Origin of the sequence: Sulfurovum sp. (genome assembly GCF_036568385.1) — a bacterium.
Classification (GTDB): Bacteria; Campylobacterota; Campylobacteria; order Campylobacterales; family Sulfurovaceae; genus Sulfurovum.
On record NZ_DATCSP010000015.1, the window covers coordinates 57,672 to 115,342 of the forward strand.

The window sequence follows — 57,671 nt, forward strand, 5'->3', positions numbered from 1 at the left end:
GCTCCAGTTGATTGACCACTCTGTAACTTTCATCCGCATGTTTTTTATACGCTCTCCTCTCTTTAGGATTCACACATATGGTCACCACACGCTCATTGAACATCATGGCATCGGGCATGGCATTGTATGCGCTGTAGAGGTTTTGATCAAATCCGGAGCTGTCCCGGTCCCCCACCTGGAAGTAGCTTCTGTCTATGACGATATCACCCGTGATCTGCCTGATGCCTTTTGCACGGATATCGTTGACTATCGTTTCAAGGTCCTTGGCATTTAAGGTCGGATCGCCAAATCCTTTGATGACCAGATCGCCATGAAGCACCCCGTTCGTCAAGTTTCCTGCTTTGTAGAACTGTGTAGGCCAACGGTAGTCAAACCCCAGTTTCAAAGCAGCCGCATAAGTGGTGAACACCTTGATCACGGATGCCGGGGTCCGCGTCTTGTCTGCGTTCAGCGAAGCGATCACTTTTCCCTTTTTGCCGGCTTCCTTGATATAGATACTGATCTGATTCTTCGAGATACCTGATTTGCGTATCTCTTCATTGATAGCGTGCGGAAGTGCATGGAGCCAGACCGACAGGAGTAAAACAACGACCAGACTTCTCAACGGAGCTCCTTATAGGCATTCAGCACTCTCTGCATCGCCTCTTCCAGTACTGCCTGGGAGGTCCCTATGTTCAGCCGCATAAATCCTTCTCCCGCTGCTCCGAAACTTTTGCCGTCATTGAGCCCGAGTTTTGCCCGGTGCACAAAGAAGTCGACCAGTTCGTCATGCGGGAGTCCCATCTTGCTGCAATCCAGCCAAAGCAGAAAAGTAGCTTCTGCCGGCACGACCTTGATAGGCAGCTGATGCGCCTGTACAAAGGTTTCCACATAGGTGATATTGGCGTGCAAATGTGCCTTCAACGCCTCTAGCCATGCTGCACCCTCCCGGTAGGCACTGATCAATGCCTCTATGCCAAAAGGGTTCCCGTTGGTGATACCTGACCTCTCCTGCTCGAGCTGATAGAGGTGGCGCAGTCCTGTATCCGGGATGATGGCATAAGAGGTGTTCAGTCCGGCAATGTTGAACGTTTTGGAAGGGGCGTTCAGCACGATGCAGTGGTGCAGGGCCTTTTCAAAACTGCCCAGCATGTAGTGGGTCTTCTGATACACGATATCCGCATGGATCTCATCTGAGATGATCAGCACATCATGCTCTATACAGATATCGATGATCTTCCCCAGCTCTTCTTCGTTCCAGACACGGCCGGTAGGGTTATGCGGCGAACAGAGTAAAAAGAGCTTTGCCTCTTTGGCCTTTTGCTCAAGATCTTCAAAGTCTATATGGTAGCGGCCATTTTGATACACCAGCGTATTGTCCAGTACCTTTCTCTTTTTGTGTTTGACCGAACTCACAAAAGGCGGGTAGATAGGGCTTTGCACGATGATACCCTCTCCCTCCTCGCTGAAAGCGGAAATGATAAAGTTCAATGAGGGCACGACCCCGTAACAGGGTACGATCCACTCTTTTTCTATCTTCCAGGAAAAACGCTTCAGCATCCAGTCTTGGATCGCCTGATAGTAACCTTCCGGATAGATCGTATACCCGTACACAGGGTGCAGCGCCCTTTTTTGGATCGCTTCCTGCACACAGTCCGGGGCAGCCAGGTCCATATCCGCAACCCATAAAGGAAGCAGGTCCTCTGTACCGAATTTCTTCTTCGCCTCATCCCACTTGGTCGTATGTGTCCCCCGGCGGTCTACTGCTTCAAACCTCTTCATTGCTTCTCCCAGATCGTCATTTGGGCGATAGTATACTGGTGCTTTCTGGCCGTTTCCTGTATCACGAACGGGACATCCCGGGTATCGATAAGCTCAAAGTCGCTGCCGAGTATCTCTTTCAGTCCATCCAGTGTCGTCACGTTTTCTCCGTCCCTTCTGTACCCGCCTATCCACTTCTCTTTAGGAGTGGACTCTTCCTGCCATGTGTACGGAGAGGTCAAGATAAGCATGCCTCCCTCATTTAACCGTGAAGCCAGTGATACCAAGAACTTTTTCGGGTCATAGAGTCTGTCTATCAGATTGCCGCCGAAAATAAGGTCAAACCCTTGATAAATAGGTTTCAGGTTACAGGCATCTGCCTGCCAGAACGACACTTTTTGACGTTCCGCTTCCAGGTCCAGGTCTGCAAGATGCACTTCATAAAAATTTTTCAGTTCACCCTCGGTCACCATGCTGTAGCGTAATAGTCCGGTCTCCTTAAGGGCCTGTGCCTCCTGTATGAAGCGTGCAGAAAAATCCACACCGATCACTTCATCAAAACCGCGTGCCAGTTCAAAGGTACTGCGCCCGATCGCACACCCTATATCCAAGGCTTTTCTTTTAGGTTTCTCTTTCATCGCTTCCAATGCGATGCTCGCACAGCGTGCCGGATAATTTTCTATCCCCAGAGCATTTTCACCCCAGCCAAAATGGCAATACTGGGAAATGATCGTATCGGTATTGTACATATTGCTCGTCACCTTTTCTTCATACTCGCTTTGGATATATCGAAACCCTGCATGCTGGTAAAAATGTCTTCTGAAACCGTAGCGGCTCTTTTGTGTGGCCAGGTTCCCGCAACTGATCCAGGATCCGCCATTGATGAGATCATGTTTCCCGTCAAAGGTAGGTACGGTGAAATCATCATAGACAGGGTGTACCTTAAAGCCTTCAAAAGGGTACATCGGTGTACGCGACCACTGCCAGACATTGCCTATCACGTCATAGAAAGCGCCGTGCCGATAGGTGTCAACAGGTACAGAGGAGGCGAACCCACCAAGATCGATGTTTGCGACCGCTTCCCCTTTTTTGGTCCACTCCAGATAGGAAGGGACCCCGCTTTCGTCACGCAACCGTACGTATTCATCCTCGGTAGGCAGCGTAATGCGCACGCCTTCTTTTTGGCTTTTCCATTGGCAAAATGCCGAGGCTTCCAGATGGTTCACTTCTACCGGCCAGTTCAATGGCAGATCGATCTCCCTGCTTAGGGTGCGAAGCTCGTACCCATTCTCTTTCTCTCTCCAGAACATAGGGTGTTTTGCACCGGTATAGCTTTTCCATGCCTTTCCCTCTTCGCACCAGAAGGCATCGTTGCTGTAGCCTCCCTCCTGCACGAATTCCAGGAACTCTGCGTTGGAGGTCAGGTATTTCGCTGCCTTGAATGCGGGTATGTGTGCCTGATGTGTTCCGTATTCATTGTCCCATCCAAAGAGCTGTGCCTCTTTGTTTTTGCCCAGGCTCACGCTTCCCGCACTGACCTCAAGAAGTGCATTTTTGGGTGCCGGCCCAACCCTTTCGCACGCTTTCCATGCTCTGTTTTCCTGTACGGAGGCAAGAGGAAGCTGGCGTATCAGTACGGAGGAGGTTTCAAGATGAATATTTTCATGTTCGATACCCATCAAAATGACCCACCAGTCTGAATCTTCCGTAAGCGGGAGTGCCATGGGAAGCGTGTCTATCAGATGATCGACGAGACGATAGACCTCATCGCGATAGGCCTGGACCCTTTCCAGACCCGGCCATTCGTAATGCGCTTCGTTCAGATCATCCCAGCTCATCTCATCCACCCCGACCGCAAAAAGCGATTCCAGTTCAGGGTCTATACGCTGATCGATGATCTTGGCGAGCTTGAGTTTGTTGATAAAAAATACCGCAGTATGTCCATAGTAAAAGATAATAGGATGGCGGAGAGGGTCTGCCTTGCGAAAATACGCCGTGGTATCGGCTACGATCGTAAAGAGCGATTCATAGCGTTTATAGCAGTGTTGAAAATAGGCTTTGATCTCTGCTCTTTTGAGACCGGTATCGGTCCCATGGAGCGTAGGCATACTTAGCACGCGTTATTCCTTGAAATAGTATACATGTAAGATACCTCGAAAGACTTAAAAGTCTGCTTTTTCCTTTGCACTCTCTATCATGGAAATAAAGATGGTATAAAGGTTTGCGATCACGGCACCGATCACCAATCCTGTCGCTAAAGCTTCATTGCCATAGAACTGTAAAGCAAAAAAAGCAGGCAGAAGGTGCAGGTCTGCGACCAGAGACCCTGCCAGGAGTTCAGCAGAAAGTAAATTTCTCACTCCTATCTTTAACAGTGTAGAGATCACATTCACGGATCCTGCTATAAACAATGCGACTACAGAGTGATCATACAGGAATGCCGCCGATGTCGTCAGTGACATCAAGGCAAAAAATATATAAAAAACTTTTCCCCAATTCATTTATCTTCCTTTTCAATCTATCTCGCCCCAGCTTCAGATGAAGCCATTGCGTTATTATAACCTAATTACAGGCTTCCATTTTCGTACATGGCACGCATTTTCTCTTTCTCTTTTTCCCTTTTGAGCTTCAGTGCTTCTTTTTCTCTAAAGGCGCTGACAGAGAAGCCAAGCCACATCAAAATAGGCGAAGCCACAAAAATAGAAGAGTACGTACCGACGATAATCCCTACAAGGAGTGTGAAACTGAACCCGTTGATGATCTCCCCTCCGAACAGATAGAGGGTAAGCACCACGAAGAAAGTGGTCAGTGATGTCAGTGTCGTACGTGAAAGCGTACGTGTCACGGACTCATCGATGATGGTCCCGAGATCGGGATCTTTGATCGTTCTGATCCCTTCACGGATACGGTCAAAGACGATGATCGTATCGTTCAGTGAATATCCCAATATGGTCAAGAGTGCTGCCAGAATATCCAGGTTGACCTCGACCGAGAAGAGGACGATCATCCCCATGGCGATCGTCACATCGTGCATCAGCGCCATCACCGAAGCCACGGCAAAACGCCACTCGAATCTGAATGAAACATAAATAAGGATGCCTATGATGGCCAGTACCATGGCCATCAGCCCCTTTTCACGCAGTTCGGATCCCACTTTGGCACCCACCATGTCCACACGTCTCACTTCAAAGTCACCGGTGTCCTTGAGCAGGGCTCTCATTTTATCCCCGACATCTTCGCCCAGCGCCTTTGAACTGGTTTTGGTACGGATGACCACTTCATCCTCACCGCCAAAAAAGGTCACGGTCGCACCTTCATAGGACCCATCAGACTCTACCGCTTCCCTCACCTTGTCTATAGGGGCTTTACCCTCATACTGTACCTGTATCAGCGTACCTCCGGCAAAGTCTATACCGTAGTTGAACCCTTTGCCGATGATCAAGCCCAAAGAGATGATCAGCAGTGTGATAGAGAGGAGCCCGAAACGTTTGCTCTTTCCCATCAACGAAAGAGGTTTTTTATATTTGAACACTTCCATTATTTCGTCCCCTCTTTCCTGATACCGAACCAGATGCCCAGTCTGTTTTTGTCTATCTTCGGCAGCAGCCATTGATAGATACCGTGTGTCCCTACGATCGCTGTCAGCATCGATGCCATGATACCGATGCTCATCGTCAGCGCAAAACCTTTGATCGGCCCTGTGCCGTACGCATAAAGTACGGTTGCAGCGATCAATGTGGTGATGTTCGCATCCCAAATGGCAGTAAAGGCATTACTGTACCCGTTCTCTATCGATTTGACCACCGATTTACCTTCATGCAGCAGCTCCCTGATACGTTCACTGATGATGACGTTCGCATCCACCGCCATACCTACGGTCAAGACGATACCTGCCATTCCGGGCAGGGTGAGCGTTGCGCCAAAGAGCGACATGATCGCAAGGATCAAAAAGAGGTTTCCTATCAATGCCACATTGGCGATAACGCCTGCCATACCGTAATAGAAGACCATGAAGAATACCACCAGAATAAACCCTAAAACCAATGCGATGGAGCTGGCCTTGATGCTGTCCGCACCCAGACTCGGGCCGACAGAACGTTTTTCCATCACATAGACAGGTGCAAGCAGTGCGCCTGAACGCAGTGCGATCGCAAGGTCATGGGCTTCCGAGAGTTCGAATCTTCCGGAGATCTGTACCCGTCCCCCGCCGATACGCTCGTTGATGACCGGTGCAGAGTAGACCTTGTCATCCAGCACCACCGCCATACGCTTCCCGACGCTGATCCCTGTGAAGTCACCGAATATTTTGGCACCCTGCCCGTTGAGGGTAAAGTTGATCACAGGCTGATTACCCTCATCAAAACCGACCTTTGCATCGGTGAGCATGGAACCGTCCAGTACCGGGATCGCACGGAGCAGATACTTCTCATCGGTATTGACATCCGGGAGTATCACATCACCGTAACTTTTTGCTTCGGCCACACTCATGGTGTTCACCCTGATATTTCTGTCTTCATCCACCGCCATCAGCTGCAAATGGGCCGCACGTGCGATAAGCTCGCGGATACGCTGCTCGTCTTCCTGTGTCTTGATACCCGGCACCTCTACAAGGATCTTATCTTCACCCTGCTTCGCGACGGTCGGCTCTGCGAGCCCGAACTCGTTCAGCCTGCTTCTGATGGTATCCACGGCCTGCTGGATCGCATTCTGTTTCGTACGCGCTACTTCGGCTTCGGTCATCGCCAATGAAAACTTCATTCCATCGTTAATAAGCGTGATACCCTCCAGCTCTTTTTCCAACAGTGCTTTGGCCTTGTTGATATCGTCCTGATCGAGCACTTCAAAGGTGATCTTTTCGCTGTCCACCATACGCAGCGCATCAAAGATGATCTCCTCATCGTCAAAAATGTACTTGACAGAGGCGGCCATAGATTTGATGCGCGACTCTATGGCGATCTCGCTCTTCACTCCGAGAAGCATGTGCAGACCGCCCTGAAGATCAAGGCCCAGAGTGATCTTCTTTCCTGCTTCACTTTGCGTCAAAGAAGGAATGGAGAACACCACGCCGAAGATCAGTGCAAAAGCGAAAAGGATGACCCTGAAATTAAGCGTTTTCACCCGAATCAACCTTTTTAGCTACAAATGCTCTATCCAACTTGACCACCGTATCCTCATTTAATTTGATTTTGATAAAATCTTCTTCAGTTTTAACGATATCAGCAATAAGACCACCGGTTGTGATGATCTTGTCACCCTTGGTCAAGCCTTCAAGCATCGCTTTGTGTGCTTTCTGGTGTTTTTGCTGCGGTCTGATAATCAAAAAATAAAAAATCGCAAATAAAATGATGAGGGGTAAAAATGAACCGATCATACTGCCTTGTTCTGCTCCCATAGGAATCCTTTTGAATAAAATTAGCCAATATTCTAGCACCTTTGAACTAACAAGAGGCTTTGTCATAGCACTTTTGAGTTCAGCCTTTATCTACCTCAGCTACTGGGGTTTCAACCATCCTCTGGCCCATACGATCTTGGCGATCTCCGCACTCTACTTGCTGCTGAAAGAAGAGAAAAAGGTCTGGCTCTTTTCAGGCGCTTTCACAGGACTTTTCTGGTTCTGGTGGATCACTCTGAGCTTCAAACACTACGGGATGCTCTGGGCTATTCCCATTGGCGTGTTCATCATCATGGCAACGTACGGGGTCCTCTTTTGGCTGCTCGCATGGATCAGCGAAAAGACCACGCTCTTTGCTGCTCCCTCCTCGACCCTGCTTCCCCTGCTGCTCAAGGCTTTGGGACTGCTGACCCTGAGCTATATCCATCCCTTCTCTTTTGACTGGCTCAAACCCGAGCTGATGTTCGTAGAGAGTTATCTGGGCATAGAGAAATGGCAGTTCGGGTTGGTACTCGCGGCTGTCGTTCTGAGTATCTGGAAGGGGCAGTTTTTCTATCTTTTGCTGATCCTCTTTGCCTATCAGCCTCCGCTTTCAACCCCTGTCAATGTGGACAATGGCATTGCATTGGTCACCACACATACCTCTGTGCAGGACAAGTGGAACGAGAAACTGCAGCCCGAGCAGTTTGAAACGCTTTTTGACGCTATAGACCGTGCGATAGACAACAACAAAAAGCTGATCATACTGCCTGAGTCGGTCTTTCCCGTCTTTCTCAACCGCTCTCCAAAACTGATCGAAAGACTGCAGGAAAAGGCCAAACAGATCTCCATCGTCACAGGGGGGCTTTACTGGGATGGCAAAACGCCCCGGAACACAACCTATATTTTTACTGCTAACAAAATTACAGTGGCCAATAAAGTCCTGCTGGTCCCCTTCGGAGAAAGCAACCCACTGCCGGACTTCCTGAGCGACTGGGTCAATGAGGTTTTTTATGACGGTGCAGTGGACTACGTGGCAAGCGACCATGTCATCGACTATAAAATAAATGGTGAAACCTACAGAAATGCGATCTGTTTTGAAGCCACCAGCGAAAAGCTCTATGAGGGCAATCCGAAAAACATGATCGTACTGAGCAACAACGGCTGGTTCACCCCCTCCATAGAGCCGACACTGCAAAAGCTCCTGCTCCAGTACTACAGCAAGAAGTACGGAACGACCATCTATCACGCTGTCAATATGTCGGAATCCTATGTGGTGAGAAACGGAAAAGTCGATCAATAAAAAACCTTAACGGTTTCGTGAAAATAAATTTTTGATATACTTGAAGGCTCGAAGCATCAAGTCATTTACTTAAAAAACAGGATACAACATGAATTACCTACATCACTATAAGATCAGAAAAAACATCATGGGGCTCTTGCTCCTGATCGTCATGCTCTTTGGAACATATGCCGCATTTGCTGATACGCTAAAAAGCGAACTGGGCCCGGAATCAACTAGTTTATGGATCGAGATAGCGCCTTACTCAGGATATATAGCATTAGGAGCCATCCTCCTCTATATACCCCTAAACTTATTAGATAAGAGACTTTACGAAAAGGCGCTGAAAGAGCATCAAAACAAAAGTGGCAACTAAAGTTCTCGCCTGCGAAAAGTTTTGTATTTTGGTTATAAACTCACATTTAGCTAGTATAAAAAATTGAAGTATGGGTTACCACGTGCAACGTGGGAACCAGTAAATAATCTCAATAGACAGCTTTTTTCAATGGTTGATTGCAAACTATTGAAAATTAGTTACTTTGTGATGTTGAATTTGCAAGTGGCTCTATTTTATAAGGTTTTGAGAATAAGACACTTTTGATATACTCTAATTAGCAAAAAAGAATGGATTTATGTTGATGATAATTAAAAAAGTAGTTTTATCTATTGTTGTAACAACATTGATTTATTCTATAGTTGTGTTTATTATTAGCCCTTTTTTGATAGCTTTTGGAGAAAGAACATTTTTAAATATTATTATAGATTTTCTTTTTTCATTTCCTGTAAATTGGCATGATTTAATAGTTAATAAATCACTATTATTTGTTGTATTAAATGGGTTATTCTGGAGTATATTAGGACATATAATATTCTATAGTACTGTCATATCTTTTGGAAAAAATGATGAAAAATAGATTTAAAATAAAGCTATTGCTTCTATTTATTTTTATAGTTATTTGTTTTGGATTGAGTATTTTTTTCATCCAGATGTATCCTTTTGCTGAAGGAGTGGCTAAAGATGCCAGAGAAAAGACATATGAACATAAAACAATTGATGAAAAGTCCTTCACGGTAGAAGATATAGAAATATTTTATGATACACCAGTATGGGAACTCATGAAAGTAATAAAGAGTAACAATATTAATAAAATCAAAAGCCTATTGGATGAAAACTGCTCATTGGTAAATGTAAGTAATCCCACATTTGATACGACACCAATATTTTGGTCAATACGTGCAGAGAGATATGAAGCTACAAAGTTACTTTTAGAGTATGGGGCTAATCCAAATTATCAATCAAAAATAGTTGGTTCTAATCCACTTTTCACAACCATTTCTCATTTATGGGATGATATTCAAGCTAATGAAGATCCTAGATTTGTTAAGTTATTACTGGCATATGGCGCAGATCCCAATAGTGTATATTGTGCTCCCAAAGAAACCGGAACAAGTAATTCTATAGAATGTGGTACGTCGGCTCTTAGCTATGCAGTTACTCGTGGTTTCGACAAGGTGAAACTGTTGGTAGAAGCAGGAGCAAATATTAACTATCAGTCACCAAGTGGTGAAACGGCAGCGATAGTAGCATTAACTATGGAAAAGATAGATATTGCTTATTATTTGATTGTAGAACAGAATGCAAATATTGTTGATCCTTATTATTTTTACAGTTTTGACGATGACAAATTAGAAGTAAATGATCCTAGGTATCCTGTGGATTTACTCCGATATTGGATATTAGATTTGGATTCAAACGAGTATAAGGTTAAAATGGAAATCGTTAAAGAGTTTAAGAGACAAGGTATTGATTATAGTAAAACAAAACCAGAGGAGAGAATACTTGAATATATTAAAAAACTTTTTCCAATAAATTGGATGGAATATCTAAAAAGATATTAACTTAACATGTTCCCAAGCAAAACCTTATAATCTAACATATTTTATAAGGTTATCCGCTGTAGCGACGTTTGCGAGCCATAAATCTGTACCTTTCAAGAGAAAACCTTATAAAATGTTCTATATAGGAGTTTTTATAAGATAAGGTACATCTTCAGCTACACATAAAACTTGGAAGACCTCAACAACTTCATTGCATGCTCGATCCTGTCTTTCAAGGCCGCTTCATGTTCGCATAGAAGAGGGTCTATATTTAACGTTTTGTTTTCAGACTTCGCTTTGATCTCGTTGAGTAGCACTGCGCGTTCTTTGCAGTTACGGTACTCGCGCAGAGGCTTTAGCAGGATATTCAATTCATCCACGATCAGCTGCGTCTCTTTTTCCCCTATGACATGGAAGAAATCCTCTATCAGTGTCTGCAGGGACTCCATCGCCGTAAAGATCTCTTCAAGCAGCGCTTCGTCATACCCCTCTTTGGTTTTTTCAAGCAGTGTTTCAAACCGTTTCAACTGCTTTTTTACCGCTTTTTTCACCTCTTTTTTCAAAGGCTGGAACTGCTGATACTGCTGCTCGTAGAGTTCTCTTGTGAGTATCTGTATCAGCTGGGTGAACGGTTTGGCTAAAAGCATCTGGGTGACATCCCTCTCCTCCTGAAAGGTCAGGCTCTTTAGCTCGCTGTACAGACTGAGCTTTGCACTCTCCTGTGCCGCACAAAGGTCCTCCAGAAAGTAGAGGTACCGCAACAGTTTTGTCTCTTCATGGTACCGCAGCAGCAGATTGGTGCAGAAACGCTGTACATTGGGCGTAAAAAGAGAGGAAAACGTCTCTAAAAGCGTAGCGGTACGACGCAGCAGTACGCGCAGGCGGTGCAGTGTCGCACTGCTGTGTTTCTGCTGAAAGTTCACCTTATAGTGATGCAAAAGCCGCAGGTTCCTGTAGAGTACCAAAGCCACGCCGTCACGCACATACAGCCTCCCCGGCACTTGCCAGAAAAAGAGGTTGGCAGCTTCATACGCATCGATATTTTCATAGAGTTTGTCCAGATTATACTCCATCGGCTTGACATACAAAGCGAGTGACCTGTCACTGTACTTCCCATCTTTGTCGATCTCTTTGAGCACAAAGGTCTGCAGTGTCTGTAGGACTTCAGAGTCCCTCATTGCCTTGTCATCGTTAAAAGATGCCACCAGGATATACATGCCTTCGAGTTTTTTCAGGTATTTGAAAACCGTAAAGGTCTCTTCATTCAGAGTAACCGTGTATATCTCTTTCAGAAGCTTTTTGCCGATGGCATTTTTGCGCTCCGAAAGATATGCTTCTTCCGTGACAGGGGATGGTGTTTCCTTCCCCTCCTTGTCGATCACTACTTTCGTATAGGTATCAGGAAACGACTGACGGTAATAACACTCCGTATCCTTGTCGGACCTGCTATAGAAAAGCTCGGTCTTTTCCGTGCTATGTTCCTGTGTTTTCAGCCAGCGTTCGATATCTGCGGATACCAAAAATTTGCGTTGTATCTTATTCATAAGGCTGATTATAGCAAAGAATACTTCAGTTGTTATATGAAATTTTCTCCCGCACTACCAAAGCGCAAATGATTGACAAGCTGCCCATTTTTAAACTATAATGCCCGACATGATTGGCAAAAGGAATTTTATGCAGTTTGTTGATGGGTTTCACACACAAAAGCCTCTAAAATACGCGCTATCCCTATGAAGATAAAACGCTTCTTTCAATACCCCATCAAAGGGTACCAGTACATTTCCAAAATGCTTCCCGGCTCCTGCCGCTATTATCCCACCTGTTCCGAGTATGCCTCGTGGCAATTCGAGTTCAATGCTCCCCATAAGGCATTTGCAGCCACATCCTTGCGTATCTTGCGCTGCAACCAGTTGTTCAAGGGCGGTATTGACTACCCTCTGGTGGAGTTCACACCTCCGAAACACACCTGTTTACTCAAGTTTAATGCATATTGTGGCAAAATCAATATCATTTATTGGCTGGTGCCTAAAAGTACGGACCGGACCAATCGACTCTACTATGTACTAAAGGACTTTGATGCCATTAACGCTAAACGCTCCACTTGACATGCACCTGCATCTCCGGGACGGGGAAATGCTGGAAAATATTGCCAAAGAGAGTGCCCGTACATTCTCGGGTGCCATTATCATGCCCAACCTCGTGCCTCCTGTCAGCACCAAAGAAGAGGTCATCGCCTATAAACAGCGTATCATGGCTGCGATCGGGAATGAAAAGTTCACTCCCTATATGACACTTTTTTTCAAACCCTCCTATGACAGGGCGTTTCTGGAATCGGTCAAAGAGCATATCACTGCGATCAAACTCTACCCTGCGGGCATTACCACCAATTCAGAAGGCGGTGTCAGCGGTTTTGATGTGGAGGAGCTGCGACCTGCGCTCGAAGCGATGAGCGAGCTCAATATCCCGTTGTGTGTCCATGGAGAGACCAACGGTTTTGTGATGGACAGAGAAGCGGAATTCGTCTCCATCTACGAAAGACTGGCTTCGGCCTTCCCCAAGCTCAAGATCATCATGGAACACATTACGACCAAAGAAAGTGTGGATGCGCTGGACCGGTATGAAAACCTCTATGCCACCATTACCGCACATCATCTGCTGATCACGCTTGATGATGTGGCAGGGGGCATGCTGAAACCGCACCTCTTCTGCAAACCTATCGCCAAACGTCCCGAAGACAGGGAAGCGCTGCTGAAAGTGGCGCTGGAAGCACACCCGAAAGTGATGTTCGGTTCAGACTCCGCCCCGCACCCTCAGCATGCCAAAGAGTCCTGCGGCTGTGCAGCAGGTGTCTTTACCGCACCGATAGCCTTGCAGGTCTTGGCCGAGCTCTTTGAAAAAGAGCATGCACCGCTTGAAAATCTTCAGGCCTTTGTATCCGGAAATGCCCAGAAGATCTATGGGATCACCCCTCCTGCCAAAACCGTGATGCTCGAGAAAAAAAGTTTTCACGTACCCTCAAACTATAAGGGCGTCGTACCCATGTACGCCGATGAGCAGATACGCTATAGCATCAAAGCCGTGAGCAATGGATAAGCCTATCCGGGTCGTCCATAGTGATGCCTCCGCATCAAATATTCCAGTAATCAAAAAGAGAAAGGAAACCGTATGATTGCAAACAATATTGAAGATCTCATAGGCAATACGCCTTTAGTGAAAATTCACTCGCTCTCCGATGAAACAGGTACCACCATCCTGGGAAAATGTGAATTTATGAACCCTACCAGTTCTGTCAAAGACCGGATCGCATTCAATATGATCAATGAGGCGCTCAGATCAGGGGATATCGACCAGGATACGACGATCATTGAGCCTACCAGCGGCAATACAGGGATAGGCCTGGCTGCGATCTGTGCAGCCAAAGGGCTGAAACTGATCTTGACGATGCCCGAATCGATGAGCATCGAACGCCGGAAGCTTCTGACGCACCTGGGTGCCGAACTGGTGCTCACCCCTGCATCCGAAGGGATGTCCGGAGCCATCAGCAAGGCAGCCTCTTTGGAAAAAGAGCTTGGAAATGCCAAAGTACTGCAGCAGTTCAACAATCCGAGCAACCCCGATATCCACCGCAGGACCACTGCCCCGGAGATACTGAAATCCACGGAGGGCAAACTCGATATCTTCGTGGCTGCGGTTGGTACAGGCGGTACCGTGACCGGTACAGGAGAAGTACTCAAAGCAGAGATCCCTGCACTTAAAACGATAGCGGTAGAGCCTGCCGATTCACCTGTGCTCGAAGGCGGGAGTGCCGGGCCGCATAAGATTCAGGGGATCGGTGCGGGATTCATACCTCAGATACTCAATACGGAAGTCTATGACGAAGTCCTCTCGGTAAGCAATGAAGAAGCTTTTGCCATGGCACAGAAAATTGCCAAAGAAGAAGGCCTGCTGATCGGTATCTCTGCAGGTGCCAACCTCCATGCGGCCTACACCATGGCAAAACGGCCTGAGAACAAAGGTAAGACCATCGTCACGATCCTCTGTGATACCGCGGAGCGTTATCTCTCCACGGAGCTGTTTGACAGCTGATGCCGAAGATGCAAGCCCCTTTACCCCTGCTGCTTGAAACGATCAAGATAGAAGAGGGAAAGATACACAACCTCCCCTACCATCAGGCGCGCTGTGACCGGAGCCGTAAAGAACTTTTCGGCTGCACAGAAAGACTGGATCTCTCTTCACTCATCGATGCGCCAGAAACAGGCCTCTACCGTTGCCGCATACGCTACGAAAGATCCCTGCATTCCATAGAATATATCCCCTACACCCCCAAAGCGATCACTTCACTGAGGATCGTCACGGCGGAGATCGACTACAGTTTCAAATATGCGGACAGAAGCGCTTTGGATGCCCTGCTTGCTTCCAACAAAGATGTCGATGAGGTGATCATAGAAAAAGAGGGGTACCTGACCGACACGACCATCGCGAATATCGCCTTTTACGATGGCAGCCAATGGTTCACGCCCGAACGGCCGCTGCTCAAAGGTACCATGAGGGCAAAGCTCATAGACGAAGGGTTTCTGAAGACAAAGCAGATCAAACGTGAGGACCTTGGAAAATTCACACAAGTAGCTCTAATGAATGCTATGATAGGATTTAAGATCATTAACCCTGTGAAGATAGTGTAATGCTTTCACTACAAATGACCTAGAAGGTGCACCATGACCATGAATATTTTACAAACCCCCGAATATCGTACCCTTATGCAAAGGCATATTTCCGACACTATTCACTATCTGTTTGAAAAGGACCAGGAATTTGCACTGGCGTGTGAGGTCAAATACCTTACCTTTACCCCGGAGTTGCCTGCTTCCATCAAAGAGTCATTTGAAGATACGGTGCTCTTTATATTGAGCGGCTTTACCTTTGAAAGTTCAAAACTTGAAGAGGGATACTTCTCGTTCGAAGCGGGATTCGGAAGTGAAAATTTCGGTTCGGTAGTATCCGTTCCGCTGCTTGCCATCAAACAGATCTTCGTAGGTGAAAACCCTCTGGTGATCAATCTTTCAAGCCCGGGAATAACGGATAAGGAGAAAAAAGAAAAAAGTGCCGCCAAAAAATCTTCCATGGAAGCACTTCTGAGTAATCCTGAGAACAAAAAACTCCTCAAGACCAAAAAATAAACGGTGACGCTTAGCAGTGTCCCGCTAGAATGAAGTTCACGACATTTTCTACATAGGCATTATGTTTGTTCTCTTTCGAATAGACGATGTAGAATTTACGTGTCATCGTATACCCTCTGAGTCTTGCCTCGTACAGTTCACCACTGGCCACTTCATCCATGATCGCATATTTGGACAATACAGACACTACAGGTCTTTCCGGATTTTTGTCACTTTTCTTGATCGTCTGCAATATGGTCGTGGTATTGCTCACTTCGGAAAGTACATTGAAACTTTTACACGAAACACCCAGATCATCAAAGACTTCCGCTACGATCTTTCTTGTATACGAACCCTCTTCGCGGCAGACCCAGTCAAAATCATAGAGATCTTCCGTTTTCACTATTTTGGAGATAGGCACATTGCTCACCAGTACCAGTTCATCTTCCAGCCACTCTCTGTAGATAAGGTCATTGTCCATCACTGGAGACTCGATAAGACCCACATCCAGCTTTCTGTCTTTGAGCTTTTGTATGATATCGTCGCTGAGATCTATATCCAGCTGCACATTGTTATTGATCGCTTCACCGATGGTGTTGAGACACTGCCCTGGAATAATATAGGTACCTATGGTAGGAGAAGCACCCAATCTGAAAGTGATCTCTTTATTGATGATCTTCAATATATCCTGTTCTGACGAGAGTATCTCTTTTTCGAGTCTACCTGCTATCTTGTAGAGCTCCTCTCCTTCATTGGTCAGTTTGATCCCGTTCTTTTTACGTTCGATCACTTTACAGCCAAGATATTTTTCTATAAATTTGATCTGCTGTGTGACAGCCGGTTGGGAGATCCCGAGCTTTGCCGATGCTTTAGAAAAACTTCTTTCACGCGCTACCGTTAAAAAGGTTTCCATTTTTACAAAATCTTTTAACATTAAATAATTCCTTCATTTATTATTCTATATCTTATTATGAATTGTATTATATCTGATTATACTTAAATATACATAAGTTGTTCTTATTAGAATAATTTTATTTTCTATTCCATGCTATGAAATTGTTTCGTTAATAAACATTACAGGTCCGGATGAAGCGATAGAAATCAGGCTTAATCAATTAAAGGGTATAATGTATATACTATAAGGAATATACGAACGTCATGGAAACAATTTTAAATGCACTGAACCCATCACAGAGAGAAGCGGTTGAACACATCGATGGTGCTATGCTGATCCTTGCAGGCGCAGGAAGCGGAAAGACCAAAACTCTCACCACCAGACTTGCCTATCTTGTAGGTGAAGTAGGAATAGACCCGGCCAATACACTTACCCTCACCTTTACGAACAAAGCTGCAGCAGAGATGAGAGAACGCGCACTTAAACTCATGCCGACGCAGGTCAGTTACCCTCCGCTATTATGCACCTTTCATAAGTTCGGTCTGCTTTTTTTAAAGTTCCACATAGAAAAGCTGGGCAGAAGCAACTCCTTTGTCATCATAGACAGTGATGACAAAAAACGCCTTTTACGCTCCATTGCGAAAGAGTTGAAGGTCGATCTGAACATTGCGTTCATCGCTTCTGAGATCTCAAAGTATAAAAACTCCCTGCTTACGCCTGAAGTCGTTTTGGAAAAGGCCGAACTGCCTGACTATAAACAGATAGCCGCTATTTATGAAAAGTATCAAGCCAATATCGAAGAGAACAATCTTGTAGATTTTGATGACCTCCTGATGCTGACCTACCAGATACTCTCTGAAAACGATGCGCTCAGACGTGAAACAAGCAACCGCTACCAGTACATTATGGTCGACGAATACCAGGATACGAACGAATTGCAGTTCCAGCTGCTTCAGCTTCTTTCCTCTGAACACAACAACCTCTGTGTCGTTGGGGATGATGACCAGAGTATCTATGGCTGGAGAGGCGCCAATATCCGAAATATTCTGGAGTTCGCTGATAACTTCGAACAATGCAAGACCGTCAAACTTGAAACAAACTACCGTTCCACAGAACCCATACTCAACGCTGCCAATACCCTGATAGAGCATAACTCTACACGCCTGGGGAAAAAACTGACTTCATTCAAGGGTGCGGGGCAAGAGATCAAGCTGCTCCACTCCCTCGATGAATCCATGGAAGCCAAAGCGATCGCGAGCGAGATCAAAAAACTGCTGGAGGAAGGTGCGGACCCTGACGAAATAGCCGTACTCTACCGTATCAATGCACTTTCACGTTCGCTCGAAGAGGGTTTCAGCAAAGAGGGTGTCAACTTTAAGCTCATCGGGGGCATGCGATTTTATGAACGTGCAGAGATCAAAGACCTCATCTCCTATCTCAGAGTGCTTTCCAATCCGCATGATGACTTTTCACTGGTACGTATCATTAACAAGCCCAAAAGGGGTATAGGAAAGGCATCCATCGAAAAGCTGCAAAAAGCTGCTTTTGAGGAAGGGGTCTCGCTCTTTGGATATATAGAAAAACACAGAAACGGTGCGCTGGCCTCTCTTGTCAGCAAAAAGGTGGCATCCGCACTCGAACAGCTGGTTGAAGATATAGAGATCCTGCAGGATGAACTCAAAAATGCACTGGGCAACTTTATCACGCTCTTTGAAGAACGCATCAAACTGAAAGACCATTATGCCGCTATGGTGGACGGGTTTGACCGTATCTTGAACATTGACGAGTTTTACGGCTACTTCAGGGATGCCGTGATCAAGAATCCCGACCTCACACTGGATGAGTTCCTCAATGACATTTCGCTGCAGAGCGACCAGGACCAGATAGAAGAGAATGCCATCACGATCATGAGCATCCATGCAGCCAAAGGCCTGGAGTTCGAACACCTCTTTGTCATCGGGCTGGAGGAAGAGTTCTTTCCTCTGCTTGGAGAAGGTTCCAACATGGAAGAGGAGCGCCGATTGGGCTATGTGGCCATTACCAGGGCCAAGTCTGACCTGACGCTTTGCTATGTCGACAGCCGCTTTTACAAAGGCCGGCGCAAGATGATAGACAAAAGCCGTTTCCTGGGGGAAGCAGGACTCATTCAGGATACCAGTCTCAAGATCACAAAAAGTTCCGCCTTTAAGAAAGGGGATCTCGTCAAACATAAGATCTTTGGTATCGGACGTGTGCAGGCGGCCAATAAATCCGGTAAGGAATATAAACTTTTGATCAATTTTGGCGGGAACAAAAAAGAGATTTTGAGTTCATTCGTACAATCCATATAAAGTGTTTGATCCTATGATGCAGCCGAAATTTTTTACCATGATGAGTTTTTCTCTTTACTTTTTTAGAAAAAGTAAGCAAAAAGCGTCATCCCTCTCGAATCGCTTCGCTTGCAAGGGCGTTCGGAATGACATTTTTTTGATCAAAAGAGATACACTTAACATGGCAGATTGTACTGGGAAGTTGGCATGAATCGTCTGTTTGTGGTGAATAAACCTATATTTCGTACTTCTAACGGATATATGGGGTATGTGAAGCGTAAGTACGGGACGAAAAAGGTAGGGTTTTCGGGGACACTGGACCCTTTTGCCACGGGCTGCCTGATCGTCGCTACAGGACAATACACCAAACTCTTCCAGTACCTTAAAAAAACGCCCAAAAGCTATCAGGCTACCCTGTGGCTGGGTGCGAACTCTCCGAGCCTTGATATCGAGAAGATAGACCGTATAGAAGAGGTACCGGCCTTCACTCAGGCACAGATAGAAGAAGTGCTGCACTCCCTGAAAGGCGAACTCACCTATTATCCTCCCAAATTCTGTGCCAAAAAGATCAATGGCAAGCGTGCCTATGAACTTGCGCGTGAGGGGCAAGAGGTGGAGCTTAAGACGATCACCTCCACGATCTACGATATCAGACTGCTCAACTATAACCATCCTTTTGTACACTTCGAGGCTACCGTAAGCGAAGGGACCTATATACGCAGCCTGGGAGCGCTCATTGCGGACAAACTGGGTGTGGACGGTACCCTTTCCAGCCTGCATCGCGTCCACGAAGGGGACTTCCATTATGAGGAGGAGAAAGCCCTTGATCCCTTTGCCCGCTTGGCCATTCCTGCAAATCGCTATACCGGCGAAGAGGCGTCTATGGAACTGGGGAAAAAACTCTCGGTCAACGATTTTAACATACAAAAGGATGGCGTTTATCTGATAGAGACCTCACACTTTTTTTCTATCATAGAGATCAAAGGGAAAGAGGTCATCTACCGGCTTAACCGTATCCCGAAGTTCGAGGAAAACTGATCTTTCTTTCCAAAGTATCGTTTGCTGAACGGTTGGGCATACAGGCCTAAGATCGTTCAACTTCCACACTATGAAAATGCATCATTATTTATAAAACGAATTTAGATATAATCATTCAGCTTGGTAAGGATAAAAATATGAATTTAAATATCAACCTAGAAGATATCTCGCAGATCATCATCGGTGCGTTCGCCTTGGCAGTGCCCATATCGTTTTCAGAAGAAGCATGGAGACTGGGCGAGACCCTGCCGCTCTCCAATCTCTTTCTGGTCATGCTGTTGTCTGTCTCTTTTTTAGCACTTTTTGCCTACCAGAGTGTCTTTCAGGGGAATATACTGCATAGACACTTCGTCTTTGTCTTTCGTATCATCATCGCCTATCTGATCACCCTTTGTGTGGTGTCACTGGTACTTTTGTCGTTAGACAAGTTTCCCCTGCTGGCCGATCCTATCGTTGCTATAAAACGGCTGATCGTCGTTGCCATGCCCGCCTCCATGGGTGCGATCGTGGTTGACAGTTTCGATAAAGAATAAGCCCAAAAGAGCGTGAGGAGTTTTCTTTGAAAGAAAAATTTGAAAAACTGCTGCAGACCCTTGATAATGATGAGATAGATATCATCGATAAACTGAGCCATATTATCAATTTTATAAGACCGGCTGATCCAAACGAGCTTGACTCCACACGGGAGGCCATGCAACATGTCATAGCGTTTTTTCAAAAAAAAGACCAGGTTGCCGCCACTATTTCCGATGAGATCAACCTTTTGCTGATCGGATCAAAAATATCTACCAATATCTCCAGTCTGGGTATTCTGTCACGCGATGGCTTTCGCCATGAACTACATGAACGCTTTTATAATAAATTTCTCCCGAAACCTCCGAAAAAAGGGGATTTTGGATATATCTTTACGACGCTCTTTCATAAAAAAGAGGACCATCTGTGGGTGAACAGGCTGGAAGATGAAGAGTGGATCGCATTTTTCGCTTCAATTCTGTCGAGTGAAAGCTATCAGGAAGAGACAAAAGACCATCTCTTTTCCGAACTCTTGTATGCTGCCGAGATCATATCGATCTGGATAGCTTCCGAAGAGTTCAATGACAACTTCATCCGACTGGACCGATCACTTTTAAATAAAGATTCGGCTTTTATCGCACTGGAGCGGGACATCAATGACTTTATCCATAAGATCCAGGCGGCATCGATAGACCTTGCTTCCACGGATCTTGATCTCCGGCATATCCAGGTACTGATCGAGCAGTGCAGAGAACAGGTCAATCTCTTAAAGAAAAAATCTATCAACAAGGGGATCTCCGTAGATTTTACCTATGAACTCGAGCGTCTTGGACAGATGATCCAGAGGATCGAAGAGATCTTGAACCTGATCAAAAAGTTTGACACACCTGAATCCTACCTTGTCTTTATGAAACTCTTTAAAGAATCGGTGAAAAAAAATGCAACCAGGAACTCACTCCTTGAAGTCTATCAGCAAAGCATCCGGGTGGTCGCAAAAAGTGTGACCAACAACACCAGCGAGCATGGCGAACACTATATCACGCAAAATATGCAGCAGTATATCAAGATGCTTTCAAGTGCAGGCGGTGCCGGTATTATCATCGCTCTGATGGCACTGATCAAGATCAATATCATGCAGGCGGGATATTCAGAAGGTACGGAGACGCTCTTTGCAAGTTTGAACTATGGACTGGGATTCGTGCTGATCCATCTTCTGGGCTTCACCATTGCCACAAAGCAGCCTGCCATGACCGCCTCCACCTTTGCAAAAGCGATCGAAAAAGAGGAGAGGAACCGGGCGAACCAGAAAAAACTGGTAGCGCTCATCATCCAGGTGAACCGTTCGCAATTTGCGGCGGTTTTCGGAAATGTCGCACTTGCATTACTGGTAGCATTTGGCATCGCGTATATTGTGATCGGCCGCGGGGACAGCATCCTCTCTCCGGAAGAGACACAGTACTATCTGCAGGGACTTCAGCCCTATCCGGCTTTAATATTCGCGGCGATCGCGGGGATCTGGCTGTTCTGTTCAGGGCTGATCGCAGGGTATTTTGACAACCGCGCAAATCTTTTGGAACTGAAAGAGAGGTATTTCTATCATCCTTTACTGAAAAAGTTCCTCAAAGACGAAAAAAGAGAAACACTTGCCTGCTTTCTGCATGAGCATCACGGGGCCATGGCCGGGAACTTCTTTTTTGGTATCCTTTTGGGGATCACCCCCTACCTGGGCTCTCTGCTTGATCTGCCGCTTGATATCAGGCATGTCGCTTTCTCTACGGCATATTTGGGCTACAGCAGCATGCATATCGATATTTCAATGGGTGAATTCTTTCTGCTTCTGCTTTTCGTACTTCTGATCGGCCTGGTCAATCTCTCGGTGAGTTTTATCCTTGCGCTCAAAGTGTCTCTTTTATCAAGAGATTCCTACTTCGGGAACTTCTTTTCATTTGTCAGACTCTTGGCCAAAGAGGTACGAAGTCGGCCGCTTGACCTGTTCTTCCCTCCCAAAACAGTCACGGAAGAAAAAAAGGACAACGCAGACTGACGGTTACCTTTTCGATCAAAAGGTATGCTCCGTTAGCTACTTGGCGGAAGCTGCGGTTTTCTTGTTTTGCTGTTCAGCCTTGAATCCTCCGCCCAGGCTCATATAGAGCATGACGGCAGATTTCAGGGTTTCGAATTTGATGTTCTCTGTCGAGAGGGCGACCTCGAACTCTTCTTTTCTTACTTCCAGGAACTCCAAGTGGGTGGCGAACCCCTCTTTGTACTGTTGCTCAATGATCTCTTTTTTCTGGCTGATCGCACGGTGCCTCTTCTCCTGGGAGCGCAGCCTCTTTTTGTTTGACGCGTAGGCATGCAGCGTGTCTTTGACTTCCCCAAAGGCTTTTCTCAGCGTATCTTTATACTCCTGCAGTGCGATCTTCTGATCGATCTTGGTTATTTCGATGTTCGCCTGTATCTTGCCGAAGTCCAGGATCGGTGCCATAAGGTTGGCACCGACGGAATAGATATCATTGCTGGAGGTGAAGAGACGGTTCAGGTCCGCGCTTACATACCCTGCGGACCCGCTCAGGGAGATCGAAGGGAAAAATGCACTTCTCGCAACGGATACCTGGAAAGCGCTTGCTTTTACTTTGGCCTCCGCCGCCTGGATATCGGCCCTTCTTTGGAGTATATCCGAAGGGAGGTTGGACGGTACGGGCAGCGTATAGGCGCTGTATCGGGCATTTTTTATCTCAGTGGTACTCTGATACACCTCTCCTGGCTCTGCACCAAGAAGAATGGAGACCGCCGTTTTGTAAGCGCTTAAGAGATCTTTCTGCTTCATCATCTGGTCATAGAACATCTCGACCAGGGATTCTTCCTGCAGCAGGTCGCTTTTGCGGATCAACCCGACCTTGTACTGGTTCTCCATATAGGTATAGAAAGCTTTTTCGTTACGGTACTGCTCTTGGCTTATCTGATAGATCCTGGTGTTGGTCTTGAGCCCGTAATAGGCGATGATGCTGTCAGCGATGACACGCTGTTTGATACTCTCTTGGAGATAGTACTCTCTCATCATCTCTTCAAAGGCGGCCATTTTTGTATTTCTCAGTCTCCCCCAGAGGTCCACTTCATACGCAGCCATTGCGCCCACATCGAACTGATCATACGTGAAGCCCCGGTCAAAGGGGACGTTATAACTTTGTGTGGTTGCGGCAGCGCCATAGGCATCTATTCTGGGGAGCTGCTCACTCTTTTTGATATTCAAGAATTCTCTAAAACGCATGGTTTTGAGGGCTGCGATCTTCAGATCACTGTTCTTGTTCAATGCTTCCTGCACGAAAAGATCCAGCTCTTTGTCCTGGAAATTTTCCCACCACTTGTCGTTCAGCAATCGTTTTTCATTCTCATTGATACCGCTGTTCTTTGGAAGCGCAGTATTTGGAAGGTTCGGATCCTGTGTAAGCGAACAGCCGCTTATCATCAAGAGGCTCAAGGCCAAAGTGACATGTTTCATTCGTTTTCCTCCTTCTTTTTGGAACTAAGTTTTGAGATCAGCACATAAAAGAGCGGGATGAACACTATCGCGATAAAGGTCGCCGAAAGCATACCTCCGATGACCCCTGTACCGATGGAGTGTCTGCTGGCTGCACCTGCGCCGCTGCTGATCGCAAGCGGGACCACCCCCAGCGTAAAGGCCAGAGAGGTCATTATGATGGGTCTGAACCTTATTTTGGCCGCTTCGATCGCGGCATCGTAAGTGCTCAGCCCCTCCTCTTTTTTCTGCATGGCGAACTCTACGATCAAGATGGCATTCTTTGCTGCAAGTCCGGCAAGCAGCAGAAGGCCTATCTGAAAATAGATGTCGTTCTCAAGCCCTCTCAGAAGTGTAGCGATCACTGCACCGAACAGCGCGAACGGCACGGCAAGGATGACCGAAAGAGGCATCGCCCACTTCCCGTATTGCGCAGCCAGTATCAGATAGAGCAGTACCATACCGAAACCAAAGGCCAGGGTACTGCTGCTCGCGATCTGCTTTTCCTGGTATGCTGTACCGATCCAGCCAAGCGAATAGCCTTCCGGAAGTACTTCTGCCGCTACCTCTTCAATGGCCTTGATCGCGTCACCGGAGCTGTACCCCGGTGCAGGCTGTCCCGAGATCTTTGCCGAAGGGAAGAGGTTGAACCGCTCCGCAAGGTCAGAGCCTGTCACCTTCGTGAATTCCACCAGAGAGCCTACGGGGATCAGCATCCCTTCGCTGTTTCTCACAAAGACCTTTTCCAGGTCCTGCGGATCCTTTCTGAATTCGCCGCTTGCAGCGATATTGACCTTGTAGGTACGCCCGTGAAGGTTGAAATCGTTGATATAGTAATTCCCGAAGGTCGCATTCAGTGTCTCATAGATATCCGATACGCGGACGCCTTTTGCTTTTGCTTCTTCCGTTTTTACCAGTACCCTGTACTGCGGTACATTGGCATTGAGCGTTGTTCTTACCCCTACCAGGTCTTCACGCTGATTTGCCTTTTGAATGATCTGCTGCACATAGGTGTTGATCTCGTTCACATTGGCACCGGTCCTGCTTTGCAGATACATATCAAATCCGCCCGTCATGCTCAAACCTCTGATAGGCGGAGGCAATACAGAAATAGAAAATCCGTTCGGTATGGCCATCATCTGTTGTGAGAACTGTCCCGACAAAGCCCCGGCATGCTGGCTCGCAAGCGGTCTTTCATCCCATGGTTTGAGTTTGACGATGGTGGCCGCCGCATTCGTTTTTTCAGCAAACGTCATAAAGTCCAGTCCGGTAAAGGATACGACATGATTGACGTTCGGGTCTTTGGCAATGACATCATAGATATCGTCCGTCAATGCTTCGGTCCTGTTCAGGGAGGAGGCCGGAGGATTGTAGCTCAGGACAAATATCGTTCCCTCGTCTTCCTGCGGCACCAGTCCTGTTTTCATCATTTTCAGCATACCTAAAGAGGCATAGATCAATACACCGAACAGAAGGAGGCTGATCACACTGTATCGGATCGTTGCCTTAACGGTTCTTGTATATCCGCTCGTAACCTTGTCGAAGAAGGTGTTGAACAGCTTGAAGAACCCCTTGGGTTCGTGGTGCACCGGTTTGAGGATCCTTGCGCAGAGCGACGGGGTCAGTGTAAGCGCCACAAAACCTGAGATCGCAACAGATATCGCGATCGTGACGGCAAACTGCTTATACATCTCTCCCGTCAATCCTCCCAGGAATGCGACCGGGATAAATACCGCCGAGAGTACCAGCACGATCGCTATCAGTGCGCTGGAAACCTCTTTCATCGCTGTGAATGTGGCTTCACGGGGGCTCAACCCTTCGCTCATATGCCTTTCGACGTTTTCGATCACAATGATGGCATCATCGACAACGATACCGATCGCAAGCACCAGACCGAAAAGCGTCAAAAGGTTGATACTGAAACCAAGCAGGTGCATCCCCGCAAAGGCCCCTATGATCGATACGGGAACCGCCAGAATAGGGATGAGCGTGGCTCTCCAGTTCTGCAAAAAGAGGAAGATCACGGCGATGACCAATATAAGCGCTTCAATGAACGTATATACCACCTCTTTGATGGAGATCTCGACAAAGCCTGTAGCATCGTAAGGGATCTCGTAAGAAACACCCTCAGGAAACTTTTCGGCGGCTGCAGCGAGCACTTTTTTTGCCTCTTTTGCCGTCTCTAGCGCATTGGCGCCTGATTGCAAGAAGAGCGCTACCGGTATCGCAGGGACCTTGTCGAGCTTTGATACAAGGCTGTAGTTCTGCGCGCCCAGTTCTACGGTAGCTACCTCTTTCAGTTTCAGTGAGGCACCGTCCTTCTGGGAGCGCAGTATGATATCATCAAACTCTCTGGGATCGCTCATACGCTCCTGGGCCAGAATGGTATAGGTGAACATCTGCTTTTCATCCAGGGGCTCGGCACCGAACTGGCCTGCCGCATACTGTGCATTCTGTTCCTTGATGGCATCGATGACATCTTTGGGCGTCAGATCGTACAAAGCGAGTTTTTCGGGGTCTATCCATACACGTATCGCGTAATCTTTTGCTCCGAAGATGACCACATCACCAACTCCCTTCACCCTTTTCAGGTCATCGGTGATATTGATCAGCGCATAATTTGACAGGAATGTAGTGTCCTTGCTCTTGTCAGGCGAATAAAAAACGGAAACGAGCAGCATGCTCGGAGATCTTTCATAGACTCTGATCCCCTGTCTTTGTACCGCTTCTGGAAGACGCGAGAGTGCAACCTGTACCCTGTTGTTGACATCGATCTTGGCATCGTCGGGGTCTGTTCCCACTTCGAAAAACGCATTGATGCTTACCCTTCCGCTGTCTTCGGCACTTGAACTCATATAGATCATGTTCTTGGCACCGTTGATCTGCTCTTCAAGAGGCGCGGCCACTGTTTTTGAAAGTGTCTCCGCACTTGCACCGGGATAGGATGCCGATACTACGATCTGAGGAGGTACGACTCTGGGATACTGCTCTATCGGCAAGGTCACCATAGAGGCAACCCCTGCAAGAACGATCACGATAGATACTACTGCCGAGAAAACCGGGTTTTTTATAAAAAATGCACTGAACATTTATTTCCCCATCTCAACCACTTTGGCATCCGGACGTACTTTCGGGATATTGTTGATGATGATCTTCTCTCCCTCTTTGAGCCCGCTTTTGACCACGATGCCCTCTTTGATAAGTATATCCGTTTTGATGGGTCTCATTTTGGCCGTACCGTCCTCAACGACATATACCATCGCACCGCCCGGAGTTTGCAGGATGGCTTCTTCCGGGATCACTGCTGTGTTAGGCGAGATCAGCCCCTTGATGCTGACCTTGACAAAATCCCCTGCTATAAAGCGGTCATCTTTATTCTCTATTTTGGCTCTCATCAGAAGCGTGTTGGTATGAAGATCGATCTCCGGTGAGATGAAGTCGATCGTTCCGTTCTGTTCAGACTCCCTGTTCCGGCTGTCAAGCAGTTTGATCACGGTTTCAGGTTTTTTGATCTGTGGCAGATAGCGCCCGACATCACTTTTCGGGATCGAAAATTCTACATGCAGCGGATCGGTATTGGTGATCGTCGTTAGGAACGCACTCTCTGCCCCCGCTTCGATATAGTCACCGATATCCTGCTGTTTGATCCCCGCGATACCATCGATGGGTGCTTTGATCATCGTATAGTCAAATTCGATCTGCGCCTGTTTCAGATTTGCTTTGGCGTTGGAGAACTCCGCCTTGGCATTCGTGTACTCATACAAAAAGGTATCGATCTCTCTTTGACTGATGGAGTGTGTCTTTTTAAGCACTTTGGCTCTTGACCAGTCTTTTTCTGCTCTTTGAAGTGTGGACTGTGCCTTTTCCAGTACTGCCTGTGCTGTTTCGAGTTTTGCTTTGTAGACATCCTGTTCAATGGTATAAAGAGGGTCACCCTTTTTAACCAAGGCACCTTCGGTAAAATGTTTTTTTTCCAAAATACCTGAAACCCTCGCCACGATATCCACTTTTTCGTAGGCATGGATGATGGCCGGATAGGTTTTTTCTATCGTAGCATCTTTATAATGCACTTCATGAACGGCCACAGGCAGTGGAGGCATGTTCTGTCCCTGCTGACCGTTCCCTTTTTTGCTGTCACTGCATCCACTCATTGCCAGAACTATCGTGCTCAAAAATACCGCATTCAGGCACCCTTTTGTGATCCGTTTCATTTTCTCTCCTGCATCTCTGAATTATATCTTTCCGGAAAGATACCATTGTTTAGCTTAAATTATCTTTCCAGGAAGATTGTTTTTAAGACTATTATACTATAATTCCTCTATACAAGAATGATTTAAAGACATATAGGGCACCCAAATGAAACAGGATATGTTAGCTTTTATAGAGGAGAAACACAGGTTTCTGGAAAACAATTTCTCCGAAGATTATAAACAGTTCAAAACCGTAGTGGATATCGGACTGCCCCTGATGCTGGTCAACAAACTTTTCAGCGAAAGAAAAGAGAAGATATTTTCTACAAAATACCAAATATCCTCATCGGAATTTGATGTCCTGATGGCACTGCTGTGTCATGATGAACCGATGACGCCTACCCTTTTATATGAGAACATGATATTCTCTTCCGGGGGCATGACAAAACTGCTTAAAAAACTGGAAGAGAAACATCTTATTCAAAGGATACCGTCAGAAAAAGACAAGAGAAGCCTGCTTGTGGCATTGAGCCAGGAAGGAAAAAAACTTGCCACTGATGCGCTTGATGATGTCATGAAGATCAACATGGAAGTGTTATCCAAACTTCAGAAAAGCGAACAGACCACACTTGAAAATCTTTTGAAAAAATTATTGACGGAACTTTCTTGACGTTCCTGCTTTTTGCTTACAGGCTCAACGCTTTATAGACACAGCTCTCCAAAGAGGTGTTCTCCGCGATTAGCGGCTGAATGAAATCGGGAAAATATTTTGCCGTGGTTCTCCCGATACTGATGGCCTTAAAACTCTCATCCCATTCCACATTTTTGAAAAAACATTCGATCGTCGAGGGGGAGGAGAATATGACCACAGAACCTTTGGGCAGACTGATCTTCTTTTCATGCGCTTTGCACACCGTACGGTACACCGGTATATGGTCACACTCAATACCGTTCTCTTTAAGTATCTTCATAAAATTGGAAACCGTGTCCTGCGCACCGATGTAGGCCGTTCTTTTTCCTTTCAAATGTGTCAGAAGCTCTTGCGCGAACTCATCCCCGTGCTTTTCTTTTCCGACAAAAGCTACTTTTCCGCCGAGGTTTTTGATCATTTTGGCCGTTTGGGCTGAAATCGCATAGGCGGGTATCTTTTTCCACTCCGGGTTTAAACGGTCGATATATTTTACGCCGTTTTTGGAAGAAAAGACCACTGCGTCATAGGAGCCGAGATCCACCTTCCCCTCTATCATCTCTGTTTCTATCATCGGCAGGCTTTTGGTGTGTTTGACCTCTTTGTCGCTCAGCACGTAGATATGTTTGCGATGGTTTTTGATATCGGAAAAAATATTTTTGATCCTCTGCTTTAGACGTGAAAAAATAGTGTATTCCGGTGCAATGATGACATTGGACCTTCCATCTGTAAAGAAAGCGACTTTGTTTTTCGAGAGCTCATACGTCAGCTTGATCAACTCGCTGCGGATCACCTCTTTGGGATAGCTGTGATCGGCCATGAACCTGTTTTGATGACTGTCATATTCATAATATAGCAAATTCAATTTTTTGGATGTGTTTGCCATGTCTTTGCGTAAACCTGCCCTGAACATTGTATGGTGCCCTTCCTTCTGCTATACAGCCAAATATTTTTCAATTCTTGTCAAGATTATAGTCTGATATGGTTAATGGCTATTAAACTGTTTCGTTCCGATCGAAAAGTGAAAGACAGCATGCCCTTAACCCATGCTATTATGACCTTTCACCGCCATGCACCATCTCTGATATGATGCCCTTCTCCTCTCTGCTTTCTGCGATCACCACACCGATAATATGCAGCGGCACAAAGACAAGTACGGCGTTATAGACCAGTTCGTGGACCTCTTTGAGCGTATGTGTGGCCTCTTTCGTAAGACCCAGCGCTTCATTAAAATGGAGTGTCAGACCGCTCAGAGCCATAAAAGCAAGGACACCATAGAGAACGATGTACCCCAGTTTCACGATCTTTTTATACAGCGTCTCTTCTTTGAAGTTCCGGTAGTTGTGTTTACCGCTCTCCGTAAAAAAGAGCAGGATCCTCCAAAGCAGCAACCCCGCCAGTGCGTATCCGAGGAGAATATGCCACTCCCACATAGGCGCACGGATGGTTGTGGCAAGTGTTTTTGCCTGTTCCGTCGTGACCGCCAGATCCATTTCAGTGAGTTTTTGGCTGAGCAGTTCGCTGTTCGTTCTCCAGCTCAAAAAAGTTTTTCTTAAAAATACTGTCCCCAGCAATCCCAAAACCACGGCCGCATGCACCCAGTGCCAAACCCTGAAATCCAAACGCCACTTTTTCATCACTCACTCCTCATGATGGGTCAGTATCTTCCGATACCTCTTTGTAATAGCCAATTATAGTATAATTTTATTGATTATGGGGTTTTGATCTCCTCCCTCTGCTTGATGCTCCTCTCCCCAACCATCAAACGACTCTCCTTAGACTTTTATTGTATAATAAACCTCAAATTTTCATGAGAAAGGGTGAGTGATGGGCGGCTTTGAAGGCGGTGATGAAGGCGGATACTGGGATATCGGAACGCTTCCCAAATGGATGGGTCAGGGAGATAAAGACCGCTCCAGCAGCACAAACAGAGGAAAACCGCCTATAGAAAAAAGCGAAGCAGGCTACCGTATCAGGGCCCATGCAAAAGTAAACATCTTTTTAAAGATTACCGGACACAAAGAGGGATACCACACGCTGCTTTCCCGTTTTATGCAGGTGGAAGACCTCTATGACACCATCGCGTTCGTACCTTGTGAGTGTGAAACGTTCACGATAGAGGGGTGTGAGGGCATACCTCTTGAGTCCAATACCATATACAAAGCCTACAAGGCACTCAATGACCATACCGGGGATCTTGACATCCTGAACTTCTTTTACCAGCATAAGGTGGTCGTCACCAAACGTATCCCTTCCCAGGCAGGATTGGGAGGCGGAAGTTCCGATGCAGCCGCCTTCATGCTTCTGGTCAAAGAGGTATGCAACCTTCTCATCAGTACCAAAGAGCTCGCCAAACTGGGAAGCACGATCGGTGCGGACCTTCCTTTTTTCATCTACAACTACCCCTCGGCCAATGTCAGCGGATTCGGCGAGATCGTCGAGCCTTTTGAAGAGGAGCCGCTCTCTTTAGAACTCTACACCCCGGAGATAGGGTGCGATACCGCACTGGTCTACAAGACATTCAGGGAACATCTGCTGAGCGGCATAGACCCGGACTCATTTACCGGCTGGGACAGACTCGATTCAAGGACGTTACTGGAGCGCATAGCCGATCCCCTGATGCTGAACGACCTCTACCGTGCTGCGCTTATCGCCTATCCTGAGCTCAAAGATCTGGCCAAAGAGGGATGGTTCTTTTCAGGAAGCGGCAGTACGTTCTTTCGCCTGCGCTAAGATACGGTCATACCTTATGGTGAAATAGCGTCCGTTTTGGATTATCTTTGCTTTAAGCGAAGATAGAGCGCTTCCACCTTGCTTCTTGCCCAAGGGGTTTTTCTTAAAAACTTCAAACAGGAATTGATACTCGGATCATGTTTAAAACACCGGATATTCACCAGTTGTCCCAAAAGCTCCCAGCCGTAATGCTCCTGCAACGCTTCAAGTATCTGCTTCAGTGTAATGCCGTGCAAGGGATTGTTTTTGTGTTCATCATTGTTCATGTGACATCATACCATCAATATCCCACTGAAATGTTTTAAAGAGCCTTTGAAAGGTAACATCCAGCGGTGCATGGATCACCACCTCACTTTGAGTCAGAGGATGGTTGAACGTCATGCTGTCCGCATGCAGCAGCAGCCTGTGGGACGAAAATTTTTCGCGGAACAATGTGTTATGCTCACCCCTTCCGTGCTTGGTATCCCCTACGATGGGATGAAAGATATGTTTCATATGGCGCCTGAGCTGATGTTTTCGTCCTGTTTTGGGATAGAGCTTGACCAAAGAGTAGCGTGCCACCGGGTAACGGCTGACAGGATAAGGCAACTCCACGGTCGCCAAACGGCGGAACATCGTTCGCGCCTCCTGCACTTCTTTGGTGATCCCCTGCTCTTTTTCTGCTTTGGTATCCAGCATTTGTTTCAGCGGATGGTCTATCAGGGAAGTATCCTCTGTAAATCCGCGCACAATGGCTATATACTCTTTATGAACCAGAGCGTTGCGAAACAGAAGGGACATCATCTGGGCCATTTCCGCATTCAATGCAAACAGCAATACCCCGGAGGTCGGCTTGTCCAAGCGGTGGACAGGATAGACATGCTGCCCGATCTGATCGCGTACCATTTGCAAGGCAAACGCTGTCTCATGTCTGTCTATGGGAGATTTGTGTACCAGCAGACCTGATGGTTTATTGACAGCGACCAGATCTTCGTCTTGATAGAGTATTTCCAAAGGGGTTGTACCTGTATTATCCATAGAGAATTATATGATATAATTCTGGAAAATAGAGCGTAAAGGACCGATTTGGCTATCAATATCATAGCACAAAACAAAAAAGCCAGACACGATTATGAGATACTTGAAAAGTTTGAAGCCGGAATCGTGCTTTCGGGTGCCGAAGTCAAAGCACTCCGTGCCAAACGTGCCAACCTTGCCGATGCTTTTTGCCGATTCATCCAGGGGGAACTGCACCTTATGAACGCACATATCGCCCACCTTGAAACGGCAAGCAAATATTTCACACCCGATACGCGTGCGCCAAGAAAACTGCTCTTGCACAAAAAAGAGCTGCAAAAGCTCTATGTGAAGGTACATAAGGACGGTCTTACGATCGTGCCGCTGATGATCTACTTCAATGAGCGGAATATTGCCAAGGTGAGCATCGCACTGGCAAAAGGTAAAAAACTGCATGACAAACGTGCGGACCTGAAAGCGAAGACCCTCAACCGTGAAGCCCAGCAGGCCATGAAGAACAGAGAGTAGCGCCATACGCTTGCTGCTTTCTAGTTTTTGAGACGCTCTTTGACACGCCTATAGAGATATTTTATTTTCTCTATAAAAGGGCTCCTGCCTGCAAGGTAGGTTTCTTTCCATCTTCTGATGTCCATTTTGGCCTGTACGACATACGCTACCGTCTTCTTGTACATCTCACAGCTGTGTAACCAGTCAATGGCCCGCATGACCCCTTCATATCCCCATTTGAACCATCCGAACTGCATCAGCTTGTCTTCTGTCACTCTAAAAAGCCAAAAGGTAAACGCAGCGACAGGTATTTTAGCCATGTACAGTATCACTCCCAGCAGAACCTGCCCGCTGACAAACACGACCCCTGCATAGATACCAAATGCCTCTACGATGACAAACAGTACCACAAAGATGATCAAAATGAACGAGGGGGAGACATGCGCCAGCTTTGATTCCAGCCTCTGAAGGAGTTTCAGTGCATGAATGGTCTCGTAAACAGGCTTCGCGACCCTCTCCCAGATCAACTCTTCAAAGAGTATATAGGTGATGACAAGGAAGAACTGTAAAAATAGCATAAACCTGTTTTTTATGGTTTCGTACATGATGGAACATCCCTGAATAAGTTTGAAGACATTATAGCAGTTTCATGGGAAATAGCATGTTTTGTATAAGAAGACCTGTATCTCTTTTTGATCTACTGTCGTTTGGGTTAAATGAATTGTATGGTGCAGAAGTTTGTTGATAGGAAGTGACCGAACGGAGCAAACCCCATTCAGCCGGAATTGCGGTGAAGCAGAAAGAAAGAGATTACTTTCTTCTAAGCTCTTTAATTCTTGCCGCTTTACCTTTAAGCTCTCTAAGATAGAACAATTTAGCTCTTCTAACTCTACCGCGTCTAAGTACTTCGATACTTTCGATAGAATCAGAGTAGATCGGGAAAATTCTTTCCACACCGATACTGTTAGCACCGATCTTTCTTACGTTAAATGTTCTACCAGTTCCCTGTCCTCTTATTGCGATACAAAGACCCTCAAAGTTCTGAACTCTTGTTTTTTCGCCCTCTTTAATGTTCACAGCGACTCTTACTGTGTCACCTGCTCTGAATTCTGGAATGTTTCTGTTCTCTACCTGCGCTTGCTCGAAGCTTTCAATGTATTTATTTCTCATGTGTTATACCTTTTTTGTATAAGTCTGGCCTAAAATACTTTGTTTTACACAAAGCAAGCCCTCTTTTTAAGTCCGTGATTTTACTATGATTCCCCTTTAGGAATTCTGAAACCACCAGATTGTTCTCATAATTTATAGGTTTGGTAAAGGAGGGGGCTTCCAACAGTGAAGATTCAAAACTCTCTACACTGAGAGAATCGCTATTTCCCAGGACACCCTCCACATTACGGCTGACCGCATCACAGACCACCATACTTGCCAGTTCTCCTCCTGTCAGGATGAAGTCCCCTATGGAAAAAAGTTCATCGGCCTCTGCTTCGATCACCCGTTCATCTATCCCTTCATACCGTCCGCTGACAAGCACCACATGGGATTTTTTAGCCAAACGTCTCGCATCATTTTGCGTAAAGGGTTTGGCCACAGGGGAAACAAACACCACATGCGCCTCCGGAGAGGTCTCTCTCACTTTGCGAAGCGTATCCATCAGGGGCTGCGGCGTCATCAGCATCCCTGCCCCTCCGCCTATCATCGGTGCATCCACACGGTTGTGCTTATCGGTGGTGAAATCACGCGGATTGTAAAAATCGATAGAGATCTTCCCCTCTTCAATGGCACGTTTTAAAATACTTTCGGAAAAGTACCCTTTGATAAGATCAGGGAAAAGTGTCACGAAAGAGAAACGCATCGTATCAACTCGCTTCTAAAATGTCTTTGGCATCTTTGGTATGGACGATCTTGGCTTCTGTATCTACTTCAAGGATGTAGCGCTCTATATAGGGAATCAGAAAGTGATTGGGCAAACCGGTGTTTACCAAACCCTCCTCCGTTCTGATAGAAAGGTAGTCCGTATCTGCCATACGTTGTATATCCTCTACCCGGCCGAGAACCTCATCACCCTGTTTGACCTCACACCCGATCATATCGAACCAGAAGTACTGACCTTCATCCAATACACAACTCTCTTTTGTCTGTGCTTCATCGGCGTAGAGTTTTGCATTGGTCAGTTTTTTGGCGGAATCCACACTTTCATAGCCTGTGAAACGGATCGTGCCGCGTGTCAAATTGACATCTGCGACCGTAAGGTTCCCGCGGTCGCTTTTATAGGTCTGGCCTACTTTGAACTGTTCTGGAAAATCGGTATGAAGATGAAATTTGAGATCGCCCCAAAGTCCAACTGTCCGCCCTATTTGAGCGATAAAAAAAGTGTCATTGGACATAGAATGTTACTCGGAAGCTTTTACGTTGACGCGGTAATTCGTACCGCCTTTTGCTTTACAGCCGGAGATGACTGTTTTGATAGAATTGATCATCCTTCCCTCTTTGCCGATCAGCTTACCTATATCTTCACTGTTCGCAAAGATGGTGATCTCATCAAAGCCCTCATCGATCCTGGAGATCTCTATCGAGATATCCTCAGGATTGTTTACCAAAAGCTTGGTATAGGAGAGCAGGAAGTCTTTGACCATCAGGACTAGTTTTTGCCTGCTAGTCTTTTTACTGTCGGGCTCATCTGTGCACCGACACTTAGCCAGTAGTTCAATCTCTCTTGATCAAGTGTAAGCTCTTTGTTCTCACTTACCGGATTGTAGTGACCGATCGCTTCGATCCAACCACCATCTCTTCTTTTTCTGCTGTCTGTTACTACGATTCTGTAAAATGGTTTCTTTTTTCTACCCATTCTTGTCATTCTGATCATTGTCATGTTATTTCCTTTGTTGTTTCATTTGTTTTTTTAAAGCTTAGCCTGAGGAAAGCTATGCTTGTGCATCACAAGTACTGACAACTGTTTTTAATGACTAAAACACTCATCAACACTTGATAAATTCTTTTGGAACGCGATTTTACCATAAAAATTATAAAGATTTTATTAAGAAGGTCTTATAACGGCCTAGCGAGGAATATTTGGCATCCCTCCGCCGCCCTGCATTTGTGCCATCATCTCCTGCATCTGTTTCATGCCGCCCTTCGTGGACATCTTTTTGGCCATCTTTGCAGCATTCTTAAACTGCTTCAGGACACGGTTCACATGCATCGGGTCCAGCCCCGCCCCTGCTGCCAAACGGCGTTTTCGCGTGTTGTTCAGCAGATCAGGGTTCTCTCTCTCTTTGGGTGTCATCGAAGAGACAAGTGCCTTGATCTGCTTGATCTCCTGAGAGTTTTCCAGGTCCATATCCCCCAGCTGTTTTGCCATATTGCCCATACCGGGGATCATTCCCATGATGGACTTCATGCTTCCGAGCTTTTTCATCTGCTCCATCTGTGCCAGAAAGTCATTGAAGTTGAACTCACCTTTTTTGATCTTCTGTGTGAACCTCTTTGCTTCTTTCGGGTCTATCGTTGCAGCTGCTTTCTCTGCCAGTGACTCGACATCCCCCGCACCCATCAGACGGCTTACGATCCTGTCTGAAATGAACTGCTCAAGGTCAGGCATCTTTTCACCCGCACCGATGAAGCGAAGCGGTACACCGACCTGCTGTGTCAGACCAAGTGCCACACCCCCTTTGGAGTCCCCGTCAAACTTCGAAAGTACCACGCCGGTGATGCCGATCTTCTCTTTAAAGGTCTGTGCCGTTCTGACCGCATCCTGACCGGTCATCGCGTCCGCCACATAGAAAAGTTCATCCGGCTCTGCTGCCTTCTTCACTTCTGCCAGTTCATCCATCAGCGCATCGTCTATGGCCAGACGTCCCGCCGTATCTATCAGTACCACATCGTAGAGCTCTTTTTCCGCCTTGGCAAGTCCCCGTTTGACGATCTCTACCGGTGTGGCATTTTCATCCGCTACCAGTTCTACCTCTATCTGTGAAGTGATCTGCTTCAATTGCTCTACCGCTGCGAGTCTCTGCAGGTCGGCTGCGATCACCAGTACCTTTTTCTTTTTCTGTTCTTTAAGGAAATAGGCCAGCTTCCCCGTCGTGGTCGTTTTACCGGACCCCTGCAGACCTATCATCAGTACTACCGTGGGCGGTTTGGATGCAAAGGTGAACCCCTTGGGCGCACCCTCTATGGTCAGTATATCTGTCAGATTGTGCTGAAGTGCTTTAAGAAAGTTGTCTTTCCCTACCCCATTCTTCTTTGTTTCGATCTCGACATTGCTGATAAGCTCTTTGACCACCTTATGGTGAACATCTGCTTTTAAAAGTGACTTTTTAAGTTCGGCAGTTGCTTTTTTGAGTGCTTTTTCATCATCATGAAAACGGATCTTGCCTATGGCGTTTCTAAAACTGTCGGTTAACGTATCGAACATGTATTACCCTTGGATCACTTAGGATGCGTTGGGGCGAGACCCAAAAGCGTATCCTCACTGCTGAAGCGGATACATTCACTGCATATTTCCTAAGATTTTATTATTTATATTGACGCGATTCTACCCTAGTTGGGCTTAAAATCGTTATTTGTACCTGGCGATGTCTTTCGGCTCCGCTGCAGTAAATTCATACCCCAGCAGCTTCATTTTGGCAGAGTGCAGAAGGATACGTTTTGACTGTGTACGGCTTCCGTACTGTTCATCCCCTACGATAGGATGCCCTATGTGCGCAAGGTGCACACGGATCTGATGCGTCCTTCCCGTCGTGATCTCTATATGGACCTTGGATTTTTTTCCCTGTATCTCTTCAGGTGTGACCACCGTATGTGCTATTTTGCCGCGTACCGGATCGATCATGGAAAATGCTTTTCCTTTTTTCACCGTAAAGATAGGTTCATCGATCTCCACCTTTTCATACACGACACCTTCCACCCATGCCACATAGTGTTTTTCTACCTTTCGGCCTTTAAACTCTTTGATGGCGCGATCTATGAACTCCCTGTTCTTGCCTAACAGCAGTACGCCGGAAGTGTCCCTGTCCAGTCTGTGGAGCAGTTCCGCTCCTGGTATCGAGTCTTGTATCTCATAGCTGTCTACCTGTGCGGGTTTATTGACCGCAATGATATCTTCATCTTCATAGAGTATCTCGATATCCTCAGGGTATTCTATGCGGAATACCGTATCCGTACGTATCTCTGCCCTGGCAATCTTGACCTTTTTGTCTTCCACATAGACCAGTCCTCTGTCTATCAGCTCTTTCGCTTTATTGTTTGAAAGTCCCTTTGCCATTGCAAGGACCTTATATGCTTTATCTGTAGCCATTCATATTTCCTTCGTTTTTGCTATCCACGCTTTAAATGTATCATTCAGTGGGAATACCACTGTTTTGATCTTGCTGTGTTCTCCTGCTTTAAAAAGTATATCACCTTTTGGGACCTTAAAACTTTTTGCAAGGAACTTTACCAGCTCTTTGTTGGCCGCACCCTCGACGGCGGGCGCCTTGATCCGTATCTTGATCGCATCCTCGCCATAGGCTTCGCAGAACTCGCTTTTGCTGGCACTGGGCTGCGCTTTGATACGCAGCGTGACCATCTCATCTTCTATCTTATAAAACACGTTCCAGGCTCTCCAAAATAGGTGTTAGATCACTCTTGCTTTTTATCCTGGTAGGCTTGAGCACACCATATTGCAGCAGTCTCTTTGAAAGGTTGCCTGCTTCTACGATGGCGATCCCCTCGATCGCTTCAAAAATATCTTTTTGGTTAAAGTAGTGTTTGCCTGAAATGATCTTGCAGCCGAACTGTGCGGCTTCCGCTGCATTGTGCCCGCCTATAGGTTCAAAAGCACCTCCGAGTATCACGATATCACTGACGGCATACATATTGACCAGTTCTCCGAGTACATCGATCAGAACGATATCACTGCGAAGCACCGCGTTCTGAGAATAGCGCTGCGCTGTGAACGCATGCTGCAAGGCAAACGTTTCCGCCATCTGTGCCACTTTGTCAAAACGTTCCGGATGGCGCGGTACCAGAAGCAAGACCGCATCTTTCTGTTCTTTTTTGAGTGCCGCAAAGGCTTCGAGGATCACGCCCTCTTCCCCTTCATGCGTACTTGCACCGCATACCACCAAGCCTGAAGGCTTTTCTATTTTCCTGGTCACCGCAGGCAGATAAGACAACTTGATGTTCCCTGTCACTGACACATTCCTTGCTCCCAGAGACTCCAACCGTGCCCTGTCTACCTCTGTCTGCGCATACACTTCATCGATATGCTTGAAGATATGCCGGTAGAACCACCCTATCTTCTGATACTTCGGAAAGGACCTGTCGCTCATACGTGCATTGATCAGCAGGGTCTTCGCACCCCGTTTCTGCGCCAAGGCAAACAGAAGATACCAGAACTCAGCCTCCATCACCACCAATGCCTTCTGCGGTTTCAGCCATCCGAAAAGCCAAGGCTCAAAAGGCAGGTACCGGCTCTGCGATGTATAAGACTCTATCACCTGAAGACCCGTCTGTGTGGTGGTGCTCATACGAAGCTGTGCTTTCGGCAACCGGTCTACCAAAGGTTTTATCGCTTTCGCTTCTCCGAAACTGCAGGAGTGGAACCAGATGCCATCAGGTTTAAAGGGCTTGTTGTGCCATAAAAAAAACCTTGAGGGGAGCGACTCTTTGTATTTGGTTTTGAAAGAGAGTAAAACTAAAAAAGGAAGGGCAAGAATATAGAATAGAAAAGAGAAAAGACTATAGAGAAAAAAGAAAAATTTCTCCATAGTGCATCACTTAGGCTTCTTCTGTAACAGGCTCGATATATAAAATACGTCCGCAGTGAGGACAATTTACGATTTCATCCGCTTTGATCACTTCTGAATAGGTCTTGTCGTTCAGTTTCATGTGACAGCCGTAACATGCCTGTTTTTTGACAGGTACTACCGCTGTATTTCCCGCCCAGATACGTATCTTTTCATAAAAGGCAAGTACTTTTTGCTCGATGTTTCTGCTCAGCTCTTCTCTTTTTGCAAAAAGGACCGCTTTGCTTTTTTCGATCTCTTCTTTTTCAGCAGAGACTTCCTGATTGATCTTGTCAAACTCTTCGGTCAATGCCTTGAGCTTTTCATCCGCTTCGTCCAGCAGTGCTTTTTTGGTTTCATTGATCTTCTGAAGTCTCTCTATCTCTTCGTTCGCAAAGGTCATTTTCTCTTTCGTGATATCTTCTTCCAAAGAGAGTGCTTTCATCTCTTTTTCTGTAGTGATCTCTTTGGACTTTTTTGCACTTGAAGCCATTTTTTCATTCAGCATTGCCAGTTGTTCTTCAAAGCCTTTTGTTTTTGCTTCATTGTCCGCAATAGCTTTGGTCAGTTCATCAAGCTCACCCTGTGCGGCATTGATCTTGTTCTGGATCTTTGCCAATTTTTTATCAGCTGCTTCGATTTGCGGCGTATAACTGTCTATCTCTTTATCATTTTTTGAAAGCTCGATAAGCTCGTTTAGATGTTTGTTCACTTCTCTGTCCTTTTGGAGTTTAAGGGTTCTCAAGCATTATTTGAGAGGTTCGATCCACACTTTATATTGTTGCAATATGAAATGGATTTTTTGAATTTGCAATTATAGCCAAAAGAGGTAAAACTTTCAACTCATTCAAAAGGATCTCTGCAAAAAATCTCTCAGATTCATAATGTCCTATGTCCACCATCATCAAATCTTCACTCATCGCCTTCATCGCATCGTGGTATTTAATGTCCCCGGTCAGAAAACAGTCGGCCTCAACCTCATCCATCAGTGAGGCCCCTGCACCCGTGGTCATGGCGATGGAAGTGATATGCTCTTTTCTTCCCACTGTCTTCAGTGTCTGCAGGTTCAATTTTTCTTTCAGCAGCCCCAAGAGCTCTTTATAGTGCCATTCTCCCTTTGCGGTACAGACAAAAGGCGTTTGCGACACAGGCGTGAACCCCAGCACTTTTTCAAATACATACCGGTTCAAATGCGTCTGGTCAAAGTTGGTATGCATGGCGATCATCGACTGCTGTTTGAGTATCATCTTCTCAAGGAGATTGGAAGGGTATTTCGACAGATCCAGCTGTGTCATTTTCCCGAATATCAGCGGATGATGTACGATGAAAAGTGTACCCTCTTTCGCATGCGCGATCATCTCCTCGTCTATGTCCAAAGAGACGACTATCTGAGACACTGACCGCTCCCTGTGGCCCACAATCAGTCCGGAGTTGTCCCACTTCTCCTGGAGCTCAAAAGGGCTGATCCGGTCTAAGTGGTCGTATATTTCTTGCAGCGTCATGCTAATCTTTCTGGCATTTGACTCTTCTTGACTTCTCCATCACCTGTTCAGCAAGACCTTGCTTGTAGGCGATGATCGCTTCCCTGGTCTCTTCAGAGGCCGCAGAGACGATCTGTGCAGCAAGGATGCCCGCATTCTTGGCACCATTGAGCGCGACGGTAGCCACGGGCACACCTCCGGGCATTTGCAATATGGAGAGCACGGAGTCCCATCCGTCAATGGAGTTGCTTGACTTGACAGGCACCCCGATCACCGGCAGCGGCGACATGGAGGCTATCATACCGGGAAGGTGTGCCGCACCCCCGGCGCCTGCGATGATGACTTGGATCCCGCGTTTATGTGCATTGTGTGAAAACTCAAAGAGTTTTTCCGGTGTTCTGTGTGCGGAAACGATATCCAGTTCATAACCCACATTGAACTCCTCCAACATCTTGGCCGCCTCCTGCATCACAGGAAGGTCAGAGTCTGACCCCATCACTATACTTACTACTATTTTTGACATGATTTCACCTTTAATAAACGTTTTACTTCCTGTGCCTTGTTCCGTGCATGGTCCAAAGAGTCAGAGAGGATCGTGACATGCCCCATTTTTCTCGAAGGTCTTGTCTCTTTCTTGCCATACAGGTGGATCTTGACCCCCTCTATCGCCATGCACTCCTCAAAGCCCTCGTAATAGACCGGTCCTTCATATCCCGGTTCGCCCAACAGGTTCAGCATCACCGTTTTTTTCATCATCTCGGTACTTCCCAAAGGCAGGCCAAGTATGGCGCGAAGTAACTGTTTGTGTTGAGAGGTCACCATGCTGTCGATCGTATGGTGGCCGCTGTTATGCGGTCGCGGAGCCACTTCATTGATGAGTATCTTCCCCTCTTTATCGATAAAGAACTCCACTGCCAGAAGGCCGACCATGTCAAGGCTTCTTATGATCTTCACTGCAAGGTTCTGGGCTTCTGTTGCCTGTTCCGCAGTAATGTCCGCCGGGCAAAATATCTCTTCGACCAGGTTGGTCTTGTCATTGAAGGTCATCTCTACCGCAGAGAAACAACGTACCTCATCCGCACTGTTTCGAGCGGCGATCACGGCGATCTCTTTATCGATATCCACCTTTTGCTCACACATGGAGGTACCCTGCAGAAGTGCATCTTCACTGCTGTGGATGAGCGAAACGCCCCTGCCGTCATAGCCGCCTTTACGGAGCTTCTGGACAAACGGATAGGCAAGTTCGCCTCGCTTTACGGCCTCTGCTATCTCGCCCTCTTCGCAACAGATGAACGGAGAGGTCGGAAGACCGTGTTTCGCATAAAATTCTTTTTGCAGCCCCTTATCCTGGATCAAAGCCAGGGTATCAGGGTCCGGCACGATCTTCAATCCTTCGGCCTTAAGCTTTTGAAGCGCTTCGATATTGACATTTTCAAGTTCAAAGGTAAGAATATCCACCTGCTTGCCGAAACGATAGACATCGTCATAATCAGTAAAGTCACCTTTGACATAGACCGAAGCCACACTGCGTGCCGAACATGCTTCATCGGGGTCGAGAATATAGGTGGTGATATCCCATTTGCTGGCTTCCTGGATAAGCATCTTACCCAGCTGTCCACCTGCGATGATCCCCATTTTCAAACTTGAAGTTAATAGTTTCTCGATCAAGACTCAGCCTCTCACACGTCTGTTACGTTCTGCTTCCTGGGCTTTATAGAGCTCTGCACATCCCACTGCAAGTTCCCTGACCTTTAGGATGTAGTTCTGTCTCTGGGCCTGGGAGATCGCCTTTCTTGCGTCCAATATGTTGAAGGCGTGGGATGCGATCATACATTGGTCATAGGCAGGAAGCGGGAGTCCGGCTTCCAGACAGACCTCACACTCACGGGAAGCATCTTCAAAATGCTGCAACAGCTTCTCTACATTGGCCACTTCAAAATGGTACTTGGAGAACTCATACTCCGTCTCCTTGTGTACATCGCCATAGGTGGTCACTCTGTCACCCATACGGTTCCATACAAGGTCATAGACCGAATCCACCCCCTGCAGATACATCGCAAGTCTCTCTGTACCATAGGTGATCTCCACGGCCACAGGATCACAGGCGATACCGCCGACCTGCTGAAAATAGGTGAACTGGGTCACTTCCATACCATCCAGCCATACTTCCCATCCGAGTCCCCAGGCACCCAGGGTCGGAGACTCCCAGTTGTCTTCCACAAAACGGATATCATGCTCCTGCAAATTCAGTCCCAGATACTCCAAGGATTTCAGGTACAGCTCCTGGATATTGTCAGGGCTGGGTTTGATCAGTGCCTGAAACTGATAATAGGCACCCAGACGGTTGGGATTCTCTCCGTAACGTCCATCGGTCGGTCGGCGTGAAGGCGCGACATAGGCCGCAGACCAGGGCTGGGAATCCAGGCTTCTCAGCAGTGTTGCGGGATGGAATGTCCCTGCGCCTGCAGGAAGGTCATAAGGCTGGACGATATTGCACCCCTGCTCAGCCCAGTATTGTTGTAGTTTCAGGAGCAGTTCACTAAATGTAATCGCGTTGTTGTTCATCTCTCTCTTTACCTAATGTTGATTTTACAGTATTGTTTCGATCTCAGAAGAATCGAGTTCGACTTTTTTGGCTTTGCTGATACGGTCTTCTTGAAGCTTTACCCGAAGTTCATCATCACCGAGTGCCATGATCTGTATAGCCAGATAGGCAGCATTGACGGCACCTGATTTACCGATGGCAAGCGTACCTACGGGCATCCCCGCTGTCATCATCACGGTAGAAAGGAGTGCATCTTCCCCCTTCAAAGCTCCGCTTTCCATAGGTACCCCCAGTACCGGCTTGGTCGTAGCTGCCGCTACTGCACCGGCAAGGTGGGCTGCCATACCCGATGCTGCGATGAACACTTGTGCCCCTTTGGCTTCCGCCTCGTTCACATACTGTTTGGTCCTTTCGGGGCTTCTGTGTGCGGAAGAGATGATAAGCTCAAAGGGTACACCGAATTTTTTCAGTGTCTCCGAGCACTCGGTCATAATACTGTAGTCGCTTTTACTTTCCATAACGATCGATACAAATTTCATTTGATACCCTTACTTGTTGGTTTGGCTGCCTGTTCCTGCTTCATAGGTGTTGAGCTCTCCGTCAACCCCTTGTTCTCCAAGGCTTCCGCGATCTCCCGTCTCAGGATCGTATAACCCGGCAATTTGGTCGGTAAAAGAATGTTGTTCAGGTCACCGGAGTGAATACACTCAAACTCCTTGCCTGATTCGGAGAGCATTTTTTTAAAGGTAAGCCAATACTTTCCCTCTATTTCCTCTATCCTGCCTACTTCATTGTCCACCAGCTCAACGGTCGCACCTACAGGCAGAACGATCTCTACCGTATCACCTATGCATGTTTTATCCTTACACTTCCATGTCAGGCCGTCTTCCAGTACAAGCCCTGCTACCTGATGGGTACCGTACTGTATAGAGAACGCATTGGACTCCGTATCCGTCCGCTCAAAAGGGCGCGAAAGCAGATAGGCATCCGTAAACCCGCGATTTTGGGTGGTATTGAGTTCACGCTGGTACCGTGCAGCATCAAAAGTGTTCGCATAGTAGTCGTCGATAGCCTGACGGTAGGCCTTTGTCACGACACCTGCATAGTAAGGGGACTTCGTACGTCCCTCTATCTTCAGTGAATCGATCACGCCTGATCTGAGTATCTCATCTATATGCGATGCCATGTTCATGTCTTTGGCGTTCATGATATAGGTACCGATACCCTCCTCTTCATCGAGTCTGAACGTGGTTCCCGATTCCGGGTTGTGTGCATAGATCTCATAAGGGAAACGGCAGTCATTGGCACAGCTTCCGCGGTTGGGCACCCGCCCCGTTTGCAGTGAAGAGATCAGACAGCGCCCCGAGTAGGCAAAGCACATCGAACCATGTACAAATATCTCCAGTTCCAGGTCAGGCAGATGATGCTTGATGGCTTCACAGTCTTTCAAACTTATTTCACGTGCCACGATGATACGCTTTACGCCCAGGTCATAATAGACCTCGGCATCCATGGCATTCATCACGTTGGCCTGCGTAGAGAGGTGGATAGGAATGTCCGGTGCTATACGGTTTGCGATCTTGACCACACCCGGACTGGAGACGATCAGTGCATCCGGTTTCAGCTCTGCAATCTTGGCGATGTGGTTTTCATAGAGCTTCATTTGCGAATTGAAAGGAAATGAGTTCACGGTAGAGTAGACCTTTTTACCGCGTGCATGGGCATAGGCTATCCCTTCTGCGTAGGAGTCCATATCGAACTCTTTCCCGGAACGTATACGCAGTGAAAAGGTGCTGGTACCCCCATATACAGCATCTGCGCCATAGTTAAGAGCGATCTTCAGCTTCTCCAAATTACCTGCCGGTGCTAAAAGTTCTACTTTGTTTTCTGCTGTCATTTTATTCCTGAAATACAATCCCCGCCACGCTCCCGTCTTGAACCGGAAATGACGAATACGATGAAAATATGTCTCTTATTCTACCCTATTAGTGGTAAAAAACAGTTTTTATGCTAAAATCCCCTTTATGAGAATAGATATACATAACCACACCACACGCTGCAATCATGCAGAAGGTACTGTCGATGAGTACGTTCAAAAAGCCATAGGACTGGGCATAGATATCTATGGGTTCTCTGAACATGCACCTATGGATTTTGACCCGCACTACCGTCTTGCTTTTGAAGAGATGCAAGCCTATACCGATGATATTTTAAGTGCCAAAGAGCGGTACAAAAATGAGATCAATATACTCTTTGGCTATGAAGTGGATTATCTTCCGGGACATATGGACGATAGGGTTTTAGATGCTAAAGTAGACTATCTGATAGGTTCTGTGCACTTCATAGACAAATGGAGTTTTGACAACCCCGAATTCATCGCCGGATGGAAAAACAAAGATATCGATGAGATATGGCAGGCCTATTTTGAAGCCACGGAGGCGATGGCAAAATCCGGGAAATTCGATATTGCGGGGCACCTGGACCTCATCAAGGTATTCAAGTTCATGCCTAAAAAAGATGTAAGACTCCTGGCAAGAGATTCCCTTCTGGCCATCAAAAGGTCCGGTATGGTCCTGGAAGTCAACACCGCAGGTCTCCGTAAACCGGTGGGGGAGCTCTACCCGTCACGCGCCTTGTTGGAAGAGGCTTATGCGCTGGATATCCCCATTACCTTCTCTTCCGATGCCCATTCGGTCGAGCAGATCGGGTTCGGGTATGATCTTGCCACAGCGCAGGCAAAAGAGATCGGTTATACCAAAGCTGCTACTTTTGAAGGGCGTGATAGACAATTGGTTAATTTTTAATCACAAATGCTGACGTAAGTAAGTGATTTATAGATACAATACGGAATATATTTAATTTAGGAGTAGTTACATGGGTAAATTTGTTAACAGCATAGAAGAGTTTTACAAATATTGCGAAGAAAATGAAGTAGAATTTGTGGACTTTAGATTTACAGACATTAAAGGTGCATGGCACCACATCAGTTACAGACTGCACGCAGTAAGCGCGGAGATGCTAGAGGCAGGTCTTCCTTTTGATGGTTCTTCCATCGATGCTTGGCAGCCGATCGACAAATCAGATATGATCCTGAAACCGGATGTTCCTACTGCATTCCTTGACCCATTCACTGCTGACAGCACTATCATCGTGATCTGTGACGTATACGACATCTACAAAGGTCAAATGTATGAAAAATGTCCAAGATCGATCGCTAAAAGATCCCTTGAATACCTTGCAGAAGCAGATATCGGTGATGTTGCATACTTCGGTCCTGAAAATGAGTTCTTTATTTTTGATGATGTGAAATTCAGAGACGATGTGAACAGTGCCTATTTCAGAGTAGATACAGAAGAAGGTCAGTGGAGCAGTGATACTGCCTATGAAAATGGTAACATGGGGCACAGACCTGGTACGAAAGGCGGATATTTCCCTGTTATGCCAACAGATTCCATGGTGGACCTTAGAGCTGAAATGATGCTTATCATGGAAGAAGTAGGGCTTGAAGTCATGCTTGGTCACCACGAAGTTGCACAGGGGCAAGGTGAGATCGGTATCAAATTCGGTACATTGGTTGAGGCAGCGGATAATGTACAAAAATACAAATATGTAGTAAAAATGGTAGCACACCTCAACGGTAAGACTGCTACGTTCATGCCTAAACCGCTTCTTGGAGACAATGGTAGCGGAATGCACGTGCACCAGTCTATCTGGAAAGACGGTAAAAACCTTTTCGCCACAATGGGTGAGTACGGTAACCTAAGTAAAACAGCACTTGATTACCTAAGCGGTATCTTTAAACATGCCCATGCACTTGCTGCACTGACGAACCCGAGTACCAACTCTTACAAAAGACTTATTCCTGGATTTGAAGCACCGTCTATTCTTACTTACTCAAGCCAGAACAGATCGGCTTCATGTCGTATCCCATACGGTGCAAGTGAGCCGGCTGTAAGAATCGAGACAAGATTCCCAGATTCGACTGCATGTCCATACCTTGCATTCTCTGCTCTTCTAATGGCAGGTATAGACGGTATCAAAGCTGGTGGATACCATATGGTCGGACCAATGGATATAGACCTTTTTGAACTCAGCCTTGATGAGATCAGAGAGAAGAAGATCCCTCAGATGCCACACACACTGAGAGAATCTGTAGAAGCACTGATCGCTGACAATGACTTCTTGAAACCTGTATTTACGCAAGAGTTCATTACGACTTACCAACACTACCAGTTCCAAAGACAGATCTGGCCTGATGAAGCAAGACCAACTGCATACGAGTTTATGTCAACGTACTCTTGCTAGTATTTCCTTTCGGGCTTCTGCCCGAAAGTACTTCCTTTTTCTTCAAAATCTATCTATTATTTCATTTTTTAAACTCTTTAGAGTGTATGTTTCCGTTTATCATTTTCATTATAAAACCTTCTATATAGAACATTTTATAAGGTTTTCAGTTTTGAAGGAATAATCCCTATAACCCAGACACTTTCTAGTTCATCAAAATCTTCATCGTCTTAAAATTAGATTTTTGTGAGTATTTAGTCTTAACAATATTATAGAAGTTTTATAAATTTAAGTAGATCTCATGTAAGCTATTTATACAAAATTAAAGGTAAAGAATGAAAAAAGTATTAATGATTTTTATGATATTGATTGTGTTTGTATCTGGGGGAAATTATGAAAAAGGAGTTAAATTATTTAATAATGAAGAATATAAAAAAGCTGCATCCTTTTTTCAAAAAACAGCTACCCAAGGAGATTTTATGTCTCAATTTTATCTTGGTTATATGTATGATATAGGGAAAGGAGTAGAACAAGATTATGAAAAATCAGCATTCTATTATCAAAAAGCAGCTGAACAAGGATACGGAGTAGCTCAAAATAATCTTGGACATTATTATTCAAATGGGCAAGGAGTAAAACAAGATTATAAAAAAGCTATATTATTATTTGAAAAAGCAGCTGAACAAGAGTTTCCCCCATCGCAATATGCTCTTGGGCAAATGTATGTATCGGGTAGAGGAGTAGAACAAGATTTTACAAAAGCTGTATTATTATTTGAAAAAGCAGCTGAACAAGGATATGCAGTAGCACAATATACTCTTGGGAATATGTATGAAAATGGCGAAGGTGTAAGGCAAGATTATACAAAAGCTATATCTTTTTATGAAAAAGCAGCCGAACAAGGGTTTACTATGGCAGTAAAGAACCTTGCCTTTATGTACGCAGCTGGTAGAGGAGTAGAACAAGATTATACAAAAGCTAAATCATTATTTAAAAAAGCAAATAAACAGGAAGATATGCCCCATAAATACAAACTTAGAGTTTGGTCAGCAAAGTAAAAATGTAAATATAGATAAAACTTTGATTACATATAACACAAGCTCTTGGACATAATTAATCTCTGCCCTCCCATTAAAAAAAACCTTATAAATTATATAACTTTATGAGGTTTCCATCTTATTTTTATCTTCAGAATTTTGTAGAACTTTAATGCGTAAACAACTTCTTCTCTTCCTCTTTTCTTCTAAAGAAAGTAAAATATGCCCAAAGCGTTGTCCCGTAGACAAAGATAGAGAGCATCACCACTCCGGTTGTGACCACTTCAAAAAGCTCTTTATGCTCAAATGATGAGGGGATCATATGTACAAGGATGATGGAAAGTGCCCCTTTCATACCTGAGAAGGTCAGTATGAACCACCCTTCAAATCCCACCGGCTTGATCTGTTCCAGTTTACTTCCCCAAAAAGCGAATTTTGCCATAGAAACTGCACGGATCAATGTCGTAATGATGAACATTGTGAATATCTCTACTTTATACTCCCAGAACTTCTCCAGACTTACCATCTCTGCCAAAACAAAAAAGATCATGACTGCCGCGATATACCCAAACTCTTTGGCCATTTCATAGATATATTCCATACGCTCAGAGGTTGTCGAATCGATTCCATGCAGACGAAGTCTCTGCAAAAATGTTTTGCTCTTTTTAGCTTCTTCGTCATCTAACCTCTTCATATCCATATCGATCCAGGCCTTGGTCGCGATGATCGCAGTGATCAGTGTCAAGATTCCACTGACATGAAAATGTTCGGCTACCACATAGGCAAGATAAGCTTCAATGATAAAAACAAAAAGCTCTCCTCTTTTATCATCGATCAGTTTCATCAGCATATAGAAGAGATATCCGAACACAATCCCGATCCCTATGCTCACAGCAAACACACGGAGTGCATCCATGGTAGCTTCTCCTGCATCTATCGTACCGTTCATCATCCATGGCAGTCCTATGAAGAAAAAGGCGATGACCGCAGTGGCATCATTACCCAGAGACTCGCCTTCGATCAATACTTTGATATCATGCCCGATCCCTTTAAAACGTGAAAGAACCGACTGTACACTCACTGCATCGGTAGCCATATTGATCGCAAAAAGTGAGACATACGCACCGAGTGTCAGCCCTTCAAAGACCCCGAAGTAGTACATACTCGCACCTGTAGCGATAGAGAGAGCTACCGCGACCACTGCGAGATAGAAAATACTCCAGCTGTGTTTTTTAATGTCAGAAAAATGCAGATGTAAGGCATCACCCATAAAGATCAGAGGGATACAAAAGAGGATGATCGTATCAAAATAGTGTGGAAGGTCTATCGGTACGGCCACAGGCATATAGGTGTAGATGGTATAGGAACCAATCAGCAGTAAAAATACTGAGGGTATCTTCAATCTGTTTGCCAAAGCATCTGACAAGACAACCAGTCCCAGTATGGTGATGAGTATGATCCCCGGTGCGAAACTATGCATATGAATCCTCCAATAACTTTTTCATCTCTTGTAGACTTCTGTAGCCCTTTTGGCATACCATATGTCCCTCCTCATCAATAACGACGACCGAAGGAAAGGCATTGGCACCCATGGAACGTGCTTTTGCAAAATCATGTTCCATCAGGATCTGGGCTCTATCGCTCTGATAAAAAGTTTTAAAGCTTGTCCTGTCCAGCTCCACTGTTCGCAGCAGATCACATAAAACATCAAGATTGGTGATATCTTCCGCTCTGGTATAAAATGCTTCCTGTATCGTATGGAGGTAGGCAAAGGCTTCGTCTGTTCCCGAAAGCTCACGTACGGCTATGACCGCTTTGCATGGAGGATAGGTATCATAGTCAAAATGCTCTTTTTCAAACAGGCGGTCTGAAAACGGTTGACCCGTTCTTTGAGATACCTGCTTCCAGTGACCTCTAAGGTACTCCCTGGACGTTTCATCCCAAGGCATTTCCCCTTTGGTGCGCAACCCGCCCATCACCAAAGAGAAGCTGTAGCGTCCATTCAAAGCAGTACGAAGCGCTTCTATCACAGGAGCAAATCCCCAACACCATGAACACATGGGATCAAGTACAAAGATCAGCTCTTTTTGCATCCTAGAACAAGGTACCGCTATCGTTGGAAACAGGTTTCAAGGGTACTTTGCGCTTAGGATGCAAAGGATCACCCTCCTCTTCATCCTCTTCAAACGCTGTACCGGACTCATCTTCATAGGTCGGGCCTTCATCGATGTTGATCATCGGTGCCAGTCCTATGTCACCCTCTTCCAACTCAGAACCTTCTATGATCTCGGTCTCTTCTATAAAAAACATTGGATCATGGGATCGGCCATCGGAAACACGCTCTTTCTGGTAACTGTCAGGCAGCGGTGAATGTTCTGTGTAAAGTTCCGATCTGCCTTTGTACTCCCCTCTGTACACACCTTCCGGTATGTCGAAGGTGCGCTTCGTATCCGGGTAGACCTCCAAGAGTTTTTTATAGTAATAGGCAAATGCCGGTGCAGCCAATGCACCCCCTGTTGCGCCATAGCCTATACGTTTGTTGTCATCCCGGCCGAACCACACAATGGTTTCTATCGTAGGTGAATAGCCGCAGAACCACGCATCGATGTTGTTATTGGTGGTTCCTGTCTTTCCTGCAAGTTCTATGCCTTCCACACGTGCCTTTCTACCTGTACCTCTTTTGACCACATCTTTCAGTACGTCCGTCATAAGGTAAGCCTGCTCAGGGGTAGTGAAACCTTCTATCTCTTTGGGACGTGTCTCGTAGATCACCGCACCCTCTTTGGAAATGATCTTGCTGACCAGCCTTGGTTCTATCATATGGCCTTCATTGGCAAAGACCGAAAAGATCTGTGCCATTTTAAGCGGGCTCAATCCAAGGTTTCCAAGGGCGATCGACATGTCTCTTGGGATATGCGGTACATCCAGGAATGCCAATCTTTTTCGAATGGTACTGACTCCCAGGTCTGCCACAAGGTTAATGGTCGCAAGGTTGCGTGAATGTACCAGCGCTTCCCTGAAAGGAACAAATCCTTTAAAGTCACGCTCATAGTTTTTGGGTGCCCAGATCTTTGGTTTTCCGTTCTGATAGTACTGGAACGTTCTAGCCAGGTCCGTCAGGGGGGTTGCAGGGTTGTATCCCATGTCCAGTGCAGTTTGATAGATAAAAGGCTTAAAGGCAGATCCGGGCTGACGTGTAGACTGTGTCGCACGGTTATAGGCGGATCTTTCATAATCAGCCCCGCCTACCATCGCCAGGATATCACCTGTTTTGCTCTCTACCGCTACAAATGCCGCATTGAGTGTAGAGGTCTCCGCTTTTTCATTGTATTTTTTGAGTGCTTTTTTATACGCATAGTCTACCGCTTCTTTTGCGATCGCCTGCTGCTTCATATCTATCGTAGTATAGATCTCATACCCGCCGGTACGGACATCCCCGAACCTTCCTTTAAAGCGTCTCAATACTTCATCCACGATACCGGGCGCGATATTTTGCGTTAAAGTGGTTTTATGTACCTTGGGAGACTCTTTGACTGCCTTGAGGTAGTCGCTTTGCGTGATCCACCCGATACTTTTCATCCGGTAGAGTACGTTATTGGCACGGTCCAGGGCACGCTTGTAATGCTTAAGCGGGTTATAGTAGCTCGGGGCATTGGGCAGTCCTACCAGAATAGCCGCTTCCTTGAGCGTCAACTCGTTGAGCTCTTTATGAAAATAGCCGTTCGCTGCTGTTTTGACCCCAAAATAGTTATTCCCGTAGGAGATCTCATTGAGATAGCGTTCGATAATATCTTCTTTGCTCAGTTCATTCTCTATTTTCAAAGCCAGGATCGCTTCTTTGATCTTACGGGCCAGTTTCTTTTCGTTGGAGAGAAGTTTGTTCTTGATCAGCTGCTGTGTCAGCGTACTTCCCCCTTCCACGAACGCACCTGCCTGAATGTCTTTTATAATGGCTCTCAGGATCGCATCCGGATTGACACCGTTATGTTCAAAGAACTGCGTATCTTCCATCGCCACAAGCCCCTCGATCAGGAAACCGGGGATCTCATCATAGCGCGCGTAAAGGCGGTGCTGGTCTTTGAAGACATAGGCCAGCTTCTCGCCGTTCCTGTCGTAGATGACCGAAGAGGTTTCAGGTTTGTAGTTGATGAGCTTATCTGCATCCAGAGATATCTCTTCATAGGCATAGATGAAGGCTGCAGCAAGCGCTACAGCAAACAGCATCGCCAGGATAATGGAACCTTTCACTAAACTATTGAACACAGTGACCCTTTAATAATGCATGGATACATTTTTTATTTGATGTTTATTGTACCGTGTTATGACTAATGAGTGCCAATGCATGTCTGATTTTCTGTACGGATACACTCGTGTTGAGTATCACCCTGATAATGGGTTTCTCCACGGTAGGCTGGCGTATGGCTCCAACGAGATAGCCCTGGGCCATCAATCCTTTTTGCACATACAGGGCATGTTCATTGCTTGGCATCTCTATGGGTACGATCAGACTTTGACAGTTGATGCCCAACTGTTTTCTTACCGCTATCTGGCGCTCCAAGATCTTCTGGGTATACTTCTCGGCCTTTTTACGTATATGTTCGACATTGACCAGTGCCAATGCGGTATCGAACACAGAGGGTGCTGTAGAGTATATGATCGGTTTTGCCCGGTTCACCAAAAAACTGATGATCTCTTTGGAAGCCAGGATATACGCGCCGTAAGAACCGTACGCTTTCCCCAGCGTGCCCATCTTGATATGTCTTTCATTGATCGAAATACCGTAATACTCAAAAATACCCAACAGCGTTAAACCCAGTACTCCTGCACTGTGTGCTTCGTCTACGATAAGCAGCGCTTTGACCTCATCTGCCAGTTCAAAGATCTCTTTTTTGCAAAGATCCCCGCCCATCGAGTAGACACCTTCTACGGCAATGATCTGTCTGTTCGCCGGATGCGCTGCCAGTTTCTCTCTAAGGTCCTCCACATCGTTATGGGCAAAGGTCACGACCCTGTCACCCAAAAGCTGTGAGGCCATCACACCTGATGCGTGATACTCTTCATCCATAAACAGCATATCACCTTTTCGGACCAGCGCTTCGATCAGTGCCATATTGGCAAGAAAGCCTGAACCGACCACCAGTCCTTCTTCAAAACCGTTATACTCTGCCATGGTCAGTTCAAAGATCCTGTGTATCGGATGATACCCATTGACCAGCATACTGGCTTTCGAGCTTATCGTTTCATACTCATTGACCAGCTTGAACGCTTTTTTGAACTGTTTTTTGTTCAGTGAAAGCCCCAGGTAATCATTGGAGGCCAGGTCATCCAGCCTGTCATCATAGAGCGTACGCTCTCTAAAACGGCCTGCTTTTTTCAGCGCTTTTAATTCATTTTCATACATAGTTAACTCCCAACCTTGATCCAGGGCAGCAGATACTCGACCTGCAGTCCCATGGCGGTACTTTCCAGCCCCTCTACGGACCTGATATACTTTTTGCAAAATCCTTCAACCATACACCCACCGGCTTTTCCCTGCCATAAACCGCTCTCAAGATATCGCTCCAACTCCTCTTCTTCAAAAGGGGCAAAATGGTAGTGGGTCGCAGAGATATCCGAGAATGCCAGTGCTTTGGACTTAAAGTGCAGTGAAGAGATAATGGAAATGGTTGATCCGCTCTGTATCGTTAAAATGCGTCTTGCATCCTCTGTATCTTTCGGTTTTCGCAAAATCGTGCCATCCGCTGCTGCGATGACCGTATCTGCACAGAGAAGCGGTACTTCGAGTCCGAACTGGCGGATCGCTGCCTCCAGCTTGCCTCTGCTGGCCGTATAGACAAAATCCTTCGCTACAGATGTGCTGATCTGCTCTTCATCATACTCGGCGGTCTTTTGCACAAAGTCAACACCGAACTTGCGGAGCAGCAGAGCCCTGCTCGGGGAAGCAGAGCAAAGACAGATCTTTCCGCTGCTGCCTGTTCCCTGTTGACGCTTCACGGCCTAAAGTCCTCTAAGACTTACACCCAGCCACAGTGCTGCAATACCCAGAATGATATTCAGCGGCAAAAGCAAATTGGGGATCAGGCTGAGCTGCGCTTTCGCCTGGGCCACTTCACCTTTAGAAAAGAGCTTCCATGCCTTTGCACGTTTGATATACATATAGATATAGTTCACTGCCATAACGGTCCAGAGTATCTCTTTGGAGAGGAAGAGTGATTTCAGGTCACCATGATGCCCTCCTGTCGCGATGGCCATGATCAGACCGGTAGCGAACAGAAGGATGATGAAAGGCATCACCAGATTAAAGAGCCTGCCTGTCACCTGCAGGGTGATGCCCAGTCTCTGTTTAGGGACCAGCATAGAATCCATCACATCGTTCTGCAGCATCTGTGCCGCAGTCACGCCGCCTCGCCCGATGACAGGATGTACTGCGATGCGGATCGCTATCATACCGCCTACCCAGATAAACGCAGAGAGTACATGTAAAAAGACGATCAGGTGTCCGTAGTTGCCAAAGAATTCTGTCATGTTAGTTTCCGCCTTCGAGTATTTCGCTTAAATAGACCTTTGCCTCTTCGATCGCTGTAGTGACCTTGCTCTGGTCTTTTCCCCCAGCCTGCGCAAAGTCCGGACGGCCGCCACCGCCGCCGCCTACGATCGGTGCGATCGACTTGATCCAGTCACCGGCTTTGATCGGTGTGTTTTTGGATCCTGCTGCCAGCATGACCTTGTCATCTTTTTTAAGGAAGAGCATGACCGCGATATTTTCATATTTGTTTTTGAGCTCATCGATCATTGCTTTGATGTCGCCGCTTGCCACTTCTTCCACGATGACATTGACACCATTCACCTCTACCGCACGCAACTCTTTCTGACTGCTGCTCATCGCAGAAGCCAGTTCGCCCTTGAGTGTCTTGATCTGCTCTTTGAGTTTAGCGATCCCTGCCAGTGGGTTTTGGTTCTTGAGTTCTGTTTTGACCGCATCAAGCTCTTCTCTCAGGGCATTGACGGCTTCTCTTGCCGCATTTCCGCACACCGCTTCAATACGTCTGACACCGGCACTGACACCGCTCTCTTTGGTGATCATGAAAAGGCCTATCTGTGAAGCATTCTCTACGTGTGTACCCCCGCATAACTCTACGGAATCATCCGCAAAACTCACCACACGGACCTCATCACCATATTTTTCGCCAAACAGCGCCATCGCACCGGAGTTCTTTGCATCCTCGATGGACATCACTTCTGTTTTTCCTGCGATGCCTCTGGAGATCTTGTCATTCACCCACGCTTCGACTTTTCTGATCTCCTCGTCACTCATCGCCTGAGGATGGGAGAAGTCAAAACGCAGTCTTTTATCATCATTGAGTGAACCTGCCTGTGCGATATGGTCTCCCAGAACCGATCTGAGCGCGGCATGAAGCAAGTGTGTCGCAGAGTGATGTTTTTCTATCTCGGCACGGCTCTGGTCCACCACCGCTTCGACGGTATCTCCCACACTGAGCTTCCCTTTGACCTCGGAGAGGTTCATATCCAAGAACTTTTTGGTATCAAGGACTTTGATCTCATTGTTAAGTGTTCCCCTATCCCCTGTCTGTCCGCCCGATTCGGCATAGAACGGTGTTCTGTCCAGCAGTACCCAGCCTCTGCCGTCGATACGCTCTACCTGTTTGAAGTCCTCATCAAGCAGTGCCAGTACCTTTGCTGTGGCTGTCGTACTTTGATAGCCTACAAATTCGTTGACGTCAAACTCCTCTTTGAGCGCTTTGAAATCACCGGTGGTCGCTGCATCACCTGTGCCTTTCCAGTTGGCTTTGGACTGTGCCTTCTGTGCTTCCATTTTTGCATCAAAGGCAGCGGTATCCAGTTTGATGTTTTTCTCACGCAGCATATCTTCTGTCAGGTCAAGCGGGAAACCGTAGGTATCATAGAGTTTGAACGCCACTTCACCATTGAAGACACCGACCGTATTTTCCAGCTCTTCGTTAAAGAGTTTGATCCCTGCTTCAATGGTATCAAAGAAACGCTCCTCTTCCATCTTCATGGACGTCTTGATCGCTTCAGCTCTGGCAGGAAGATAGTCATACTGCTCACCCATCTGATCCACCAGCGTATCGACCAGCCTATACATGAACGGCTCACGCAGTCCCAGCAGATAGCCGTGGCGGATGGCACGGCGCATGATACGGCGAAGCACATATCCCCGTCCCTCTTTGTCAAAGTTCACACCCTGAGCAAGCAGGAAAGAGACCGAACGCAAATGGTCCGCGATCACATGGTAAGAAGCGGAATTCTCTGCCTTGAAATCATAAGGTGTGCCTACCAGTTCGCCGATCTTCTCCAGGAAAGGCATGAAAAGTGAAGAGTGGTAGTTGTTGAACTTGCCCTCTTTGATGGCAACCACCCTTTCCAGTCCCATACCCGTATCGATGCTGGGTTTCGGCAGTGGTGAAAGTGTACCGGTTTCATCACGGTAATACTGCATGAAGACCAGGTTCCAGATCTCCAAGAACCTGTCACCGTCGCCGCCCATTTTGTCTTCCGGACCATTGAAGTGCTCTTCTCCCTGGTCATAGAAGATCTCGGAAGAAGGACCGCATGGACCGGTATCACCCATCTGCCAGAAGTTGTCTGCATCACCGAAACGCAGGATACGATCGGCTGCGATATGCTCTTTCCACAGCTCTTCTGCTTCATCATCGCTCTCATGTACCGTGACCCACAGTTTCTCTACGGGAAGGTTCAGA

At 46.5% G+C, this 57,671-nt stretch carries 59 protein-coding genes (2 of these 59 cut by a window edge); 19 read left to right on the plus strand and 40 right to left on the minus strand.

What is annotated here, in order from left to right; translation table 11 throughout:
* The 7 genes from dacB to yajC all read right to left on the minus strand — a co-directional run.
* Positions 1–604: the start of a D-alanyl-D-alanine carboxypeptidase/D-alanyl-D-alanine endopeptidase gene (gene dacB, locus VIM88_RS01540; RefSeq protein ID WP_331861120.1), read on the minus strand. It extends 1,124 nt beyond the left edge of the window; the window shows 604 of its 1,728 coding nt (coding positions 1–604); the start codon lies at positions 602–604; its stop codon lies off the left edge, out of view.
* Complete coding sequence (locus VIM88_RS01545; protein WP_331861121.1) at positions 601–1,761, minus strand: PatB family C-S lyase; 1,161 nt, start codon at positions 1,759–1,761, stop codon at positions 601–603. The genes dacB and VIM88_RS01545 overlap by 4 nt, the downstream gene beginning before the upstream one ends.
* Entirely contained in the window at positions 1,758–3,848 is a 2,091-nt protein-coding gene (gene ovoA, locus VIM88_RS01550; RefSeq protein ID WP_331861203.1) for a 5-histidylcysteine sulfoxide synthase, read from the minus strand. Before ovoA ends, VIM88_RS01545 begins: the two co-directional genes overlap by 4 nt.
* 54 nt (positions 3,849–3,902) lie before the next feature.
* Positions 3,903–4,241 (minus strand): DUF6394 family protein, encoded by a 339-nt coding sequence (locus VIM88_RS01555; protein WP_331861122.1) that lies wholly within the window; start codon positions 4,239–4,241, stop codon positions 3,903–3,905.
* A gap of 65 nt (positions 4,242–4,306) precedes the next feature.
* Positions 4,307–5,278 carry a protein translocase subunit SecF gene (secF, locus tag VIM88_RS01560; protein WP_331861123.1) on the minus strand — a complete coding sequence of 324 codons (972 nt, stop codon included), beginning with the start codon at positions 5,276–5,278 and terminating at the stop codon, positions 4,307–4,309.
* Complete coding sequence (gene secD, locus VIM88_RS01565) at positions 5,278–6,858, minus strand: protein translocase subunit SecD (protein ID WP_331861124.1); 1,581 nt, start codon at positions 6,856–6,858, stop codon at positions 5,278–5,280. The genes secF and secD overlap by 1 nt, the downstream gene beginning before the upstream one ends.
* Complete coding sequence (gene yajC / locus VIM88_RS01570; protein WP_331861125.1) at positions 6,845–7,132, minus strand: preprotein translocase subunit YajC; 288 nt, start codon at positions 7,130–7,132, stop codon at positions 6,845–6,847. The genes secD and yajC overlap by 14 nt, the downstream gene beginning before the upstream one ends.
* A 10-nt stretch (positions 7,133–7,142) precedes the next feature.
* On the opposite strand from yajC, the gene VIM88_RS01575 reads away from it, so the two are divergent.
* The 4 genes from VIM88_RS01575 (at position 7,143) to VIM88_RS01590 (ending at position 10,292) form a co-directional block, all read left to right on the plus strand.
* Complete coding sequence (locus VIM88_RS01575; protein ID WP_331861126.1) at positions 7,143–8,414, plus strand: apolipoprotein N-acyltransferase; 1,272 nt, start codon at positions 7,143–7,145, stop codon at positions 8,412–8,414.
* Between the two features lie 88 nt (positions 8,415–8,502).
* A complete protein-coding gene (locus VIM88_RS01580; protein ID WP_331861127.1) occupies positions 8,503–8,769 on the plus strand; it encodes a hypothetical protein in 267 nt (88 codons plus the stop codon).
* Between the two features lie 262 nt (positions 8,770–9,031).
* The gene (locus VIM88_RS01585; protein WP_331861128.1) at positions 9,032–9,307 is read left to right on the plus strand and encodes a hypothetical protein; all 276 of its coding nucleotides are present in this window, start codon (positions 9,032–9,034) and stop codon (positions 9,305–9,307) included.
* Complete coding sequence (locus VIM88_RS01590; protein WP_331861204.1) at positions 9,294–10,292, plus strand: ankyrin repeat domain-containing protein; 999 nt, start codon at positions 9,294–9,296, stop codon at positions 10,290–10,292. Before VIM88_RS01585 ends, VIM88_RS01590 begins: the two co-directional genes overlap by 14 nt.
* A 155-nt stretch (positions 10,293–10,447) precedes the next feature.
* On the opposite strand, the gene VIM88_RS01595 is transcribed toward VIM88_RS01590, so the two are convergent.
* On the minus strand, positions 10,448–11,815 hold the full coding sequence (locus VIM88_RS01595; RefSeq protein WP_331861129.1) for a hypothetical protein: 1,368 nt from the start codon (positions 11,813–11,815) through the stop codon (positions 10,448–10,450).
* Positions 11,816–12,007: 192 nt separating this feature from the next.
* On the opposite strand from VIM88_RS01595, the gene yidD reads away from it, so the two are divergent.
* From yidD to VIM88_RS01620, 5 genes are all read left to right on the plus strand, one after another.
* On the plus strand, positions 12,008–12,376 hold the full coding sequence (gene yidD, locus VIM88_RS01600) for a membrane protein insertion efficiency factor YidD (protein WP_414717461.1): 369 nt from the start codon (positions 12,008–12,010) through the stop codon (positions 12,374–12,376).
* On the plus strand, positions 12,348–13,364 hold the full coding sequence (pyrC, locus tag VIM88_RS01605) for a dihydroorotase (RefSeq protein ID WP_331861131.1): 1,017 nt from the start codon (positions 12,348–12,350) through the stop codon (positions 13,362–13,364). Before yidD ends, pyrC begins: the two co-directional genes overlap by 29 nt.
* 72 nt (positions 13,365–13,436) lie before the next feature.
* Positions 13,437–14,357 carry a cysteine synthase A gene (gene cysK, locus VIM88_RS01610; protein ID WP_331861132.1) on the plus strand — a complete coding sequence of 307 codons (921 nt, stop codon included), beginning with the start codon at positions 13,437–13,439 and terminating at the stop codon, positions 14,355–14,357.
* Positions 14,357–14,953 (plus strand): aminotransferase class IV family protein, encoded by a 597-nt coding sequence (locus tag VIM88_RS01615; RefSeq protein WP_331861133.1) that lies wholly within the window; start codon positions 14,357–14,359, stop codon positions 14,951–14,953. Before cysK ends, VIM88_RS01615 begins: the two co-directional genes overlap by 1 nt.
* Before the next feature lie 39 nt (positions 14,954–14,992).
* Positions 14,993–15,448 (plus strand): hypothetical protein, encoded by a 456-nt coding sequence (locus tag VIM88_RS01620; protein ID WP_331861134.1) that lies wholly within the window; start codon positions 14,993–14,995, stop codon positions 15,446–15,448.
* Positions 15,449–15,458: 10 nt separating this feature from the next.
* On the opposite strand, the gene VIM88_RS01625 is transcribed toward VIM88_RS01620, so the two are convergent.
* Complete coding sequence (locus VIM88_RS01625) at positions 15,459–16,361, minus strand: LysR family transcriptional regulator (RefSeq protein ID WP_331861135.1); 903 nt, start codon at positions 16,359–16,361, stop codon at positions 15,459–15,461.
* Positions 16,362–16,585: 224 nt separating this feature from the next.
* Here VIM88_RS01625 and VIM88_RS01630 point away from each other — a divergent pair, with 224 nt between their 5' ends.
* The 4 genes from VIM88_RS01630 (at position 16,586) to VIM88_RS01645 (ending at position 22,226) form a co-directional block, all read left to right on the plus strand.
* Positions 16,586–18,652, plus strand: coding sequence for an ATP-dependent helicase (locus VIM88_RS01630; RefSeq protein ID WP_331861136.1), 2,067 nt, complete (start codon positions 16,586–16,588; stop codon positions 18,650–18,652).
* A gap of 186 nt (positions 18,653–18,838) precedes the next feature.
* On the plus strand, positions 18,839–19,669 hold the full coding sequence (gene truB / locus VIM88_RS01635) for a tRNA pseudouridine(55) synthase TruB (RefSeq protein WP_331861137.1): 831 nt from the start codon (positions 18,839–18,841) through the stop codon (positions 19,667–19,669).
* A 137-nt stretch (positions 19,670–19,806) separates the two neighbouring features.
* Positions 19,807–20,202, plus strand: a complete 396-nt coding sequence (locus tag VIM88_RS01640) for a DUF2391 family protein (protein WP_331861138.1) — start codon at positions 19,807–19,809, stop codon at positions 20,200–20,202.
* Between the two features lie 26 nt (positions 20,203–20,228).
* The gene (locus VIM88_RS01645; RefSeq protein WP_331861139.1) at positions 20,229–22,226 is read left to right on the plus strand and encodes a hypothetical protein; all 1,998 of its coding nucleotides are present in this window, start codon (positions 20,229–20,231) and stop codon (positions 22,224–22,226) included.
* Positions 22,227–22,262: 36 nt separating this feature from the next.
* Here VIM88_RS01645 and VIM88_RS01650 read toward each other — a convergent pair whose 3' ends face one another.
* Genes VIM88_RS01650 through VIM88_RS01660 form a run of 3 tightly spaced genes read right to left on the minus strand, consistent with a single transcriptional unit; the run spans position 22,263 to position 27,910 of the window.
* Positions 22,263–23,681: a TolC family protein gene (locus tag VIM88_RS01650; RefSeq protein WP_331861140.1), complete on the minus strand. Its 1,419-nt coding sequence runs from the start codon at positions 23,679–23,681 to the stop codon at positions 22,263–22,265.
* The gene (locus VIM88_RS01655) at positions 23,678–26,788 is read right to left on the minus strand and encodes a multidrug efflux RND transporter permease subunit (RefSeq protein WP_331861141.1); all 3,111 of its coding nucleotides are present in this window, start codon (positions 26,786–26,788) and stop codon (positions 23,678–23,680) included. The genes VIM88_RS01650 and VIM88_RS01655 overlap by 4 nt, the downstream gene beginning before the upstream one ends.
* Positions 26,789–27,910, minus strand: coding sequence for an efflux RND transporter periplasmic adaptor subunit (locus tag VIM88_RS01660; protein ID WP_331861142.1), 1,122 nt, complete (start codon positions 27,908–27,910; stop codon positions 26,789–26,791).
* 157 nt (positions 27,911–28,067) lie between these two features.
* Between VIM88_RS01660 and VIM88_RS01665 the strand changes: the two genes are divergently transcribed.
* Positions 28,068–28,559, plus strand: a complete 492-nt coding sequence (locus VIM88_RS01665) for a MarR family winged helix-turn-helix transcriptional regulator (protein WP_331861143.1) — start codon at positions 28,068–28,070, stop codon at positions 28,557–28,559.
* Between the two features lie 16 nt (positions 28,560–28,575).
* Here VIM88_RS01665 and VIM88_RS01670 read toward each other — a convergent pair whose 3' ends face one another.
* Positions 28,576–29,436 carry a uroporphyrinogen-III synthase gene (locus VIM88_RS01670; protein WP_331861144.1) on the minus strand — a complete coding sequence of 287 codons (861 nt, stop codon included), beginning with the start codon at positions 29,434–29,436 and terminating at the stop codon, positions 28,576–28,578.
* Positions 29,437–29,629: 193 nt separating this feature from the next.
* A complete protein-coding gene (locus VIM88_RS01675; RefSeq protein ID WP_331861145.1) occupies positions 29,630–30,214 on the minus strand; it encodes a cytochrome b/b6 domain-containing protein in 585 nt (194 codons plus the stop codon).
* 190 nt (positions 30,215–30,404) lie between these two features.
* Between VIM88_RS01675 and VIM88_RS01680 the strand changes: the two genes are divergently transcribed.
* Positions 30,405–31,310 carry a 4-(cytidine 5'-diphospho)-2-C-methyl-D-erythritol kinase gene (locus VIM88_RS01680; RefSeq protein ID WP_331861146.1) on the plus strand — a complete coding sequence of 302 codons (906 nt, stop codon included), beginning with the start codon at positions 30,405–30,407 and terminating at the stop codon, positions 31,308–31,310.
* A gap of 41 nt (positions 31,311–31,351) precedes the next feature.
* Here the strand turns inward: VIM88_RS01680 and VIM88_RS01685 are convergent, their stop codons facing one another.
* Positions 31,352–31,576, minus strand: coding sequence for a VF530 family protein (locus tag VIM88_RS01685; protein WP_331861147.1), 225 nt, complete (start codon positions 31,574–31,576; stop codon positions 31,352–31,354).
* Positions 31,566–32,327: a tRNA pseudouridine(65) synthase TruC gene (truC, locus tag VIM88_RS01690; RefSeq protein WP_331861148.1), complete on the minus strand. Its 762-nt coding sequence runs from the start codon at positions 32,325–32,327 to the stop codon at positions 31,566–31,568. Before truC ends, VIM88_RS01685 begins: the two co-directional genes overlap by 11 nt.
* A gap of 48 nt (positions 32,328–32,375) precedes the next feature.
* On the opposite strand from truC, the gene smpB reads away from it, so the two are divergent.
* The gene (gene smpB, locus VIM88_RS01695) at positions 32,376–32,834 is read left to right on the plus strand and encodes an SsrA-binding protein SmpB (protein ID WP_331861149.1); all 459 of its coding nucleotides are present in this window, start codon (positions 32,376–32,378) and stop codon (positions 32,832–32,834) included.
* 20 nt (positions 32,835–32,854) lie between these two features.
* Here smpB and VIM88_RS01700 read toward each other — a convergent pair whose 3' ends face one another.
* From VIM88_RS01700 to VIM88_RS01780, 17 genes are all read right to left on the minus strand, one after another.
* Positions 32,855–33,418: a hypothetical protein gene (locus VIM88_RS01700; protein ID WP_331861150.1), complete on the minus strand. Its 564-nt coding sequence runs from the start codon at positions 33,416–33,418 to the stop codon at positions 32,855–32,857.
* Between the two features lie 205 nt (positions 33,419–33,623).
* Positions 33,624–33,983, minus strand: a complete 360-nt coding sequence (rplS, locus tag VIM88_RS01705) for a 50S ribosomal protein L19 (RefSeq protein WP_331861151.1) — start codon at positions 33,981–33,983, stop codon at positions 33,624–33,626.
* A complete protein-coding gene (gene trmD, locus VIM88_RS01710; protein ID WP_331861152.1) occupies positions 33,973–34,668 on the minus strand; it encodes a tRNA (guanosine(37)-N1)-methyltransferase TrmD in 696 nt (231 codons plus the stop codon). Before trmD ends, rplS begins: the two co-directional genes overlap by 11 nt.
* 4 nt (positions 34,669–34,672) lie before the next feature.
* Positions 34,673–35,200 carry a ribosome maturation factor RimM gene (gene rimM / locus VIM88_RS01715; RefSeq protein WP_331861153.1) on the minus strand — a complete coding sequence of 176 codons (528 nt, stop codon included), beginning with the start codon at positions 35,198–35,200 and terminating at the stop codon, positions 34,673–34,675.
* Between the two features lie 6 nt (positions 35,201–35,206).
* Positions 35,207–35,449 (minus strand): KH domain-containing protein, encoded by a 243-nt coding sequence (locus VIM88_RS01720; protein WP_331861154.1) that lies wholly within the window; start codon positions 35,447–35,449, stop codon positions 35,207–35,209.
* Between the two features lie 5 nt (positions 35,450–35,454).
* Positions 35,455–35,685 carry a 30S ribosomal protein S16 gene (rpsP, locus tag VIM88_RS01725; RefSeq protein WP_331861155.1) on the minus strand — a complete coding sequence of 77 codons (231 nt, stop codon included), beginning with the start codon at positions 35,683–35,685 and terminating at the stop codon, positions 35,455–35,457.
* 186 nt (positions 35,686–35,871) lie between these two features.
* Entirely contained in the window at positions 35,872–37,230 is a 1,359-nt protein-coding gene (ffh, locus tag VIM88_RS01730; RefSeq protein ID WP_331861156.1) for a signal recognition particle protein, read from the minus strand.
* A 144-nt stretch (positions 37,231–37,374) separates the two neighbouring features.
* Positions 37,375–38,112, minus strand: coding sequence for an RluA family pseudouridine synthase (locus VIM88_RS01735; protein WP_331861157.1), 738 nt, complete (start codon positions 38,110–38,112; stop codon positions 37,375–37,377).
* Positions 38,113–38,406, minus strand: coding sequence for a DUF167 domain-containing protein (locus VIM88_RS01740; RefSeq protein WP_331861158.1), 294 nt, complete (start codon positions 38,404–38,406; stop codon positions 38,113–38,115).
* Positions 38,396–39,565: a lipid IV(A) 3-deoxy-D-manno-octulosonic acid transferase gene (waaA, locus tag VIM88_RS01745; protein ID WP_331861159.1), complete on the minus strand. Its 1,170-nt coding sequence runs from the start codon at positions 39,563–39,565 to the stop codon at positions 38,396–38,398. The genes VIM88_RS01740 and waaA overlap by 11 nt, the downstream gene beginning before the upstream one ends.
* A 10-nt stretch (positions 39,566–39,575) precedes the next feature.
* Entirely contained in the window at positions 39,576–40,295 is a 720-nt protein-coding gene (locus VIM88_RS01750; protein ID WP_331861160.1) for a zinc ribbon domain-containing protein, read from the minus strand.
* A gap of 61 nt (positions 40,296–40,356) precedes the next feature.
* Positions 40,357–41,085, minus strand: a complete 729-nt coding sequence (locus VIM88_RS01755) for a Nif3-like dinuclear metal center hexameric protein (protein WP_331861161.1) — start codon at positions 41,083–41,085, stop codon at positions 40,357–40,359.
* Position 41,086: 1 nt separating this feature from the next.
* Complete coding sequence (gene purE / locus VIM88_RS01760; RefSeq protein ID WP_331861162.1) at positions 41,087–41,587, minus strand: 5-(carboxyamino)imidazole ribonucleotide mutase; 501 nt, start codon at positions 41,585–41,587, stop codon at positions 41,087–41,089.
* Positions 41,575–42,732, minus strand: a complete 1,158-nt coding sequence (locus VIM88_RS01765; protein WP_331861163.1) for a 5-(carboxyamino)imidazole ribonucleotide synthase — start codon at positions 42,730–42,732, stop codon at positions 41,575–41,577. The genes purE (VIM88_RS01760) and VIM88_RS01765 overlap by 13 nt, the downstream gene beginning before the upstream one ends.
* A gap of 3 nt (positions 42,733–42,735) precedes the next feature.
* Positions 42,736–43,629, minus strand: a complete 894-nt coding sequence (gene glyQ / locus VIM88_RS01770) for a glycine--tRNA ligase subunit alpha (protein WP_331861164.1) — start codon at positions 43,627–43,629, stop codon at positions 42,736–42,738.
* A gap of 24 nt (positions 43,630–43,653) precedes the next feature.
* A complete protein-coding gene (gene purE, locus VIM88_RS01775) occupies positions 43,654–44,148 on the minus strand; it encodes a 5-(carboxyamino)imidazole ribonucleotide mutase (RefSeq protein ID WP_331861165.1) in 495 nt (164 codons plus the stop codon).
* A complete protein-coding gene (locus tag VIM88_RS01780; RefSeq protein ID WP_331861166.1) occupies positions 44,145–45,506 on the minus strand; it encodes a U32 family peptidase in 1,362 nt (453 codons plus the stop codon). Before VIM88_RS01780 ends, purE (VIM88_RS01775) begins: the two co-directional genes overlap by 4 nt.
* 127 nt (positions 45,507–45,633) lie before the next feature.
* Between VIM88_RS01780 and VIM88_RS01785 the strand changes: the two genes are divergently transcribed.
* The 3 genes from VIM88_RS01785 to VIM88_RS01795 all read left to right on the plus strand — a co-directional run bounded on the left by VIM88_RS01785 (position 45,634) and on the right by VIM88_RS01795 (position 48,951).
* On the plus strand, positions 45,634–46,413 hold the full coding sequence (locus tag VIM88_RS01785; protein ID WP_331861167.1) for a histidinol-phosphatase: 780 nt from the start codon (positions 45,634–45,636) through the stop codon (positions 46,411–46,413).
* Positions 46,414–46,483: 70 nt separating this feature from the next.
* Entirely contained in the window at positions 46,484–47,914 is a 1,431-nt protein-coding gene (glnA, locus tag VIM88_RS01790) for a type I glutamate--ammonia ligase (RefSeq protein ID WP_331861168.1), read from the plus strand.
* 314 nt (positions 47,915–48,228) lie between these two features.
* Complete coding sequence (locus VIM88_RS01795) at positions 48,229–48,951, plus strand: tetratricopeptide repeat protein (RefSeq protein WP_331861169.1); 723 nt, start codon at positions 48,229–48,231, stop codon at positions 48,949–48,951.
* A gap of 148 nt (positions 48,952–49,099) precedes the next feature.
* On the opposite strand, the gene VIM88_RS01800 is transcribed toward VIM88_RS01795, so the two are convergent.
* The 7 genes in view from VIM88_RS01800 to alaS are tightly spaced (at most 43 nt apart) and all read right to left on the minus strand, a layout consistent with a single transcriptional unit that may run on beyond the window.
* Positions 49,100–50,410, minus strand: a complete 1,311-nt coding sequence (locus VIM88_RS01800; protein ID WP_331861170.1) for a cation:proton antiporter — start codon at positions 50,408–50,410, stop codon at positions 49,100–49,102.
* Entirely contained in the window at positions 50,403–51,023 is a 621-nt protein-coding gene (locus VIM88_RS01805) for a DsbA family protein (RefSeq protein WP_331861171.1), read from the minus strand. Before VIM88_RS01805 ends, VIM88_RS01800 begins: the two co-directional genes overlap by 8 nt.
* Before the next feature lies 1 nt (position 51,024).
* The gene (locus VIM88_RS01810) at positions 51,025–53,193 is read right to left on the minus strand and encodes a PBP1A family penicillin-binding protein (protein WP_331861172.1); all 2,169 of its coding nucleotides are present in this window, start codon (positions 53,191–53,193) and stop codon (positions 51,025–51,027) included.
* Positions 53,194–53,236: 43 nt separating this feature from the next.
* Entirely contained in the window at positions 53,237–54,331 is a 1,095-nt protein-coding gene (locus VIM88_RS01815) for a pyridoxal phosphate-dependent aminotransferase family protein (protein WP_331861173.1), read from the minus strand.
* Between the two features lie 2 nt (positions 54,332–54,333).
* Positions 54,334–54,924 carry a septum formation inhibitor Maf gene (maf, locus tag VIM88_RS01820; protein ID WP_331861174.1) on the minus strand — a complete coding sequence of 197 codons (591 nt, stop codon included), beginning with the start codon at positions 54,922–54,924 and terminating at the stop codon, positions 54,334–54,336.
* 3 nt (positions 54,925–54,927) lie between these two features.
* A complete protein-coding gene (locus VIM88_RS01825) occupies positions 54,928–55,455 on the minus strand; it encodes a hypothetical protein (protein WP_331861175.1) in 528 nt (175 codons plus the stop codon).
* A 1-nt stretch (position 55,456) separates the two neighbouring features.
* Positions 55,457–57,671, minus strand: the 3' portion of a protein-coding gene (alaS, locus tag VIM88_RS01830) for an alanine--tRNA ligase (RefSeq protein ID WP_331861176.1). Its footprint extends 344 nt past the window's final position; 2,215 of the gene's 2,559 nt are visible here — the last part of the coding sequence; its start codon lies off the right edge, out of view — the gene reads right to left on this strand; its stop codon occupies positions 55,457–55,459.

What these genes read in the sequence shown, in the direction of transcription:
- VIM88_RS01640 (WP_331861138.1), top strand. Translation starts at nt 19,807, where the DNA reads ATGAATTTAAATATCAACCTAGAAGATATCTCGCAGATCATCATCGGT.
- waaA (WP_331861159.1), bottom strand. Translation starts at nt 39,565, where the DNA reads ATGGAGAAATTTTTCTTTTTTCTCTATAGTCTTTTCTCTTTTCTATTC.
- VIM88_RS01720 (WP_331861154.1), bottom strand. Translation starts at nt 35,449, where the DNA reads ATGGTCAAAGACTTCCTGCTCTCCTATACCAAGCTTTTGGTAAACAAT.
- VIM88_RS01590 (WP_331861204.1), top strand. Translation starts at nt 9,294, where the DNA reads ATGATGAAAAATAGATTTAAAATAAAGCTATTGCTTCTATTTATTTTT.
- VIM88_RS01825 (WP_331861175.1), bottom strand. Translation starts at nt 55,455, where the DNA reads ATGACAGAATTCTTTGGCAACTACGGACACCTGATCGTCTTTTTACAT.
- VIM88_RS01660 (WP_331861142.1), bottom strand. Translation starts at nt 27,910, where the DNA reads ATGAAACGGATCACAAAAGGGTGCCTGAATGCGGTATTTTTGAGCACG.
- VIM88_RS01800 (WP_331861170.1), bottom strand. Translation starts at nt 50,410, where the DNA reads ATGCATAGTTTCGCACCGGGGATCATACTCATCACCATACTGGGACTG.
- VIM88_RS01805 (WP_331861171.1), bottom strand. Translation starts at nt 51,023, where the DNA reads ATGCAAAAAGAGCTGATCTTTGTACTTGATCCCATGTGTTCATGGTGT.
- purE (WP_331861165.1), bottom strand. Translation starts at nt 44,148, where the DNA reads ATGAAATTTGTATCGATCGTTATGGAAAGTAAAAGCGACTACAGTATT.
- VIM88_RS01650 (WP_331861140.1), bottom strand. Translation starts at nt 23,681, where the DNA reads ATGAAACATGTCACTTTGGCCTTGAGCCTCTTGATGATAAGCGGCTGT.
- VIM88_RS01795 (WP_331861169.1), top strand. Translation starts at nt 48,229, where the DNA reads ATGAAAAAAGTATTAATGATTTTTATGATATTGATTGTGTTTGTATCT.
- VIM88_RS01585 (WP_331861128.1), top strand. Translation starts at nt 9,032, where the DNA reads ATGATAATTAAAAAAGTAGTTTTATCTATTGTTGTAACAACATTGATT.
- VIM88_RS01630 (WP_331861136.1), top strand. Translation starts at nt 16,586, where the DNA reads ATGGAAACAATTTTAAATGCACTGAACCCATCACAGAGAGAAGCGGTT.
- glnA (WP_331861168.1), top strand. Translation starts at nt 46,484, where the DNA reads ATGGGTAAATTTGTTAACAGCATAGAAGAGTTTTACAAATATTGCGAA.
- pyrC (WP_331861131.1), top strand. Translation starts at nt 12,348, where the DNA reads ATGCCATTAACGCTAAACGCTCCACTTGACATGCACCTGCATCTCCGG.
- truC (WP_331861148.1), bottom strand. Translation starts at nt 32,327, where the DNA reads ATGGATAATACAGGTACAACCCCTTTGGAAATACTCTATCAAGACGAA.
- rimM (WP_331861153.1), bottom strand. Translation starts at nt 35,200, where the DNA reads ATGTCCAATGACACTTTTTTTATCGCTCAAATAGGGCGGACAGTTGGA.
- VIM88_RS01785 (WP_331861167.1), top strand. Translation starts at nt 45,634, where the DNA reads ATGAGAATAGATATACATAACCACACCACACGCTGCAATCATGCAGAA.
- glyQ (WP_331861164.1), bottom strand. Translation starts at nt 43,629, where the DNA reads ATGAACAACAACGCGATTACATTTAGTGAACTGCTCCTGAAACTACAA.
- VIM88_RS01615 (WP_331861133.1), top strand. Translation starts at nt 14,357, where the DNA reads ATGCCGAAGATGCAAGCCCCTTTACCCCTGCTGCTTGAAACGATCAAG.
- VIM88_RS01665 (WP_331861143.1), top strand. Translation starts at nt 28,068, where the DNA reads ATGTTAGCTTTTATAGAGGAGAAACACAGGTTTCTGGAAAACAATTTC.
- VIM88_RS01755 (WP_331861161.1), bottom strand. Translation starts at nt 41,085, where the DNA reads ATGACGCTGCAAGAAATATACGACCACTTAGACCGGATCAGCCCTTTT.
- VIM88_RS01555 (WP_331861122.1), bottom strand. Translation starts at nt 4,241, where the DNA reads ATGAATTGGGGAAAAGTTTTTTATATATTTTTTGCCTTGATGTCACTG.
- ffh (WP_331861156.1), bottom strand. Translation starts at nt 37,230, where the DNA reads ATGTTCGATACGTTAACCGACAGTTTTAGAAACGCCATAGGCAAGATC.
- trmD (WP_331861152.1), bottom strand. Translation starts at nt 34,668, where the DNA reads ATGCGTTTCTCTTTCGTGACACTTTTCCCTGATCTTATCAAAGGGTAC.
- VIM88_RS01545 (WP_331861121.1), bottom strand. Translation starts at nt 1,761, where the DNA reads ATGAAGAGGTTTGAAGCAGTAGACCGCCGGGGGACACATACGACCAAG.
- VIM88_RS01780 (WP_331861166.1), bottom strand. Translation starts at nt 45,506, where the DNA reads ATGACAGCAGAAAACAAAGTAGAACTTTTAGCACCGGCAGGTAATTTG.
- purE (WP_331861162.1), bottom strand. Translation starts at nt 41,587, where the DNA reads ATGTCAAAAATAGTAGTAAGTATAGTGATGGGGTCAGACTCTGACCTT.
- rpsP (WP_331861155.1), bottom strand. Translation starts at nt 35,685, where the DNA reads ATGACAATGATCAGAATGACAAGAATGGGTAGAAAAAAGAAACCATTT.
- cysK (WP_331861132.1), top strand. Translation starts at nt 13,437, where the DNA reads ATGATTGCAAACAATATTGAAGATCTCATAGGCAATACGCCTTTAGTG.
- VIM88_RS01735 (WP_331861157.1), bottom strand. Translation starts at nt 38,112, where the DNA reads ATGGCTACAGATAAAGCATATAAGGTCCTTGCAATGGCAAAGGGACTT.
- secF (WP_331861123.1), bottom strand. Translation starts at nt 5,278, where the DNA reads ATGGAAGTGTTCAAATATAAAAAACCTCTTTCGTTGATGGGAAAGAGC.
- VIM88_RS01625 (WP_331861135.1), bottom strand. Translation starts at nt 16,361, where the DNA reads ATGTTAAAAGATTTTGTAAAAATGGAAACCTTTTTAACGGTAGCGCGT.
- truB (WP_331861137.1), top strand. Translation starts at nt 18,839, where the DNA reads ATGAATCGTCTGTTTGTGGTGAATAAACCTATATTTCGTACTTCTAAC.
- VIM88_RS01580 (WP_331861127.1), top strand. Translation starts at nt 8,503, where the DNA reads ATGAATTACCTACATCACTATAAGATCAGAAAAAACATCATGGGGCTC.
- VIM88_RS01620 (WP_331861134.1), top strand. Translation starts at nt 14,993, where the DNA reads ATGAATATTTTACAAACCCCCGAATATCGTACCCTTATGCAAAGGCAT.
- VIM88_RS01685 (WP_331861147.1), bottom strand. Translation starts at nt 31,576, where the DNA reads ATGAACAATGATGAACACAAAAACAATCCCTTGCACGGCATTACACTG.
- rplS (WP_331861151.1), bottom strand. Translation starts at nt 33,983, where the DNA reads ATGAGAAATAAATACATTGAAAGCTTCGAGCAAGCGCAGGTAGAGAAC.
- VIM88_RS01655 (WP_331861141.1), bottom strand. Translation starts at nt 26,788, where the DNA reads ATGTTCAGTGCATTTTTTATAAAAAACCCGGTTTTCTCGGCAGTAGTA.
- yajC (WP_331861125.1), bottom strand. Translation starts at nt 7,132, where the DNA reads ATGGGAGCAGAACAAGGCAGTATGATCGGTTCATTTTTACCCCTCATC.
- ovoA (WP_331861203.1), bottom strand. Translation starts at nt 3,848, where the DNA reads ATGCCTACGCTCCATGGGACCGATACCGGTCTCAAAAGAGCAGAGATC.
- VIM88_RS01700 (WP_331861150.1), bottom strand. Translation starts at nt 33,418, where the DNA reads ATGTACGAAACCATAAAAAACAGGTTTATGCTATTTTTACAGTTCTTC.
- VIM88_RS01595 (WP_331861129.1), bottom strand. Translation starts at nt 11,815, where the DNA reads ATGAATAAGATACAACGCAAATTTTTGGTATCCGCAGATATCGAACGC.
- VIM88_RS01675 (WP_331861145.1), bottom strand. Translation starts at nt 30,214, where the DNA reads ATGAAAAAGTGGCGTTTGGATTTCAGGGTTTGGCACTGGGTGCATGCG.
- VIM88_RS01680 (WP_331861146.1), top strand. Translation starts at nt 30,405, where the DNA reads ATGGGCGGCTTTGAAGGCGGTGATGAAGGCGGATACTGGGATATCGGA.
- VIM88_RS01815 (WP_331861173.1), bottom strand. Translation starts at nt 54,331, where the DNA reads ATGTATGAAAATGAATTAAAAGCGCTGAAAAAAGCAGGCCGTTTTAGA.